General features: G+C 65.4%; 49 protein-coding genes, 1 tRNA gene and 1 pseudogene (1 of these 51 running past the window's edge). 26 read left to right on the top strand and 25 right to left on the bottom strand.

The window, feature by feature from the left end:
* Positions 1 to 333, top strand: the 3' portion of a protein-coding gene (locus ITJ43_RS14485; protein ID WP_194584564.1) for a cold-shock protein. The gene continues 51 nt to the left of window position 1, outside the view; the window shows 333 of its 384 coding nt (coding positions 52-384); the start codon falls outside the window, past its left edge; it ends in the stop codon at positions 331 to 333.
* Positions 317 to 943: a DUF3027 domain-containing protein gene (locus ITJ43_RS14480; RefSeq protein ID WP_194584563.1), complete on the top strand. Its 627-nt coding sequence runs from the start codon at positions 317 to 319 to the stop codon at positions 941 to 943. The genes ITJ43_RS14485 and ITJ43_RS14480 overlap by 17 nt, the downstream gene beginning before the upstream one ends.
* Before the next feature lie 102 nt (positions 944 to 1,045).
* Here ITJ43_RS14480 and serC read toward each other — a convergent pair whose 3' ends face one another.
* Positions 1,046 to 2,164 carry a phosphoserine transaminase gene (gene serC / locus ITJ43_RS14475; protein ID WP_194584562.1) on the bottom strand — a complete coding sequence of 373 codons (1,119 nt, stop codon included), beginning with the start codon at positions 2,162 to 2,164 and terminating at the stop codon, positions 1,046 to 1,048.
* A 100-nt stretch (positions 2,165 to 2,264) separates the two neighbouring features.
* Between serC and ITJ43_RS14470 the strand changes: the two genes are divergently transcribed.
* From ITJ43_RS14470 to ITJ43_RS14460, 3 genes are all read left to right on the top strand, one after another.
* A complete protein-coding gene (locus ITJ43_RS14470) occupies positions 2,265 to 2,972 on the top strand; it encodes a metal-dependent transcriptional regulator (RefSeq protein ID WP_194584561.1) in 708 nt (235 codons plus the stop codon).
* 406 nt (positions 2,973 to 3,378) lie between these two features.
* The gene (locus ITJ43_RS15375; RefSeq protein ID WP_323741248.1) at positions 3,379 to 4,071 is read left to right on the top strand and encodes a M23 family metallopeptidase; all 693 of its coding nucleotides are present in this window, start codon (positions 3,379 to 3,381) and stop codon (positions 4,069 to 4,071) included.
* Positions 4,072 to 4,385: 314 nt separating this feature from the next.
* Entirely contained in the window at positions 4,386 to 4,883 is a 498-nt protein-coding gene (locus ITJ43_RS14460; protein WP_194584559.1) for an HNH endonuclease, read from the top strand.
* A gap of 16 nt (positions 4,884 to 4,899) precedes the next feature.
* Here the strand turns inward: ITJ43_RS14460 and ITJ43_RS14455 are convergent, their stop codons facing one another.
* A complete protein-coding gene (locus tag ITJ43_RS14455) occupies positions 4,900 to 5,412 on the bottom strand; it encodes a pyridoxamine 5'-phosphate oxidase family protein (protein ID WP_194584558.1) in 513 nt (170 codons plus the stop codon).
* A 51-nt stretch (positions 5,413 to 5,463) separates the two neighbouring features.
* On the opposite strand from ITJ43_RS14455, the gene ITJ43_RS14450 reads away from it, so the two are divergent.
* The 3 genes from ITJ43_RS14450 to ITJ43_RS14440 are packed head-to-tail and all read left to right on the top strand — an operon-like array spanning position 5,464 to position 11,267.
* Positions 5,464 to 6,165, top strand: a complete 702-nt coding sequence (locus tag ITJ43_RS14450; protein ID WP_194584557.1) for a hypothetical protein — start codon at positions 5,464 to 5,466, stop codon at positions 6,163 to 6,165.
* Between the two features lies 1 nt (position 6,166).
* The gene (locus ITJ43_RS14445; RefSeq protein WP_194584556.1) at positions 6,167 to 7,783 is read left to right on the top strand and encodes a Y-family DNA polymerase; all 1,617 of its coding nucleotides are present in this window, start codon (positions 6,167 to 6,169) and stop codon (positions 7,781 to 7,783) included.
* 16 nt (positions 7,784 to 7,799) lie between these two features.
* A complete protein-coding gene (locus ITJ43_RS14440; protein ID WP_194584555.1) occupies positions 7,800 to 11,267 on the top strand; it encodes an error-prone DNA polymerase in 3,468 nt (1,155 codons plus the stop codon).
* 36 nt (positions 11,268 to 11,303) lie between these two features.
* Here the strand turns inward: ITJ43_RS14440 and budA are convergent, their stop codons facing one another.
* Together budA and alsS are read right to left on the bottom strand one after the other, a co-directional pair.
* A complete protein-coding gene (gene budA / locus ITJ43_RS14435; RefSeq protein ID WP_194584554.1) occupies positions 11,304 to 12,038 on the bottom strand; it encodes an acetolactate decarboxylase in 735 nt (244 codons plus the stop codon).
* Between the two features lie 52 nt (positions 12,039 to 12,090).
* A complete protein-coding gene (gene alsS, locus ITJ43_RS14430; RefSeq protein WP_194584553.1) occupies positions 12,091 to 13,857 on the bottom strand; it encodes an acetolactate synthase AlsS in 1,767 nt (588 codons plus the stop codon).
* 108 nt (positions 13,858 to 13,965) lie between these two features.
* Between alsS and ITJ43_RS14425 the strand changes: the two genes are divergently transcribed.
* The gene (locus tag ITJ43_RS14425) at positions 13,966 to 14,874 is read left to right on the top strand and encodes a LysR family transcriptional regulator (RefSeq protein ID WP_228495957.1); all 909 of its coding nucleotides are present in this window, start codon (positions 13,966 to 13,968) and stop codon (positions 14,872 to 14,874) included.
* 28 nt (positions 14,875 to 14,902) lie between these two features.
* Here the strand turns inward: ITJ43_RS14425 and ITJ43_RS14420 are convergent, their stop codons facing one another.
* Entirely contained in the window at positions 14,903 to 15,475 is a 573-nt protein-coding gene (locus ITJ43_RS14420; RefSeq protein WP_194584552.1) for a hypothetical protein, read from the bottom strand.
* A gap of 153 nt (positions 15,476 to 15,628) precedes the next feature.
* Here ITJ43_RS14420 and poxB point away from each other — a divergent pair, with 153 nt between their 5' ends.
* The gene (poxB, locus tag ITJ43_RS14415; protein WP_194584551.1) at positions 15,629 to 17,368 is read left to right on the top strand and encodes a ubiquinone-dependent pyruvate dehydrogenase; all 1,740 of its coding nucleotides are present in this window, start codon (positions 15,629 to 15,631) and stop codon (positions 17,366 to 17,368) included.
* Positions 17,369 to 17,416: 48 nt separating this feature from the next.
* A complete protein-coding gene (locus ITJ43_RS14410; protein WP_194584550.1) occupies positions 17,417 to 17,623 on the top strand; it encodes a PLDc N-terminal domain-containing protein in 207 nt (68 codons plus the stop codon).
* 27 nt (positions 17,624 to 17,650) lie between these two features.
* Here the strand turns inward: ITJ43_RS14410 and ITJ43_RS14405 are convergent, their stop codons facing one another.
* On the bottom strand, positions 17,651 to 18,220 hold the full coding sequence (locus ITJ43_RS14405) for a hypothetical protein (RefSeq protein ID WP_194584549.1): 570 nt from the start codon (positions 18,218 to 18,220) through the stop codon (positions 17,651 to 17,653).
* A 160-nt stretch (positions 18,221 to 18,380) separates the two neighbouring features.
* On the bottom strand, positions 18,381 to 19,091 hold the full coding sequence (gene aroQ, locus ITJ43_RS14400) for a gamma subclass chorismate mutase AroQ (RefSeq protein WP_194584548.1): 711 nt from the start codon (positions 19,089 to 19,091) through the stop codon (positions 18,381 to 18,383).
* A gap of 158 nt (positions 19,092 to 19,249) precedes the next feature.
* Here aroQ and ITJ43_RS14395 point away from each other — a divergent pair, with 158 nt between their 5' ends.
* The 3 genes from ITJ43_RS14395 (at position 19,250) to ITJ43_RS14385 (ending at position 22,107) form a co-directional block, all read left to right on the top strand.
* A complete protein-coding gene (locus ITJ43_RS14395) occupies positions 19,250 to 21,658 on the top strand; it encodes an acyltransferase family protein (RefSeq protein ID WP_194584547.1) in 2,409 nt (802 codons plus the stop codon).
* A 13-nt stretch (positions 21,659 to 21,671) separates the two neighbouring features.
* A tRNA-Arg gene (locus ITJ43_RS14390) sits at positions 21,672 to 21,746 on the top strand.
* Positions 21,747 to 21,798: 52 nt separating this feature from the next.
* Positions 21,799 to 22,107 (top strand): hypothetical protein, encoded by a 309-nt coding sequence (locus ITJ43_RS14385; protein ID WP_194584546.1) that lies wholly within the window; start codon positions 21,799 to 21,801, stop codon positions 22,105 to 22,107.
* A gap of 183 nt (positions 22,108 to 22,290) precedes the next feature.
* Here the strand turns inward: ITJ43_RS14385 and ITJ43_RS15455 are convergent.
* The 10 genes and pseudogenes from ITJ43_RS15455 to ITJ43_RS14330 form a co-directional block, all read right to left on the bottom strand.
* A pseudogene (locus ITJ43_RS15455) lies at positions 22,291 to 23,367 on the bottom strand (recombinase family protein); the annotation flags it as partial.
* A 174-nt stretch (positions 23,368 to 23,541) separates the two neighbouring features.
* Positions 23,542 to 23,925: a hypothetical protein gene (locus ITJ43_RS14370; protein WP_194584545.1), complete on the bottom strand. Its 384-nt coding sequence runs from the start codon at positions 23,923 to 23,925 to the stop codon at positions 23,542 to 23,544.
* Between the two features lie 118 nt (positions 23,926 to 24,043).
* Complete coding sequence (locus ITJ43_RS14365; RefSeq protein ID WP_194584544.1) at positions 24,044 to 24,502, bottom strand: hypothetical protein; 459 nt, start codon at positions 24,500 to 24,502, stop codon at positions 24,044 to 24,046.
* Positions 24,499 to 25,344 carry a replication-relaxation family protein gene (locus ITJ43_RS14360; RefSeq protein ID WP_194584543.1) on the bottom strand — a complete coding sequence of 282 codons (846 nt, stop codon included), beginning with the start codon at positions 25,342 to 25,344 and terminating at the stop codon, positions 24,499 to 24,501. The genes ITJ43_RS14365 and ITJ43_RS14360 overlap by 4 nt, the downstream gene beginning before the upstream one ends.
* Positions 25,345 to 25,513: 169 nt before the next feature.
* Positions 25,514 to 27,646, bottom strand: coding sequence for a type IV secretory system conjugative DNA transfer family protein (locus ITJ43_RS14355; protein ID WP_194584542.1), 2,133 nt, complete (start codon positions 27,644 to 27,646; stop codon positions 25,514 to 25,516).
* Positions 27,643 to 27,873, bottom strand: coding sequence for a hypothetical protein (locus ITJ43_RS14350; protein ID WP_194584541.1), 231 nt, complete (start codon positions 27,871 to 27,873; stop codon positions 27,643 to 27,645). The genes ITJ43_RS14355 and ITJ43_RS14350 overlap by 4 nt, the downstream gene beginning before the upstream one ends.
* Positions 27,874 to 27,883: 10 nt before the next feature.
* Positions 27,884 to 28,084 carry a hypothetical protein gene (locus tag ITJ43_RS14345; RefSeq protein ID WP_194584540.1) on the bottom strand — a complete coding sequence of 67 codons (201 nt, stop codon included), beginning with the start codon at positions 28,082 to 28,084 and terminating at the stop codon, positions 27,884 to 27,886.
* A 38-nt stretch (positions 28,085 to 28,122) separates the two neighbouring features.
* Positions 28,123 to 28,752 (bottom strand): MT-A70 family methyltransferase, encoded by a 630-nt coding sequence (locus ITJ43_RS14340; RefSeq protein ID WP_194584539.1) that lies wholly within the window; start codon positions 28,750 to 28,752, stop codon positions 28,123 to 28,125.
* A gap of 294 nt (positions 28,753 to 29,046) precedes the next feature.
* On the bottom strand, positions 29,047 to 29,319 hold the full coding sequence (locus tag ITJ43_RS14335) for a hypothetical protein (protein ID WP_194584538.1): 273 nt from the start codon (positions 29,317 to 29,319) through the stop codon (positions 29,047 to 29,049).
* Position 29,320: 1 nt separating this feature from the next.
* Positions 29,321 to 29,626, bottom strand: a complete 306-nt coding sequence (locus ITJ43_RS14330) for a hypothetical protein (protein WP_194584537.1) — start codon at positions 29,624 to 29,626, stop codon at positions 29,321 to 29,323.
* A gap of 101 nt (positions 29,627 to 29,727) precedes the next feature.
* On the opposite strand from ITJ43_RS14330, the gene ITJ43_RS14325 reads away from it, so the two are divergent.
* The 5 genes from ITJ43_RS14325 to ITJ43_RS14305 all read left to right on the top strand — a co-directional run bounded on the left by ITJ43_RS14325 (position 29,728) and on the right by ITJ43_RS14305 (position 34,882).
* Complete coding sequence (locus ITJ43_RS14325) at positions 29,728 to 30,465, top strand: hypothetical protein (protein ID WP_194584536.1); 738 nt, start codon at positions 29,728 to 29,730, stop codon at positions 30,463 to 30,465.
* Positions 30,466 to 30,851: 386 nt separating this feature from the next.
* A complete protein-coding gene (locus ITJ43_RS14320) occupies positions 30,852 to 32,606 on the top strand; it encodes a hypothetical protein (protein ID WP_323741247.1) in 1,755 nt (584 codons plus the stop codon).
* Between the two features lie 499 nt (positions 32,607 to 33,105).
* The gene (locus ITJ43_RS14315) at positions 33,106 to 33,567 is read left to right on the top strand and encodes a hypothetical protein (protein ID WP_194584534.1); all 462 of its coding nucleotides are present in this window, start codon (positions 33,106 to 33,108) and stop codon (positions 33,565 to 33,567) included.
* 298 nt (positions 33,568 to 33,865) lie between these two features.
* A complete protein-coding gene (locus ITJ43_RS14310) occupies positions 33,866 to 34,210 on the top strand; it encodes a hypothetical protein (RefSeq protein ID WP_194584533.1) in 345 nt (114 codons plus the stop codon).
* Positions 34,211 to 34,384: 174 nt separating this feature from the next.
* Positions 34,385 to 34,882, top strand: a complete 498-nt coding sequence (locus ITJ43_RS14305; protein ID WP_194584532.1) for a DUF3846 domain-containing protein — start codon at positions 34,385 to 34,387, stop codon at positions 34,880 to 34,882.
* Positions 34,883 to 34,991: 109 nt separating this feature from the next.
* Here ITJ43_RS14305 and ITJ43_RS14300 read toward each other — a convergent pair whose 3' ends face one another.
* From ITJ43_RS14300 to ITJ43_RS14290, 3 genes are all read right to left on the bottom strand, one after another.
* Positions 34,992 to 35,345: a histone-like nucleoid-structuring protein Lsr2 gene (locus ITJ43_RS14300; RefSeq protein WP_194584531.1), complete on the bottom strand. Its 354-nt coding sequence runs from the start codon at positions 35,343 to 35,345 to the stop codon at positions 34,992 to 34,994.
* A 220-nt stretch (positions 35,346 to 35,565) separates the two neighbouring features.
* Positions 35,566 to 36,024: a hypothetical protein gene (locus tag ITJ43_RS14295; protein ID WP_194584530.1), complete on the bottom strand. Its 459-nt coding sequence runs from the start codon at positions 36,022 to 36,024 to the stop codon at positions 35,566 to 35,568.
* Between the two features lie 5 nt (positions 36,025 to 36,029).
* Positions 36,030 to 42,842 carry a PA14 domain-containing protein gene (locus tag ITJ43_RS14290; protein ID WP_194584529.1) on the bottom strand — a complete coding sequence of 2,271 codons (6,813 nt, stop codon included), beginning with the start codon at positions 42,840 to 42,842 and terminating at the stop codon, positions 36,030 to 36,032.
* A 408-nt stretch (positions 42,843 to 43,250) separates the two neighbouring features.
* Here ITJ43_RS14290 and ITJ43_RS14285 point away from each other — a divergent pair, with 408 nt between their 5' ends.
* A complete protein-coding gene (locus ITJ43_RS14285; RefSeq protein WP_194584528.1) occupies positions 43,251 to 43,589 on the top strand; it encodes a DUF6907 domain-containing protein in 339 nt (112 codons plus the stop codon).
* A 23-nt stretch (positions 43,590 to 43,612) separates the two neighbouring features.
* On the opposite strand, the gene ITJ43_RS14280 is transcribed toward ITJ43_RS14285, so the two are convergent.
* On the bottom strand, positions 43,613 to 43,843 hold the full coding sequence (locus ITJ43_RS14280) for a helix-turn-helix domain-containing protein (RefSeq protein WP_194584527.1): 231 nt from the start codon (positions 43,841 to 43,843) through the stop codon (positions 43,613 to 43,615).
* A gap of 170 nt (positions 43,844 to 44,013) precedes the next feature.
* Between ITJ43_RS14280 and ITJ43_RS14275 the strand changes: the two genes are divergently transcribed.
* The 3 genes from ITJ43_RS14275 to ITJ43_RS14265 all read left to right on the top strand — a co-directional run bounded on the left by ITJ43_RS14275 (position 44,014) and on the right by ITJ43_RS14265 (position 46,667).
* Entirely contained in the window at positions 44,014 to 44,991 is a 978-nt protein-coding gene (locus tag ITJ43_RS14275) for an LPXTG cell wall anchor domain-containing protein (protein ID WP_194584526.1), read from the top strand.
* A gap of 281 nt (positions 44,992 to 45,272) precedes the next feature.
* Positions 45,273 to 45,872 carry a hypothetical protein gene (locus tag ITJ43_RS14270; RefSeq protein WP_194584525.1) on the top strand — a complete coding sequence of 200 codons (600 nt, stop codon included), beginning with the start codon at positions 45,273 to 45,275 and terminating at the stop codon, positions 45,870 to 45,872.
* A gap of 42 nt (positions 45,873 to 45,914) precedes the next feature.
* On the top strand, positions 45,915 to 46,667 hold the full coding sequence (locus tag ITJ43_RS14265; RefSeq protein WP_194584524.1) for a hypothetical protein: 753 nt from the start codon (positions 45,915 to 45,917) through the stop codon (positions 46,665 to 46,667).
* A 174-nt stretch (positions 46,668 to 46,841) separates the two neighbouring features.
* On the opposite strand, the gene ITJ43_RS14260 is transcribed toward ITJ43_RS14265, so the two are convergent.
* From ITJ43_RS14260 to ITJ43_RS14245, 4 genes are all read right to left on the bottom strand, one after another.
* Entirely contained in the window at positions 46,842 to 47,225 is a 384-nt protein-coding gene (locus ITJ43_RS14260) for a hypothetical protein (RefSeq protein ID WP_194584523.1), read from the bottom strand.
* Between the two features lie 25 nt (positions 47,226 to 47,250).
* Positions 47,251 to 47,745 carry a hypothetical protein gene (locus ITJ43_RS14255; protein ID WP_194584522.1) on the bottom strand — a complete coding sequence of 165 codons (495 nt, stop codon included), beginning with the start codon at positions 47,743 to 47,745 and terminating at the stop codon, positions 47,251 to 47,253.
* On the bottom strand, positions 47,733 to 47,996 hold the full coding sequence (locus ITJ43_RS14250; RefSeq protein ID WP_194584521.1) for a hypothetical protein: 264 nt from the start codon (positions 47,994 to 47,996) through the stop codon (positions 47,733 to 47,735). Before ITJ43_RS14250 ends, ITJ43_RS14255 begins: the two co-directional genes overlap by 13 nt.
* Positions 47,997 to 48,226: 230 nt before the next feature.
* On the bottom strand, positions 48,227 to 48,823 hold the full coding sequence (locus ITJ43_RS14245; RefSeq protein WP_194584520.1) for a hypothetical protein: 597 nt from the start codon (positions 48,821 to 48,823) through the stop codon (positions 48,227 to 48,229).
* Positions 48,824 to 49,193: 370 nt separating this feature from the next.
* Between ITJ43_RS14245 and ITJ43_RS14240 the strand changes: the two genes are divergently transcribed.
* The 3 genes from ITJ43_RS14240 to ITJ43_RS14230 form a co-directional block, all read left to right on the top strand.
* Positions 49,194 to 55,886 (top strand): RHS repeat-associated core domain-containing protein, encoded by a 6,693-nt coding sequence (locus tag ITJ43_RS14240; protein WP_194584519.1) that lies wholly within the window; start codon positions 49,194 to 49,196, stop codon positions 55,884 to 55,886.
* A 46-nt stretch (positions 55,887 to 55,932) separates the two neighbouring features.
* A complete protein-coding gene (locus ITJ43_RS14235; protein WP_194584518.1) occupies positions 55,933 to 56,472 on the top strand; it encodes a hypothetical protein in 540 nt (179 codons plus the stop codon).
* 870 nt (positions 56,473 to 57,342) lie between these two features.
* On the top strand, positions 57,343 to 57,671 hold a 329-nt coding region (locus ITJ43_RS14230; protein WP_194584517.1), incomplete at its 3' end, for a transposase.

Raw genomic sequence — 57,671 nt, 5'->3', positions numbered from 1 at the left:
ATCACCACCGATGACGGCCAGGACGTCTTCCTGCACGCCACGGCCCTCCCTGCGGGCACCGAGGGACTCAAGGCCGGCACTCGCCTCGACTTCGGCGTCGCCGACGGCAAGCGCGGACTTCAGGCGCTCGCCGTGCGCGTTCTCGATGCTCCCGTCAGTCTTTCCAAGCGCAATCGGATGAAGCCCGACGACATGGCCGTGGTGGTCGAAGACCTCGTCAAGCTGCTCGACAAGGTGGGCGGCGATCTGCGCCACGGTCACTACCCGAATGCCGGTCAGGGCAAGAAGGTCGCGGCGATCCTGCGCAAGGTGGCCGATGAACTCGACGCCTGAGTCGGACGACTCCGGCACGCCGGAGCCGCAGCAGCGCTCGACGCCCGTCGTCGCCGACGACCGTCTGCTCGACGCGCACGATCTGGCGCTGGCGGCTCTGCATGAGATCACCCCCGCAACCACCGTGGGCGCCGCCGCGGGATACACCGTGGAAGACGACGGTGTCGTCTCCCTGCGGTTTGCGAACTCCATGGAGGGGTATCCGGGTTGGTTCTGGACGGTGAGCCTCGCCGTGGTCGACGACGCTGACCCGACCGTGCTCGAAGTCGAGTTGCTGCCGGGCGAGGGGGCGCTGCTGGCGCCGGACTGGACCCCGTGGGCTGTGCGGCTGGCCGAGTATCAGGCGGCCCAGGCCTTGTTGGCCGCCGAGCGTGGCGGGGATGACGAGCATGATCTCGACGACGATGATCTCGACGAGGACGACCTCGATGCGGAAGACGACGACGCCGAAGATCTCGACGATCTGGATGCCGCGGACTTCGACTCCGACGGTTCACCGATCCTGCACGCGGGTGACCTCGACGGTGTCGACATCGACGAACTCGACGAGTCGGACCCCGATGAGGACGACGACGACGAGGACGACGAGGACGAGCTCGTCGAAGGATGATCCGGCCGAGCGCAGGACGGCACCTACCGCGTCAGCGCCCATCCTCGCGGTGATCGGACGGCTTGCAGGTGCAGTGACTGCTCAACGACCGGGGCGGGGTGCTCAGCCGCGCATGCCCTCGATCGTGTAGTCGATCGCCTTGATGAGCTGGCGGACGTCGGCAGGCTCGATCGAGACGAAGGTCGCGATGCGCAGCTGGTTGCGACCGAGCTTGCGGTAGGGCTCGGTGTCGACGATGCCGTTCGAGCGGAGGCTGGCGGCGACGGCCGCGGCATCCACCGTCTCATCGAAATCGATCGTCACCACCACCGGCGAGCGGTCGGCGGGGTTCGCCACGAACGGGGTCGCGACCGCCGACGCCTCGGCCCACTCGTACAGCGCCGACGACGATTCCGCCGTGCGGGCTGCCGCCCACCCCAGGCCGCCGTGCGCGTTGATCCACTCGAGTTGCTTGTCGAGAAGGAACAGCGTGGCCACGGCCGGGGTGTTGAGGGTCTGGTTGAGGCGGGAGTTGTCGAGTGCGTTCTTCAGGCTGAGCGACTCGGGGATGTAGCGATCGGATGCCGCGACCCGCTCGATCCGCTCGACGGCCGCCGGGGAGACAGCCGCGAACCACAGTCCGCCGTCGGAGCCGAGGTTCTTCTGCGGGGCGAAGTAGTAGACGTCGGCCTGCGAGACGGCGAAGTTGATGCCGCCGGCGGCGCTGGTCGCATCGATGACCGTCAGGGCGCCGTCGTCGCCGACCACGCGCTGGATCGGTGCGGCCACGCCCGTTGAGGTCTCATTGTGCGGCCACGCGTACACGTCCACACCCTCGACGGCTTCGGCGACGGTGCGGGTGCCCGCCTCGGCCTTGCGCACGTCGGGAGCCTCGAGCCACGGCGCGGCGGCTGCGGCGGCGAACTTTCCGCCGAACTCGCCGAACACCAGGTTCTGCGCGCGGTGCTCGATGAGGCCGAATGCCGCGGCATCCCAGAACGCGGTCGACCCACCGTTACCGAGGATGATCTCGTAGCCGTCGGGCAGGCGCAGCAGGTCGCTGAGCCCCATGCGCACCTGGCCGACCAGGTTCTTTATCGGCGCCTGGCGGTGCGAGGTGCCCATGAGCACCGCACCCGGTCCGGAGAGGGCAGCGAGCTGCTCCGGGCGGATCTTCGACGGGCCGCAACCGAAGCGTCCGTCGGCGGGCAGGATCTCGCGGGGCAGCGTGACGTGGGCCATGCTCCCGATTCTAGGGTGAGCCGGTGGGCGGTCCCGCCGGGAGGCCGTAAGAAACGGATAGGCTGGAAACACACCCCTGAACGCGCACCGAGGCCTACAAATGACCGATCTGATCGACACCACCGAGATGTACCTGCGCACCATCCTCGAGCTCGAGGAGGAGGGCATCGTCCCCCTGCGCGCGCGCATCTCCGAGCGTCTGGGCCACTCCGGTCCGACGGTGTCGCAGACGATCGGGCGCATGGAGCGCGACGGCCTCGTCGTCGTATCGGACGACCGCTCGCTGGAGCTCACGACCCCGGGTCGTCAGAAGGCGATCGATGTCATGCGCAAGCACCGGCTCGCCGAGCGCCTGCTGAGCGACGTCATCGGGCTGGACTGGGCCTACGTGCATGAGGAGGCGTGCCGCTGGGAGCACGTGATGAGCGAGCTCGTCGAGCGCCGCCTCATCGAGCTGCTCGGCCACCCCACCGAATCCCCGTACGGCAACCCCATCCCCGGTCTCGACCAGCTCGGCGACGTCCCCGCGCGCACCTTCCACGAGGGCGTCGTCGGCCTGGTGCGCCACATGAACCACACCGGTGGTCCCGTCCGTGGCACCGTGCGTCGCCTCGCCGAACCGGTGCAGGTCGACCCCGAGCTGCTGGAGCAGTTCCGCGATGCAGGGGTCGTCCCCGGCGGCGTGGGCGAGTTCCGTTTCAGCGAGGGATACGTCCTAGTGCAGATGGACGGGAAGACCGACGGACTCGAGCTGCCGGTCGAGGTCGCCTCGCACATCTTCCTCGTCGACGCGGTGCCGCAGGACTGAGCGTCACCCGGGAAGCGCCTGGGCGTGAACACCTGTGCGTGACTTATTCGTTACCTTCCGGTAGCCTCGGAATGTCCACGTGGCGAGAAGCCCGCCACGGACCTCCGCACGAATTGCCTCATCGGTTCGTCGTTCGCGCGGTGAAGCCCGTACATCTGTGCCCGACACCGAGTGCCGACGAACCAGCAACCTGCCTCTGGGGAGGCGTTGCAGAGGCGCCGGAGGACAATTGGCTGATCAGTTAGACGCGTCGCAGGAGTCACCCGAGGCCCCGACGACGACACCCGCTCTCCGGAGCCGTGTGCGCCGCGTGGCGCTCACCCGCTCCGCGCCTGAAGCTCCCGTCTCTCCCGTGCGACCGCGTCGCCCCCGCCGCACGGGCCACCCGATTCGTAGCCTCATCACGGTGGCCGCCGTCGGAGGGCTCATCGCTACCGTCGCGATCGCGCCCGCCTTCGCTGCGTCGAGCGGCAATTCCGCCGAAGCCGTCACCTTGCAGCAGGTCGCTGCGGAGAACAAGCAGTCCCTCGTGATCGCGTCCGAGGCGACGCCGGCGGCCCTGGCCCGCGACAGCTACTCCGCGACCACGCCCGAAGAAATCCAGTCCAAGAAAGACGAGGATGCCGCGAAGGCGGCGGCCGCTGCGCGCATCACTGCGGCATCCGCGGCCTCGGTATACAGCGGTTCGCTCGCCGAGACCATTGCTCCGGCCGGCTCCGTCGTGCGCCCGTTGCCCTTCTTCAACCACTTCGGCGAGCCGTACCCCGGCCACAAGGGCACCGACTACATGGTCGACCGGTACACGCCCATCAATGCGATCGCTGACGGCGTCGTCGTCGAGTCGAGTGAAGACGGCCCCGGCTGGGGTGTGTACGTCAAGATCGCCCACAACATCGGCGGCAACACCGTGACCTCGCTCTACGCGCACATGTCGTACGGCACGCGTCGCGTCGTCGTGGGCGACACCGTGCGTGCCGGACAGATCATCGGACAGGTCGGCGACACCGGACGGGCGTTCGGCACCCACCTGCACCTGGAGATCTACGTGAACGGTTCGTGGACCAACGCCGAGGACTTCCTCGTCGCGAACGTCCGCTGACACCTCGTGCCGCGCGACACGCGGCATCCGTTCACCTTCTCGTCGCCCGCCCTGTCGCTGCGTGCGTTAGCCTGATCCCGACGCTCGCACAGCCGAGGGGGAGCCGATGGACACGAGACCTCGCATTCGAACCGTGAATGCGCTCGGTCGCTATGTCCTTCGGCATCGTGTGCACGACTGCCGCGACTTTCGTCGTGGCTTCAAGGCGCTGTCTTCATGACAGCGCCTTTTTTCGTGCCTGCGCCACCGCGCCTGCGCCGCGTCGACTACGGAGAGCCGTCGAAGCCATCGACGGTCGTTCGAAAGGAACGCGCATGCGCACACTGGTGCTGAACGCCGGATACGAACCCCTGGCCGTCGTCTCGTTCAAGCGGGCCCTCGTGCTCGTCATGAACGAGAAGGCCACCGTCATCGAACGCATCGACGAGAATCCCGTCTGGGGCATCCGAGGTTCGTGTGATCGTCCGGCGGTGATCGTGCTCACCCGCTATGTGCGCGTGCCCGGGGCGCGCCGCGTTCCGGTGACCCGGCGCGGCGTACTGCGCCGAGACGCGCACCGCTGTGCATATTGCGGCAAGGGCGCGACGACGATCGATCACGTACTGCCGCGCTCGCGCGGGGGAGCGGATTCGTGGGAGAACCTCGTCGCCGCGTGCCTGCGGTGCAACAACGTCAAGGGTGATCGCACCCCGCAGGAGATGGGGTGGGAGTTGAAGTGGGTGCCCCAGCCTCCCCGCGGTCCGCAGTGGACGGTGCGAGGCACCGAGCGGTCGGAGCCCGCCTGGGAGCCCTACTTGTCTCTCGCGGCCTGAGCCTCCCGCGTTGCCGTCAGCCCGGCAGCGTGGTCAGCTCCCAGCGCGACCCGTCGCGGGTGTACGCGAGGCGGCGACTGGCGGCGGCCGGATTCGACACCCAGAAGACGAGTCGGTGCGGCGTGACGGCGAACCCCGCCCACGTGTCGGGCGCGGTGAAGTCGGGGTGCTCCGCTCCGCCGTGCGCCTGCAGGAACGCGTGCCACTGAGCGCGCCGCTCGGCGAGCCGCTGCGCGGCGAATGCGGCGGTGTTCTGCCACGCGAGTTGCTGCAGGTAAGGCGAGCGCTCGCGGTAGGCCCGATCGGACTCGGTGCGGGGCGACGGCGCGGCGACGCCCTGCACGACCAGCTGTCGGGTGAAGCCGGGCCAGAGGATCGTCAGCGCAACGCCCGGAGCGGCGGCGATCTCCGCCGCCTTGCGGCTGAGCGCGTCGGTGTGGAAGAAGAAGCGCTCATGTTTCGTGCAGATGAGCGTCCGCGCGAGGGGAGGAGGGGCGATGTCCGAACCCGTTCTTATCTTCGAGAGCAACGCATTGAACTAGTAGAACAGATGTTCTAATCTGTCGAAGTGAGGCCACGCATGGGAAGCACTGCTGCCGCGGATGTCGCGGGCACCGTGAGTACCCTGCGTGCGCAGATGGAGCGCATGCAGGGACGGCGCCTCGACACGCCCGTGCTGCCGGTGCCGCCCGCGCTGGCATCGTTGCTTCCCGGGGGAGGCCTGCGGACAGGGGGATCGTACTCGTTGGGCCGATCGATGTCACTGCTGTTCGCCCTGCTGGCCGAGCCGTCGCGCACCGGATCGTGGTGCGCCGTGGTCGGCATGCCGCATCTGGGGGTGGAAGCGGCGCGTGCCGCAGGGGTCGACCTGTCGCGGCTGGTGCTGATCCCCGATCCGGGGGAGCGGTGGCTCGCGGTGACCTCGACCGTCGCCGACGTCCTGCCGGTGGTGGCGGTACGTCCCCCGACGCGCGCGAAAGACAGCGAGGTCGCCCGGCTGGCGGCCCGCATGCGCGAGCGGGAGGCGGTGCTGTTGGTGCAGGGCCCGTGGCCGCAGACCGAGGCGATGATCGATGTCGCCGATCCGTTGTGGTCGGGCCTGGGCGATGGCCACGGCATCCTGTCGGGGCGGGAACTGACGGTCACGGTGACCAGCCGCCGTTCGCCCATGCCCCGCTCGAACCGCATGCTGCTGCCGGACGAGAGCGGACGGCTCGGCGAGCACGCGCAGCCGGAGCACGCGCACCGGTGGGATCCCGTGCCGATGAGACGGGCGGTGTGAGATGGATGCCGCCTCCCCGCCCATCCCGGCGCCCCCGCGCAGTCTTGTCGTCTGGGTTCCCGACTGGCCGATCGTGGCGCTGACGCGCGACGGTGACGAGCCGCTGAATGCCGAGGAGCCCATCGCCGTCTTCGAGAAGGGCGTGGTCGTGGCGTGCTCATCCGCGGCGCGAGCGGAGGGGGTGCGCCGCCATCAACGTCGTCGCGATGCGCAGGCGCGGTGCCCTCAGCTGCGCGTGGTCGAGGCCGATCCGGTGCGCGACCATCGCGCATTCGCCCCGCTGATCGCGGCGATCGAGGAGATCGCGCCCGGCGTGCAGGTGGTGCAGCCGGGCCTGTGTGCGCTGCACTCCCGGGGGCCCTCACGCTACTTCGGCGGTGAGGCGGCGGCGGCGACCGTGCTGGCGGGCGCGGTGGTGGAGAACGGAGTGGATGACGTGCGCGTGGGCATCGCCGACGGCACCTTCACGGCGGAACAGGCCGCCCGCTCCGGAACGCGTCGAGAAGACCCGGTGCGGATCGTGCCGGCCGGGTCCGCCGCAGATTTTCTTGCGCCACTGCCGGTCGGGGTGCTCGACGAAGAGCTGGCCTCGCTGTTCGGGCGGCTCGGCGTGCAGACGCTGGCAGACATCGTCGAACTCGGAGCCGACCGGCTCGTCGAACGGTTCGGAGCGCGGGGGCATCGCTTGTACGCGCTTGCGTCGGGGCGCGACCCGCGACCCGTGACGGCGCGCACGCCTCCGCCCGAACTGCAGCGCGAGGTGGCGTTCGAGCCGTCCGTGGAGATCGCCGATCAGATCGCGTTCGCCCTCCGGGTGCCCGCGGCCGAGTTCATCGCGCGCCTCGGCGAGCAGGGGCTGGTGTGCACCGAGCTACGCGTCGTGCTCACCGGAGACCGCGGGGAGCGCAGCGAGCGCGTGTGGCTGCATCCGGGCGCGTTCGATGCGGCAGCGGTCGTCGATCGTGTGCGCTGGCAGCTGGCCGAGCAGGGCGCCGCGGGAGGTGCGGGCGCCGCGGCAGGACGCAGCGGGGCGGTAGTGGCGCACAAGCTGTTGCGCAGCGCCGTGGCACGGGTGCGCATCGAGCCCGAAGCCGTGGATGCCGCGGCCCACCACACCGCCCGCCTCTTCGGTTCGGGGCCGGAGGAGCGGGTGCACCGTGCGCTGTCGCGGGTGCAGGCGATGCTCGGGCACCAGGGCGTGCTCACTCCGGAGATCGGCGGAGGCCGATGGCTCGCGGAACGTCAGCTTCTCGTTCCGTGGGGGGATGTCGCGGGGGAGGTGCGGGCCGCGGACCGCCCCTGGCCGGGACGACTTCCCGATCCGTTGCCCACGACGGTGTTCGCCGAAGGCATGCCGGTGGCGGTGCTCGACGGCGACGGCGACATGATCGCGGTCGACGCCCGCGGCGAGCCGACCGCCGTGCCCGCGGTGATCGAGCTCGGGGGCCGGCGTCGCAGCATCCGCACCTGGGCGGGTCCGTGGCCGGTGATCGAACGCGAATGGGATCCTGCGCGGGCGCGTCGGGCGCATCGCTTCCAAGTGGTCGACGCCGCGCAGGGGGCGTGGTTGCTGGTCTGCGAGGAGGGGGTCTGGCAGATCGAGGGGCGGTACGACTGATGGGACGGGGTGACTGATGGGGTTCAACAATCCCTCCGTCCGGTGGTCGGAGATGGCCCGGCTGCTGGGTGCTCCGGCCATCGGCGGCGACAAAGAGCCCGACGGCGGCGACGGCCCGGCCTTTTCGCGCAAGCGGGGAAAGTACGAGGCGCCCCCGATCGCACGCCCCGCCGATGCGGTGCCGTACGCCGAGCTGCACGCGCATTCGTCGTTCTCCTTCCTCGACGGCGCCTCTTCGCCCGCCGAGCTGGCCGAGGAGGCCGAGCGGTTGGGGCTGCACGCCCTGGCCATCACCGACCACGACGGCTTCTACGGCATCGTCCGCTTCGCCGAGGCTGCCGAGCAGCTGCAGGTGAAGACGGTGTTCGGGTCGGAGCTGTCCCTCAGCGAGACCGGTGTTGCGGACGACACGGGCGGGTCGGCTCCGGGCAGGGGGAGCGGCGCGGCGGCGAGCCTGCTCGGGGGCCCGACCCCGGCTCGCCGGGGCGCGGCCGACCCCTCCGGTTCGCATCTGCTCGTGCTCGCCGGCGGGGAGGAGGGCTACCACCGGCTGGCGGCGGCCCTCACACACGCCCAGTTGTCGGGTGGTGAGAAGGGGCGCCCCTGGTACGACCTCGAAGACCTCGCGGCCCGCAGCGGCGGTCACTGGGCGATTCTCACCGGATGCCGCAAGGGCATCGTGCGTCAGGCGCTCGCCGCCGGAGGGCCGGATGCCGCGGCCGCCGAACTCGACCGACTGGTGGCGCTGTTCGGCGCCGATGCGGTCAACGTCGAACTGATCGACCACGGCGGGCCCACCGACACGCGCGACAACGACATCCTCGCCGCGCTCGCCGCCGCGCGGTCGTTGCCGGTGCTGGCGACCAACAACGTGCACTACGCGGTTCCCGAGCGCGTGCACCTGGCGGCGGCGGTCGCCGCGGTGCGCGCCAATCGCGGCCTCGACGAGCTGGATGGCTGGCTGCCGTCGCACGCCAGCGCCCATCTGCGCACCGGGGCCGAGATGACGCGCAGGTTCCGACGGTATCCGGGGGCGATCGCCCGCACGGTCGCCCTCGCCGACGACCTCGCCTTTCCGCTGCGCCGCGCCAAACCCGCCCTGCCGAAGATGGCGGTGCCCGACGGGCACACGCCGATGTCGTGGCTGCGCACGCTCGTCTGGGACGCCGTGCCCCGCAAGTACCCCGACCTCGACGCCGACGGTCGGGCGCGCATCGAGCGCGAACTCGATGTCATCGCGCAGAAGGACTTCCCCGGGTACTTCCTGATCGTGCACGGCATCGTCGCCGAGGCGCGGCGTCGCGGCATCCTCTGCCAGGGGCGGGGTTCGGCAGCCAACAGTGCCGTCTGCTACCTGCTGAACATCACCGCGATCGACTCGATCTCCTACAACCTGCCGTTCGAGCGGTTTCTGTCGGCGATGCGCGAGGAAGAGCCCGACATCGACGTCGACTTCGACGCCGACCGGCGCGAAGAGATCATCCAGTGGGTGTTCGACACGTACGGGCGAGAGCGTGCGGCGCAGGTCGCGAACGTCATCCAGTACCGGCCGAAGAACGCCGTGCGCGACATGGCCAAGGCGCTCGGCCATTCGCCGGGACAACAGGATGCCTGGTCCAAACAGGTGGAGCGGTGGGACGGCGCCGTCGCCGGCTCGCACGACATCCCCGCCCGCGTGCTCGAGTACGCCGGCGAGCTGCTGAAGGCGCCGCGGCATCTCGGCATCCACTCCGGCGGGATGGTGCTCACCGAACGTCCCGTGGGGGAGGTGGTGCCCATCGAACACGCCCGCATGGACAAGCGCACTGTCATTCAGTGGGACAAAGACGACGCCGCCTGGATGGGGCTCGTCAAGTTCGATCTTCTGGGTCTCGGCATGCTCGCCGCGCTGCAGCACTGCTTCGACCTGATCGCCGAGGCCACGGGAGAGACGTGGACGCTCGACACCCTCCCGAAAGAGGAAGCGGCGGTGTACGACATGCTCTGCCGAGCCGATTCGATCGGGGTGTTCCAGGTGGAGTCGCGGGCGCAGATGGGGTTGCTCCCTCGACTGCAACCGCGGCGCTTCTACGATCTGGTGATCGAGATCGCGCTGATCCGACCCGGGCCGATCCAGGGCGGCGCGGTGCACCCGTACGTCCGCCGCAAGCTGGGGCTCGAGGAGCCGACCTACGCGCACGAGAAGCTCATTCCCGTGCTGGAGCGCACCCTCGGGGTGCCGGTGTTCCAGGAGCAGCTGATGCAGATGGGCATGGCGGTGGGTGATCTCACCGGAGAGGATGCCGATGTGCTGCGCCGGGCGATGGGCTCCAAACGCGGCATCGAGCGGATCGAGTCGGTGCGCCAGAAGCTCTACGACGGGATGAAGCGCAACGGGCTGGTCGGTGCGGTGGCCGACGACATCTACGCGAAGATCCAGGCGTTCGCCAACTTTGGCTTCGCGGAGAGTCATTCGTTGTCGTTCGCGCTGCTCGTCTACGCGTCGTCGTGGCTGAAGCTGCACTATCCCGGGGCATTTCTGGCCGCCCTGCTGCGTGCCCAGCCGATGGGGTTCTACTCCCCGGCGACCCTGACTGCCGACGCGCGCCGCCACGGCGTCACTGTTCGGCGCCCCGATCTGCACGCCTCCGGGGTGGATGCCGGTCTCGAACCCGTCGACGCAGGCGGCGATGGCGCCCCCACCGGCATCCCGGCCTGCACCGACCGCCACCAGCCGCCCGTGCCGCCGTTCGATGCCGCGGCTCCCGACGAGTCGGCCGCGCACCGGCGCGACGGCGCGTTCGCCGTTCGGCTAGGACTGGCCGCCATCACCGGCATCGGTACACCGCTCGCGGAGCGCATCGTCGCCACACGCGAGGCCGAGGGGCCGTTCCGCGACCTGCGCGACCTCGTTCGCCGCACCGGCGCGACGGCGGCGCAAGTCGAGGCGCTGGCGACAGCCGGGGCGTTCGAAAGCATGGGCATCACGCGTCGCGAGGGCATCTGGCTGGCCGGCGACGCGGCGCAAGACCTGCCGCAGTTCCTCCCCGACTCGCTCGTTGCGGTGCAGCCGCCGCTGTTCGGCGATCAGTCCACCCACGACGTGCTCGCTGCCGACTTGTGGGCGACGGGCATCTCGACCGACGACCATCCGCTCACCCACTACCGGGCTCCGCTCGATGCCCGCGGGGTGCTCACCTCGCGTGAGCTGCGCACGCACGAGGTCGGGCGGCGGGTGGAGGTGGCGGGGCTCGTCACGCACCGGCAGCGGCCCGCGACGGCATCCGGGATCACCTTCATCAACCTCGAAGACGAGCACGGACTCGTCAACGTGATCTGCTCGAAGGGCGTCTGGGACCGTTACCGGCGGGTGCTGCGCGATGCGCCCGCGCTCATCGCCCGGGGCATGCTGGAGCGCTCTGTCGAGGGTGTGACCAACCTCGTCGCCGACGCGTTCGAAGACCTGCGGGTGAGCGTGCGTCACCGTTCCCGCGACTTCCGCTGACCCGAGCCCACTCGGTGACAGAGCACGCGAGAACGCTCAGGCGCGACCGGCGTGCTGCTCGGTCTTGGCGAGCTGGTCGGCCAGATCGTCGGGCGAGAGCGCCGCCTCGCGGAACTCGGTGGTCAACGGCAGACGCAGGTGCAGATCGGTGCACAGGCACAGCTCGACCGTGCCGTGCTCGAGCGTGAAGTCGAGCACGTGGCCGCCGCGGGTACGCGCGTCGTCGATGAAGTGCGCGTGGCATCCGGGCACACCGATGCCCTGCTCGTACAGCGGTGTGCGGAACGCGACGATCGTGCCCTGCACGTCATCGAACTCCTGCACGGCATCGTCGTCGGTCGCCTCCGTCATCGGGCGGTAGGGCTTCTGCTGCCGGGTGACCGTGCGGGTCGTCACCCGCCGGAAGCGCCCCGTGATGCGCAGCGCGTACATGTAGTTGGCTGAAGCGGTGATGGCGTCGATCGCTGCCGAGGCCTCTGCGCGGGTAGCCCCGTCGGGGAGGGTTCGGGTGATCGTCGGCGAGAAGTCGGTGACGACCGCGTACGGTGTGGCGGATTCTCCGGATGCCGCGGCCGCCGTGCCGTCACCGCGCAAGCGATACGCGACGCCGTCGACCACGACCATCTCGCCGTCGAGCGCATTGAACGTGCCGATGCCGAAGTCGCCGTGTTCGAGCAGTTCGTCGACGGTCATGTCGTCTTCGTAGATGCCGTCCAACAGCGCCGCCATGAGGCTCGTCTGGAACAGGGTGTGCCGCTCGGCGGTGGTCATGAGCGGTCCTTTCGGAGGAGGAGGGGGCGGGTGTCCGAGAACGAGAACGGCGTCACAGCAGTACGTCGGCGAGCAGATCGCCGCCGAGGCGGCGGAGGTTGTCGCGGTAGTCCACGGGAACATCGATGACCGAGGGGCCAGGCTCGGCGAGTGCGGCGAGAATCGTCGGCACCAGATCATCTATGCGCGTGACGCGGTGACCGTGGGCTCCGAACGACTCCGCGAAAGCCACGACGTCGTATGCACCGAGTTCGACGGCCGCGGTGCGCCCGTACTTCTCGACCTGCTGGAAGGCGACCATGTCGTAGGCCGAATCGTTGAAGACGATGTGTGTGAAGTTCGCCCCGACGCGGACGGCGGTTTCGAGTTCGACGGCCGAGTAGAGGAAGCCGCCGTCGCCCGACACCGACAGCACCGGGTCGCCCGCGTCGGCGAGACTCGCGGCGATGGCCCACGGGAGGGCGACGCCGAGCGTCTGCTGTCCGTTGGAGAACATGAGCGAGCGCGGTCGATAGGTGCGGAAATGGCGCGCCATGTAGAGGTAGTTCGATCCCACATCGCACAGCACGACAGCCGTGTCGGGGAGGGCCGCGCGGATGCCGGCGACAACGGCGACCGGGTTGAGCCCGAAGCTGTCGTCGTGATCGGGGTCGCCGAGGTCGGTGTTCTCAGCGAGACGTGTACGTTCACGGTCGATGATCCGTGCCGTCTCGGGGTCGATGGCGAGCTGTCCCGCCGCGGCCGCGCCGACGGCACCGTCCGCGCCGACGATCGCCCGCGTGAGGTCGTCGAGGGTGGTGGCGAGATCGCCGACGAGCTCCACCGTCGGTCGATAGTCGTTGTCGATGTCGGCCGCCACCGTGTCGAGGTGCACGATGTGGCGCGCCTTGGCGACGTTCCACTCCGTCGGCACGAACTCCACGGGGTCGTAACCGAGCGTCAGTACGAGATCGGCGTGGTGCAGCAGCACATCGCCCGGCTGGTTGCGCGCGAATCCGACGCGGCCGAGGTAGTGCTCCTCCAGGTCGCGAGAGATGATGCCCGCGGCCTGGAACGTCTCGACGACCGGCAGCCCCGTCGCCCGCAAGAACGCGTGCAGCGCCGTCACCGTGCGTGGTTCACCGCTGCGCGCCCCCGTGAGGATGACCGGAAAGCGCGCGTCGCGCAGCAGTGCGGCGGCGCGAGCGACGGATGCCGCGGCCGCCCCACCCGTGATCGCCGGCACGATCGGCTCGGCGAATCCCCGCGCGGTGGTCGACGTCGACACGTCGTAGGGCAGCACGACGGCCGCAGCTCCGCGCGGTTCGCGCGTCGCGGCGCGGAAGGCGTTCACGATCGCCTCGGCGACGTTGTCGGCGGAGGTCACTTCGCACGCCGAGACGGTCACCGAGGTGAGCATGCCGACAGCATCCATCGCCTGATGGGCACGCTTGAGGTGCTGCGAGCGCGACACGGCGCCGCAGATCGCGACGACCGGGTCACCCTCGGTCGTCGCCGTGAGCAGGCCCGTCGCGAGGTTGGCGGTGCCCGGTCCGCTCGTGACGAGCACGACCCCCGGGATGCCGGTGAGGCGGCCGACCGCGGCGGCCATGAAGACCGCGTTCTGCTCGGTGCGACAGGTGATCAGGTGCGGAGCGGTCGGGTCGTCCTGCACCGCGGCGAGTGCATCGAAGACGGGGTCGATCTTGGCGCCCGGCACGCCGAACACCCACCGCACGCCGTGTGCCTGCAGAACCTCGACGATCCGGTCGGCGGCACGGGATGCGACCGGGGCCGACAGTTCAGACGCGACAGGCCGGAGGACCGATGCGATGCTCATGTGTCCATGCTCCGCCTGCAGGGCCGCGCGAGGAAGACGGCGTTGGTGATACCACTCATCTTTCTGGGAGATGAATCGAGCGATGCCACGAGGGGGCATGATCGAGAGATGGACGTGCGTCATCTCTCCGTTTTTACCGCGGTCGCCCAGGATCTGAGCTTCACGCGGGCCTCAGAGCGCCTGCTGCTGGCGCAGTCGGCGGTCTCGACGACGGTGCGCGAGCTCGAACGTGAACTGGGTGTGGAGCTCTTCGACCGTTCGCATCGACAGATTCGACTCACGGGAGCGGGGGAGGAGCTCCTCACGCGAGCACGGGCCGTTCTCGAACAGATGCGTGAGATCGGCGACGCGGTCGCCTCCGCCGCGACCGAACTGCGCGGTGCGGTGACGATGGGTCTCATGACGGGAGTCGACCTCGTCGACGTACCGGGTCTGCTGGGGCGGTACCACGAGCGTCACCCCGCCGTCTCGGTGCAGTTGCGGGCGACGGGGCTCGGTTCCACCGGGCTCGTCGCGCAGCTGGAGCGCGGCGAGATCGACGTCGCGCTGCTGTCGGTCGTCGATGCGCTGCCCGCGAGTCTTCGGGGCGAGGTCGTCGCTTCCTCGCCCTATGTGCTGGTGGTACCCGCCGATCATCGGTTCGCGGATGCCGAGCGGGTCGCGCTCGCCGCGCTGGAAGGCGAGAGCTTCATCGACCTGCCGCCCGGATACGGGTCGCGGCGCATTGTCGACGACGCGTTCGCGCACGCCGGCGTCTCGCGGCGTGTGCTCATCGAGGTGGCCGACCTCTCGACCGCGGCGACCTATGTCCCGCACGGGTTGGGCTTGGCGATCGTGCCGGAATTCGCTGCGTCCGCGGCGCGCGCTGACCACGGGATGCCGGTGCGCAGCGTGCCGCTCGGCGACGCCGTTCCCGCGTTCGAGGTGTCACTGGCGTGGTCGCGGCGTCGTCCGCTGACGGCCGCGGCGCAGGGCCTCGTCGAGCTTCTCCGAGGTGAGCTGCTGCCGAACGGCTGAGACAGGTCCGTCGTCTCGGGCGCCTTCCTCACTTACCGCAGCGCCACCCGCCGTCGTCGACGTTCGCGCCCGCCCGGCGCGCGCGGACATCGTGCAGGCTCGCCGCGCCAGCGCAGGGGATGGCGAGGAGATCGCCCTCCCGCAGATCGCCGGGCAGCGCGCACGTTGCCGCGGCGGTGCGGTCGACGTGGCCGGTGTCAGGGCCGTCGCCGTCGACGCCGGAGAGCTCGATCGGTAGAGGTCGCACGGTCGACACGCGCCCGATCAGCCGGCACTCGCTCCACCGCGCGGGCAGTGCCGCTAGGCGACCGTCCACCGCGGCGCCGCGGCGACCGTTGTCGCCGTTCAGCGACATCACCCGCACCACGACGACCGTCACGTCGGTGCCGACACCCCGTGCACGGGCGTCGCGCGCCTTCGGGTGGTACAGGTCGCCCGTCATCACGCACGGTGTTCCCTCCAACTGCGCGAGCCGCACGAGAGACACCGCACCGACGATCACGTCGTCCACCGCGGTCACCGTGTGCTCCGGCCAGAGCCGATGATCGAGGGGGTCGGGAATGCTGCGGCGGAGCGAAGGAAGCACGGCGGTCAAGGTCATGTCCACCTTCCTACGTCGCCGACGTACCCCGGTGAAGGGGCGCTCACGAAACCCATACGGCGCCGAGGCCGAATCAGTGGCGGGCCGCCCCCGAGCCACGCTTGCGACGATTGTCGCTGCCCGCGGTGAGGTGCCGGGGCGTAGCGTCGAGATATGGCGACCGTTGCAGACTTCTTCATCGACACCCTCAAGCGCGCCGGCGTGAGCCGCATCTGGGGGCTCCCGGGCGATTCGCTCAACGCGTTCACCGATGCCCTCCGCCGTGACGGCGGCGACGACGCCATCGCGTGGATGCACATGCGCCACGAAGAGGCAGCCGCATTCGCGGCGGGAGCCGATGCGGAGCTGACCGGCGAGCTGGCGGTGGTTGCTGGCTCATGCGGGCCCGGCAACCTGCATTTCATCAACGGCCTGTTCGACGCCAACCGCAACCGCGTGCCGGTGCTGGCGATCGCCTCGCACATTCCGTCGGCCGAGATCGGCAGCACCTACTTCCAAGAGACGCATCCGCAGGAGCTGTTCCGCGAGTGCAGTGTCTATACCGAGCTGGTCGGCGACGCCTCGCAGCTGCCGTGGGTGCTCGAGATCGCGATGCGCACCGCCGTCGAGAAGCGCGGTGTCGCCGTCGTCGTCGTGCCGGGCGACGTGTTCTTCAAGGACGCTCCCGACCGCCGTGCGACCGCCCCGATCCGGGCGACGGGCTCGACCGTGCTGCCGTCGGCATCCGCCCTCGCCGCCGCCGCGACGGCGCTCAACGACGCGAAGAAGGTCACGATCCTCGCCGGATCGGGCGTGGCCGGCGCCCACGACGAGGTGCTCGCGCTGGCGGGCGTACTGCAGGCGCCGATCGTGCACGCGCTGCGCGGAAAAGAGCACATCGAGTGGGACAACGCGCACGACGTCGGTATGACAGGCCTGCTCGGCTTCGCGTCGGGCTACAAGGCGATGGAGTCGTGCGACACCCTGCTGATGCTCGGCACCGACTTTCCCTACCGGCAGTTCTTCCCCGGCGACGCGACGGTGATCCAGGTGGACATCCGCGGCGAGCAACTGGGTCGGCGCACGCCGATCGACGTCGGTCTCGTCGGCGGGGTCAAAGAGACGGCCGCCGCGCTGTTGCCGCTGTTGCAGGGCGAACGATCGTCGAAGCACCTCGACGAGAGCGTCGCGCACTATCGCAAGACCCGCGAGCGACTCGACGATCTCGCGATCGACGACGGAAGGCAGCCCGTGCGTCCCGAGTACGTCACGAAGGTTGTCGACGAACTCGCGAGCGAGGATGCCGTCTTCACGGCCGATGTCGGCAGCCCGGTGATCTGGGCGGCACGGTATCTGACGATGAACGGCAAACGCCGCCTCATCGGATCGTTCGCGCACGGCTCGATGGCCAATGCCATGCCGCAGGCGCTCGGGGCACAGGCCATCGACCGCTCACGGCAGGTGATCGCCCTCGCCGGTGACGGGGGACTGGCGATGCTGCTCGGCGATCTGCTGTCGATCCGCCAGAACAACCTGCCGATCAAGATCGTCGTCTACAACAACTCGTCGCTGAACTTCGTCGAGCTGGAGATGAAGGCGGCCGGCATCGTGAACTTCGGCACCCAGCTCGACAACCCCAGCTTCGCAGCGATCGCCGAGGCAGTGGGCATCACCGGCATCCGCGTGGAGAAGGGGAGCGATGTGCGCGCAGCCATCGCGCAGGCGCTCGACACCGACGGCCCCGTGCTCGTCGACGTAGTCACTGCGCGTCAGGAGCTCGCGATGCCGCCGTCGATCACCCTCGCGCAGGCGAAGGGGTTCTCACTGTGGGCGCTGCGCACGGTGCTGTCGGGCCGCGGCGATGAGCTGATCGACCTGGCCGACACGAACGTGTGGCGACGGCTGTTCCACTGACGTCGTGGCGGAGCCGCGTCAGCACCGGCGGTAGGGCATGCTGAGGCCATGGCCAGTTTCACCGGGTGGCATCTGCTCATTCTGATTGTCGTGCTCGCCGCGATCGCTCTGTTCGTGGCGGCGCTGGTCAGCATCGCGTCATCGAAGGCCGGCGGCGTCGAGAAGGCCGTGTGGATTCTCATCACCCTGATGTTCCCGTTGATGGGACCCATCGTGTGGTTCGCGTTCGGGCGGCGATCGTCCCCTCGCTTCTGACGGGGGCGCCGTGCAGGCGGCTCGCGGTCAGCCCGCGAGGGCGAGCCCGCAGGTCTCGATGGTCCACCCGATGAACGCCTGGTAGTTCGGGTCGCTGCCGACGGCCTTCATCGCCTGCGTGTCGGTGAACGTCTCGACCGGAACGTCCGACACCAGGGTCTGTCCGGGAAGCGCCTCGAGGATGCCGATGAGCTCATCGGTCGACGCAGCGAACACGTCGGCTCCGGCGGCGACCTCCGCGGGCACATCCTTCATCGGCAGCAGCGCCCGGATCGCCGCCGACTGGCGGCGCGTCGCGGCGAGGTCGTCGGCCACCGTTGCCTGCTTCGCCTTCGCGGCCGCCCCGTTGGCATCGCACAGCTCGCGGTAGTCGGTGCCTGCGCTCGCCGGGGCGGATGCCGAGGAGGTGGGCGTCGGTGTGGGCGTGGCTGCGCCCGCGTCCGCGGGGGTCGCGGCGCCGTTGTCCGATGCTCCGGAGGTGCCCATCACGGCGAGCCCCACGATCACGCAGACGGCCACGACGATCGCGGCGAGAGCGATGCCCGGTACGAGAAAGCGCGGGCGAGGGCGGGGCGTAGGCGGAACGGACGCGTGCATCGACAACTCTCCTCTGGAACATCACCGCAAGACCGCCGTTCAGCTTACAAAACGACGGCGATGCGCTCGACGGCACGCGCTTCACGCACGAACTGGCGACCACCACACGCCAGGAGAGGTACGCGTGGTGGTCGGCAGTTGTTCGGGTCGCCCGGAGGGGTCAGGGCTTGTTGGTGAGGGGGACACAGAAACTCGACCAGGCCGTGTGGACGGCCTTGCGGTGCAGTGAGTCGAGACCGGGGTACTCGCGGTCGCGCTCGTGGTCGACGAGGTGGCGGCACGTCGGATCGGCAGCGGTCGGCTGTGCCGCGCCGAGGGCATCGACGAGCGCCGCGTCGATCTCGTCGAGGCGGGTGCGAACGGTGGTCAGGTCGGGCGCGGCCGTCGGGGCTTCGCTCGGGTTGTGCGCCCAGTGCGTGAGAAGACCGCGCTGCACGACCTTGCTGGCGGAGATCTGATCGGTCATGACGCGGCGGACGAGATCGGGGTCGACGCCGTCGCGGCTCGCCTGGGCGACGGCGGCATCGATCACCACCTTCTCGCGGGCGGGGTCCGACACCGGAGTGCCCTTGATCCACTTCGCCTGGGCGACGGTGTCGGCCAGCTGAAGCCGTTCGACGAGGAGCGTGCCGACGGCATCCAGTGGCGTGCTCGTGGCGTCGCTCGCGACGGTGACGGTGGTGCTCGCTTCGGCGGACTCGACTGCCGACGCGGGAGCGGCCATGACGGCGCCTCCGGAGAGCATCGCGGCGATGGCTGCGATGGTGCCGAGCAGGCGTCGGCGCAGTCGGGGGAGCGCTGCCGGGCGCGAACGGTCGTCGGTGGCGGGGCGGAAGGTCTGCGCAGGGTTCGTTATACGTTCGTCTTGCATAGATGAACGTATAGCAGACGGAGATAGCTCTTTCGCCAGTCGCCGACCTATGAGGTTGTCGAGACGGCGTCCGCGGGTGGCGGCGACGCCCGCGCTGGGAGCGCTCCCGTAGGCTGGAGTGGACCCCCTTCACTCGCTCCCTTCACCGGCTGATTTCTGTGCCTCTTCGCCGCGATATCCAGGGCCTGCGCGCGCTCGCCGTGCTGGCCGTCATCGGCGCGCACGCCAGCGGGTGGCCGCGCGGCGGCTTCGCCGGGGTTGACGTGTTCTTCGTGATCTCGGGCTTTCTCATCACGGGGATGCTGCTGCGCGAGCAGCAGGGCAGCGGACGCGTTCGGCTGGGTCGTTTCTACGCGCGGCGTGCGCGGCGCCTGGTGCCCGCAGCGGTCGTCACCGTTGCGGCGGTGGTGGGCGCGACGTTCGCTCTGTTCAGCCGCGCCCGCGCCGAGCAGGTGTTGTGGGACGGGATCTCTGCGGTGCTGCTGGCGTCGAACTGGCGGTTCACGCAGGTCGGCACCGACTACTTCCACGCCGGCGATGCGGTGTCGCCGCTGCAGAACTTCTGGTCGTTGTCGGTGGAGGAGCAGTTCTACCTCGTCTGGCCAGGGCTGCTGATCGTCTCGCTGCTGTTCGTGCCGGCGGCGGCGCGCCGGGGTCGGGCTGTGCTCGCGGTCACGGCGGTGTGGGCGGCGGCGGTCGCCGCGGCATCCTTCGGCTGGGCGGTGCTGCAGGGCGCGTCGGCACCGACCGCCGCGTACTTCTCGACCGGCACGCGCGCGTGGGAGTTCGCGCTGGGTGCGCTTCTGGCGACCGCCGTGCCGTTGCTGCGGCGTATGCCTGCCGGGCTGGGAGCGTTGTTCGCGTGGGCGGGGCTGGCGGGCATCGTCGCGTCGTTCCTGCTGCTCGACCCGTCGACCGTCGGTTTTCCGGGGCCGTGGGCGGCGGCGCCCGTCGTCGCGACGGTGGTCGCGTTGGCCGGTGGGGTTTCCGCTCCGCCGCCATCACTGTTCCTGCTGACCAATCCGCTGAGCATCGCCGTGGGCAACGCGTCGTACTCGCTCTACCTGTGGCACTACCCCGTCGTGGTGTTCGCGGCCGCGCTGCTACCGGCGTCGGCGTGGTCGCTGCCACTGACCTTCGCGGCGATCGCGGTCTTCGGGTTCGCGTCGTATGCGATCGTCGAGCAGCCGTTGCGGCATGCGCCGTTCCTCGGCGGTCGCGTTCCCGCGGCTCCGGGGATAGTGACGCAGGCGGCGGAGCCCGCCGCGTCGCCGCCGGTGCCCCCGGGGAATGCCCCCGCATCCGCGACACCGGTTGCGCGCGCGGTCGCGGTGCCGACGCGCCGGCCCGCCGGGTGGCAGCCCGGGACGCGGTACTACCCGGGAGCCCCGCGACCCGCCGCCCATGCCGCGTCGTCCGCGGATGCCGAGGTGGTGACGGCATCCGCGACGCCTGTGGTCGTCGAGCCGGCATCGGTCGTGGAGGTGCCCGACGTGGCGCCGCTCGCGCCGGCGCCCAGCCCCGTGGCCGAACCGGTCGGACGGGCGATGGATGCGTGGCGCGAGCGTTTCAGTACGCAGATCGTGCTCGCCTCGGCAGGGCTGGTGGCGGCGGTGCTGCTCGGGGTGCTGACGGTGCAGATGCAGCAGCCGCGGTCGACAGCCCCGATCGCCGGCGCAGGGCAGGAGAGCCCGGCCGCGATCGAGGATCCGACCGCGGCGCTGCAAGCCGATCTGGCGGCGGCGGTGTCGGCGACGACCTGGCCCGATCTGCACCCGTCGATCGATGAGGTGATGGCGCAGTCGTCGGGGGCAAACCCCGCGCACGACTGCTTCGCGCCGACGCCGCGTCCGGATGCCGCGGCGTGCACGTGGGGGAGCGGCGACGCTCCGCGGCACCTGTACCTCGTGGGCGACTCGACCGCGATGGCGTACGCGCCGGCGCTGAAGGCGCTCGCCGAGCAGAGTGGGGGAGCGATCCGCGTCACGACGGTCGGGCTCTACGGATGCCGGTTCACCGACGTGCTCGTGCAGAACGACGACCCCGCGGTGATGCAGGCGTGCACGCAGCGCAAGAACGACGTCGCCGCGATGATCGCCGCCGACCACCCCGAGAAGGTCCTCGTCTCGAACGCGTACACCCTGGGTCGCGCGGTCGATGGGCGTGACCTCAGTGCGGCAGATCTGATCGCCGCTGAGGCGGCCGAGATGGCGCGGTACGGGATGCCGGGCCGCATCGTCTACCTCGAGGCGCCTCCGGAGGGCGCGCCCCTCGGCAACTGCTACACGCGGGTCGGGTCGCCGTACGCGTGCGCGACGAGCATCACGCCCGTGTGGCGCGACATGCAGGCGGCAACGGCGGCCGCCGCGGCGGCGACTGGCGATCGCGTGGTGGATGCGCTGGCGTTCACGTGCTGGCAGGACGTCTGCCCGGCGTTCGCAGGAGCGCTGCCGATCCGCTACGACCAGACCCACCTGACCGTCGCGTATTCCGAGCACCTCGCGCCCTATCTGCGGTGGGCGCTGGATGGTGCCGGCGCGGCCGGTGCGCAGGCGCCGCCCGGTTAGAATCGATGCGCCAGCCTCTGTAGCTCAGTGGAAGAGCCACTCCGTCCTAAGGAGCGGGTCGGGGGTTCGAATCCCTCCAGGGGCACCAAATGTTCGTCTTTAGAACCCTTTGAGGCCGAGAACCCCGTGTTCTCGGCCTCTTGTCTTTCCTGAGCCTGTGTTTCGGCGGAGATGGTGAGCACGAGTTCGAAGAGGTCTTGGAGTTCGCCGCTGGCGGGCTCTTCTTCCCAGATCAGAATCCGTGTAAAGAAGGCCTGGTTGTAGATGCGGCGCAGTGCATCGGGAGCGCGGCGGTACGCCTCGTAGCAACTGGCTGTCAGTTCGATGGCGGTCTCCAGGTTGCGTTCCAGTTCATCGAATCGGACGGTCAGGTTTTGCAAGCGCTCGACGACGGCTGCGAGCTGTCGGGATATTGCTTGCTGCTCTTCCTTGTAGAGATCGGCGGGTAGCGCGCCGTCGAGGTGAGCGTCGAGCAGCTTGCGGCTGCGAGCATCGAGGCGGGATTGCTCCAAGGCAAGGTCGCGTTGCGCTTTGCGAGCTTCGAGCGAGCCGCGCTCGAGTTCGACTTTTAACTGCCTCCTCACGATCTCGCGCGCTTCGGGTTCGAGCTGGAGGCGCTTGTAGAGTTCGACAACCTTGTTCTCGACGAGTCCGACTGGCAGCGAGCGTTGGTCGCAGCCGTTGCGCCTAGAGTGGCGGCCGGAGCAGATGTAGTACTCGTAGACGGTGCCGTGTCGATTCTTGGGCATATGGACGATGAGCCGAGATCCGCACTTCCCGCAGAACACTGAGCTTTTAAGGTATAGGTGGTGCTTGCGGATCTTCTCGCCCAGCACTCGCGAAGCCATGAGGTCCTGTACGCGTTGCCAGGTTGCTGCATCGACGAGTGGTTGATGACGCCCCGGATAGGTGGCGCCCTGGAATCGAACTTCGCCCTTGTAGTAGGGGTTGGAAAGGATCTTATGAAGCATCGTCGCGTCGACCGGGCGCGACGGTCTGGAGGGTGTGGCGGGCGATCCAAGCCCACGCGCGGCAGCTTCTTCAGCGAGTTCACGAACGGTGTGTTGACCCTCCGCGTAGGTCCTAAACGCCCATGAGATGAGGGCTGCACGTTGCTCGTCAACAACGACGGTTCGCACTTCCCGGCCGTCTTCGTTGATGATGCCTCGGTTGAGGTAGCCGATAGGCGCTCGTCCAGGTGTCCCACCCGTCTTGGCTTTCTGACTCATGCCTTTGACGACCTCGTTCGCGAGGTTGCGCGAGTAGAACTCTGCAATGGAGCTCATGATGCCGTGCAGCAGCATGCCGGACGGCGTCTCATCAATGTTCTCGCTCACTGAAACCAGCCGGACACCAGCCTGCTGGAGCGCCAGGTTGATCGTGACGTCGTCTGCCCGGTTACGCGCCAGGCGGTCCACTTTGTGCACGATCACGAAATTGACGGGGTTCTCGACGACGAATTTCAGCATGCGCTGTAGATCGGGACGGTCGGCGGATCGTGCTGATTCGCCGCGGTCGACGAACTCTTCAACGATGTCGGCGCCGAGGGATTCGGCCTTGCGTCGGTTGGCTTCGCGTTGGGCTGGAAGGCTGTATCCCTCCGGGTCGCCATCGCGTTCCGCTTGTTCCTTTGTTGAGACGCGCAGATAGGAGACGGCGGTCAGCCTGGTCGTTGGGGGAGCCCCTGCGGGGCTGGCAGTGTCGTACATGATGCCTCCTTTCTGCCCGGATGGGCGGACTTAGCTTCCCTATTTACGCTCTCTTTGCGCGGGAAGTCGATACTTCAGGTGATGCGGAATTGTCATCATTGATCAGGCATTTATGTGCTTGGAGGTTGGCTCGGCCCCACCGCCTTGTTGGGGCGGCGGGGCCGAGGGGTGACCTCAGTCTTCGACGAGGATCAGTTCGGTTCCGTGCATCGTGAGCATGACTGCGTGCTTCATGATGTCGTCGTCGGTGTACCCCTGATAAAGGGACGCCGGGACGAGGAGGTGCCGTACTGGTCGCTTCGTGAGGATGTCGACCAGCTGGGTGATGCGAGCGTCGGGCGTGTCTTCTTCGGCCGTGGCTACCCAGACGAGTTGGTGACGGATCGTGACGCCGATGCGCGCGGCGTGAGCGTGCACGATCTGTTCTTGTTCGTCGAGTGTTTGGCCGCCGAGTTCCGCGGGCGCTCGGTTCTCCGTCGGTGTCTCCATCCTCAGGAAGGCGCCCGCGACGGGCTTCTCCTTTCTCCTGGGGGATTGCTTCTTGATTGGTGTTGTCATGGTCGCCTCCTTTCATGAGGGCGCCGGGGCCGCGCGTGGCGTCTCCGGTCTGTTGTGTTGTTCTCACCCGGTGGGTGAGCTTGTGTCCGGCTCTCGCAGTGGCGAGCGCCGGAAGCTGCTACTTCTGGAAGATGTGCCACCAACCGTCGATGTGGACGGCGTCGTAGGTCTGGAAGATTTGCTGGTCTATGGCGGCTCGGTTCCAGGTGAGATGGTCGGCGGGGATGCCTTGTTCGGTCATGACGGTGGTGACGGCGTCGAGCCAGCCGAGGTTTTCGAGGATGACGGTGCGGAACTGGTCGAAGTGTTTCCAGGCGTCGAGGTAGCTGTCGTAGAAGGCGTCGATGATGTTCTCGGCGGCGAGGTTGGTATCGGTGAGCATCAGGTAGGCGGCGAACGCGGCGCCGTTTTGCTGCACGCCGCAGAGGATGCGGAGCGCGTCATCGGGATCCTTGAGCTGGGCGAGGGAACGTTCGACGGAGGCTGCTGCTTCCGGCCCGAATGGCGGGTTGCTTCGGGGTCGCCAGGGCTCGTTCTCCGGTTCCCGGTCACGGGGCGGGGGTGTTTCGGGGCTCATGGGTTCCTCCTCTCGGGTGCTGCGGGGTAGGCGTCGTCGCGGATGGTGGCCTCGAGTTGGTCGGGGGTGATGACGGTGAACAGTCGGTCTGGCAGGTTCTTGTCGGCGTGGATAGCGGCGGTGAGCCGCTCCACGCGCCGCTGTGTGGGGACGATCCAGAGGATGCGGGGGAAGACGCCGTGTTCGGCTTGGGCGCGGCCGGTGGCGCGGTAGGCGGCGTAGGTGCGGCATTTGGTGAGGATCACGGGCAGGTGTTCGGTGCCGCGGTCGATTTCGATGTACCAGTGGTCGTCGTAGCTCTCGGTAGACAGCTGCGCGTAGAGGTCGGGCTTCAGGATGGCGGTGGTGCCGTGCGGGCTCAGAAAGCTGCGCCAGGCGGCTGTCTCGACAGCGATGCTGCTGAGCTGCGTGTCTCCGTCGCGGGTCAGCTCGTGCAGGGTGACGACGGCGTCGGTGACCTGCAGACGGTGATCGAGGAACGGGAGGGCTGGTTCGGTGTAGCGGCGGCGTGGGGCGTGTTCGGCGCGGGTGAGGCGTTCGCCGGCAGCATCGAGATGCCAAATGTAAGCGGCGGAGCCCCGCGTGTAGCCGCCGATCTTCCGCTCCAGGCGGGTGACCAACCGAAGTGTCAGGAGCCGGTCCAGGACGCGGACGGTGGCCCGGGTGGCCGCGCTGAAGGTGGCGTGGTCGGTGAAGAACATCCGTCGTAGGTGGGCGGAGGAGGCGTATCCCTGGGCGCTGAGGAAGCGAAGCACAGCGAGATCTCGGCTCGACAGTCGCTCGAGAAGGGCGGCCCGCTGGTTCCCGCTGATGCGCGTTGCTGGTGTCGGGTGGTCGCTCATCGGCGGGCCTCCCTCGCGATCCAGGTGACGGGCGACTGGGATCCCGCCAGGGGCGGGAGAGTCCCCTCCCTTACGAGGCGAGCAACGCCGCCACGATGCGGGATTGTGGGCTGGTTTCTGCTTCCGAACCGTCGGGCGACCGGACACCTCCTCACCTCTTCAGCCCGTCTCATTTCGGGCTCCGTTTCGTACGCCCGATGGGCTCGTCCTCATCCAGGAGCGTCGCGCCGCTGGGGTTCGACGCCGGGCTGTCGGGTGTCGTCACGCGTGCGCCGTAGTGGGCTTCTGCTTCGGAGATGACCATGTCGGCGCTGGTGATGGCTTTCGGTGGTGGGAGAACGCGGGCGGAGAACCACCCCGTGCGGGAACCTGCAGACTGGAGGCTGGTGTAGATCTCGTAGGGCGGCAGGCGGGTGAAATCTTCCGCGTCGAGGCCGGTGAGACGGGCGGCGGTTTTCGCTTCGTCGTCTTCGAGGCCGAAGATGATCTTGTTTCTCGCGTTGGCATCGATGGCCTTCAACAGACTCGGGGAGAGCTGTCCCCGGTCCTGGTGGGCGAGGTGCCACGCCGCTCCCAGGGACCGGGACTGTTCGAGGGCTTCTTGGAGATCTCCGATGTGGAGGAAGTGCTGGGCTTCATCGACGTAGATGCTGACCGGCTTGCGCTTCTCGGCTGGGACGGCGGCGCGGGCCAGAATTAGCTGCCACAGCTGGCTGACCACGAGGGAGCCGAGCAGGCTCGCAGCCTGGGTACCGAGGAGGCCCTTGTTCAGGCTCACGATCAGGATGCGGGGTTTCGTGAACAGGTCGGCAAGATCGAACGCCGGGTGCGGCTGATCCAGCACGGCCCGCACCCCAGGGCGCAGCAGAAACTGGCGCAGCCGGGTCATGACCGGCCCGGTGGCGGCGGCCTGTTGGCCGGGGGTCTTCTGCTCGTATTGGGCCCAGAACTCCAGCAGCGACGGCTCACTGATCGTCGCGACGACCTTTCGCCGGTACCGGTCATCGGTGAGCAGCTTGGGGAGCACCGCGAGGGACGCGTCTGGGGCGTAGGTCAGCGTGAGGAAGGAGGCGTGGAGGGTGTCGGCGGTGAGGGGGCCGAACGCCGCAGGGAACAACCCTCGGAATAGGTCGAGCATGCTCTCCGCGACCAGGGCGCGACGATCCCCCTGCCCCGGCCCGTCGAACCCGGCGAACGGGTTCACCCCCGCCGGGCGTGTGGAGAGGGAGTCGATGACCGCCACCTCGCTTCTCCGGTTCTCCGGGATGAGGCTGAGCACGTCCATCGCGAGATCACGCTTCGGATCAACCACTACGACTGATCGACCGGCGTCGATGTCGGCCTTGATGAGGTGCAGCATGAGGGTGCTCTTCCCCGCCCCGGTCGGCCCGTACAGGTGGGTGTGTCGGAGCGCGTCGGTCATGCCGATCCCGACAGGGACGTTGGTGCCCGGCGCGGTTGAGGTCGCGAAGACGCGCTTCGTTGGCGCCGTGTAGGTCTTCGGCGGTGGGAGCAGCGCGGGGTGCCGGTTCGGGAGGCCGGGCAGATCGCTGTCCCCGATCGGCCATGCCAGCAGGGGGAGCAGCTCCTCCGGCGTCAGGCGCAGGGGTTGGCGTAGCGGGATGAGGCCGGCGTCGAGGTTGGCGGGGTTCTTCGTGGTGAGGGAGATCTTCACGCCGCTGGACTGCAAGGTCCGGATCGCAGCCAGTAGGCCGTGGATGAGGAGGCGCCGGCGTACGGGGGAGGGGCTGGTGACGCCGATGCGCACGACCGTGCGGAACCGGTACTGGGCGAGCTTGTCCTGCATCCGAGCGTGCATGCTGCGCTCGGCCGGACGTAGCCCGGAAATCAATGTCCTGCCGAGCGACGCGCTCGGGTCGGGGGTGCTGGTCGGGAGGAGCTCAGGGGCGAGGGCCCGGCCGAGCACCACCTGGAGGACGAGGGTGTCCTCCTTACCGGTCGCGCCCGAGAGTGCGGCGAGTACCGCGCGGAGGGTTTCGGTGCGGGCATCGAGCGCGAGATTCAGGTACCTGCCGCGCATCTGCAACCGTCCCGCCCGTTCTGCTTCTCGCCGCGGCTCCGGTGCGGTGACGGCGACGCCTGGCATGAGGCGCCGCAGAGTGGAGAGGGTTGCGGAGAGGTCGGTCGGGTCGGCGCCGATCAGATAGCGGGTGCGGCCGGCTTCGGTGCGGATCTCCCACACGATGCCGCCTCGCCCTTCGGTCGCCGCCAGGGCGCGGAGGAATCCGAGGGCGTGGGCTTCGTCGACGGCGGATAAGTGCAATTCACGCCACGTCGTCATGAGGCACCCCTCTCCGTCTCGGCACCGCGTGTCTCATCCGCGGGGCCGGGCGACACGTCGCGAGCAGACGAGCGACCCTCTCGGCGGGCGCGTTCTTCCATCGCGGCGTGCTCGAGGAGGGCGCGGGCGAGTTTGTCGTAGTCGGGGTGTTCGCGGCGCTCCCCACGGATGCGGATGCGGTACTCGCGGCGGGGCCGTCCCCGACCGCGGCGCGACGGGCCGCTCATCGGCCGCCTCCTACCGAAACCACCGGTCGCGCCGGGCTCGCAGCACGATCACCACCACCGCGACGACCGCGCCGATGAGCAGGATCAGGAGCAGCCAGCCCCAGATCTGTTGGAGCAGCCAGACGGCCAACCAGAGCAGGAACGCGGCGAACGCGACGGTCGCACAGGCGGACACGAACCGCTGCAGGACGGTCTTCTCGGACGAGGACATGTGGAACCTCCGAAGGGATGAGGGGGAGTTGGATCATGTCAGGCATGGTCGACCTCCGAACTCGGAACGGCTGCTCGGCGCGGCAGACTGTCGCTCGGGACGGGGTAGCCGGGAATGGAGATGTCGGACTCGACTTCGTTTCCCCAGATGTCAAAGCCATGGGCGGGGCGTCGGGCGAAGAGTTCGAGGTAGGGGCCGGGGCTGAGGCGTTGGATCATGGCGTGGACTTCCTCCGGTTTATGGGAGTGGTCCTGGCGGGGCAGCATCGTGAACGAGCGTTGCCCACGGAACTTGACGGGCAGCTTCCCCTTCACGCCGAGCAGGAGGGTTTCGTGGGCGTGACGGAAGTACTGGCCGAGACCCATCTGGTCTTTACCCCAGACGAACTCGTCCTTGAACTCGAACCCCCAGGCCCGCATGACGTCCTCGGCCACGTACCTGGTCGATGGGTAGCACCAGAGATAGAGGTGCGCATTGTCCTCGGCGAGATTGGCGACGGGCATCGCCTTGATGCGTTCGAGGTTCATGAGGTCGTAGTGATGCTCCGCGCCGTACTTCCCCTGCTGGCCGGCCTGCCAGGGCGGGTCCGCGAGGATCGTCCGGTAGCGGCGTCCGGGGGCCGTCGTGGGGGCGTCGTCCGGGTGATGGTTGGTGTTGGTGGTGTGCATGTGTGTGCTCCTTCCCGCAGCGGTCTTAGCCCGCTGGGTTGACGACGAATATCGCGGTCGTGCGGGGCTGCCTCCCTGGTTATGCGCTCTCAGGCCGGTTTCAGCAACCGTCCAATCGCGCACCCCACCGGCAGCGTCGGCAGGTCTCTTGAGGTGGGCTGTGGACAAGTCCTGTGGATGTTGCAAAAACCACACGGACTCATCCACAGCCCCGCACTAAGACGGACGGCGAGTCGAAGGCCGGGACGACGCGCCAGTCGCGGTGACACTGCCCGTCGCACCGGCCGGTCCGATTCAGGCCTCCGGGACGCGCCCAGAGGCGAGGTACGACTCGCGGATGAGCGCCTTGCGAGCTTCGTGAGCTTCCATCCCGAGCGCACCGGCCAGGCTCAGGATCGTGCCGCGAAGCTCCGCCTGCTTCCGGTCCAGCTCCGCCTCGAGAGCGGCACGCTTCCGCGCACGGTGACGCTCGTACAGATTCATGAGCCACCCGCCCACGTAGCCGACGCCTTTGACGAGCCCGCCGATGATCAGGAACGGCAGGGAGAGGAGTGCGAGCGCGGTCATGTCAGTGCCACCGTCGGATAGCCGCGGCAGCGCCGAGCGTGTAGCTGTCCACGATCTCCCGGTAGCGAGCCTCTCCGAGCGGCGCGATGGTGATGAGATGCTGCTCCATCGCCGTCAGCGCACCGACGTGCTCCAACGCGACGTTGCTGAGGAGGGCGCGCCCGTCCTCGGTCAGCTTCGCGACGACCGCACGCCGCTGGATCTGATCGACCTCGCGACGCGTCTGCCGCTGGATGCCCAGCGACATCGAGGAGAGACCTTTCGCCCCCGCGAAGCTTCCCGAGGGAAGCAGTTCATTGGTTGTCATGATGATGCTCCGTTCAATGTTCCGAGATCCGGTCGGAATCTCTGGAATCATCGAATCGGAGGGCGATGTTCACGGTCGTGACAAGAAAGTGACACCCGCTGATGGAAGCTGAGACGCTCGAAAGTCGCGTGCTCGCCGAGTTACTCGCGCTTCGCAAGATGAGTTCCGGCGCCACCGTGCATGCGATCGCGGGCGCCCGTGTGATCTGTGACCTTCTTGGTGGTGGGGACCCGTTCGTCGCTTACACGCGTCTGTGTCACGAGATCTTCGATTCAGATCTCGACCTTGCTGTCAAAGCGGCGGCGGCGTCGCTCGGGCTGCTCGCCGAGGGAGACACACACCTCAAGCGCCTCGACGCCTTCGGAGCAGATATCGGCATGGACCAACGTCAAGTGCGGCGCTACTCGGACAGAGGCGTGCGGGTGCTTGCGCGGCTGATATCGAGTAACTGGCCCACCGAAACTGTGCCCAGCCTCAAGGTCATCGCGGTTCACGACCAGTGCGGGTGGGAGCTGAATCTCATGACTGCCCGTCTGCAGGCGGTTCAGATGCGCCCGGTGCGCATTACTGTCCTCCAGGGGGACTTGCGAGACGACACCCCACTTCAATGGACTGTGGAAGATGAGGAGGTCTGGCGGTTCGCTTACACCGCCAAACCGACGTCAATACCAGAATCCACCGCGGAGACGACGATCGTGATCGTCTGGCGCGGCGAACTCTGGCCCAAGTTCACCGTGAACTGGACGGGTGCACACAACGACGTGGTCAGCGAGAGTCTGGGCAACAAGTTGTTGCTTAGGCTTCGGACGGTCGCGGCTACGACGTCTTGTATGTCCTGAAGAGCGCGTAGGACCGGGTGGAAGCCCGTCGGGCACGACGCGCTGAGTCGCAGATAATCGACGTGGCGGGAGATAGCCGATAGGGTGCGGCTATGTCAGCTGGCGCAAAGCCTCCTATTGCGGAACCAGACGAGCAGTCTGCGCGCCAGGAGGAGCCACGCGACCCACGAAACGCGGTCCTGATTCGAGATCCCGTTCATGATTACGTGGTCGTGCCCGCACAGATCGTCCCCGTAGTAGACCACCCTCTGGTCCAGCGGCTCCATCACATCAAACAAACAGCGATGGCACGCGCTCTCTACCCATCACTGAACGGAACCAGATTCGAACATAGCTTAGGTGTCATGCACCTCGCCAGAACCGCTTGGCGGGGAATATGGTCTCGCATGAGCGACGGTGCGCGCAAATCACTCCGCGATATAATTTACGCAGAAATCGAGGCCGCCGCAACGGATAATGCGCTTGACGCATTTACGCATTCCACGCCGATCGACGCTCATACGCGAAAATGGTACACAGAATGGACCGAATATACTCTGGACTTCTTTGAGGAAGTTGGGTTAGCTATCGGAGCGGCTGGTCTCGTCCACGATCTGGGACATCCGCCATTTTCCCACACTCTGGAGTCACTTTACGAGCGCCACTTCAGGCACATAGTTACGAACGATGGATTCGGGGACACTGAGCAGCTCGCGGACGAAGTTGCCTACGCCGATGCACATTTTGCTTTTCATGAGTTGGTGGGCCTCAAGCTCACCCGCCGCCTGTTGGATGCGTCGGTTGGGAAGGTGTCCTGGTGGCTCGTGGAGAATATCCTCCGAAGCTCTGAGCTGGGAACATGGTCGTTTGCGCTCCATCAGATTATCGCCGCTGAGGTCGACGTGGACAGAATCGACTACCTTGTTCGAGACGCACGACTTGCTGGCATCGAGTTCGGTGCCATCGATCAAGTGCGCCTGTTCGAGTCAATGGAGATGCACACATCGCCGTCGTCTGCTCTTCCTGGCGGGCTGGGTTGGAGGATTGGCTTTGGATACCGGGCCAGGACCGCGATCGAAACATTTCTCACGAATAGAATACGATATTACCAATGGGTACTCTTCCATCATCACGTCGTAGCTAAAAACAAGTTCCTCGAAGAAGCTGTCGAGGAGCTACTCTGGCTGACCGAGCAAGAGGGCGAGACGAAAGCAGACAGTGGCCTACACCGTACCCTGGCTTCCAAACGCCCGAGTCTCGACTTCTTTTCCTTCAAAGCTGCCGCTCCGATAGGGCTCCAGAACGGCACAACGGTCTCTGATTCTAATATTCTCGCACGTGCATCAGAAATCAACGACGCGACGATAATTGCCTGGATGCAAGATTCCGCTTCCATTGTTCGTGGTGCGCTTGAATCTGCTTCCTGGGGCCCTGAACTCACCCGAAGACTTCGGCGGTATAGCCTCCTCTATCATGCAGCTCTGCTCCGAACTCCCAACTGGTATCCGGCGTGGAAGACCGAAGATCACTTCGCACACATCGCCGAGCAGCTGAAGGTCGACATTCTGCGCGTGGTCGGTTCCATAGAGAGTAGCCTCGCGCCTCCAGTCGCGCATGAAGATGACTCGGCGGATGCCGTCCTGGAGGTACGGAGTCTCAACGTGCGTATGCGGGGCATCCTCGCGAAGCTCCGGTCAGAGGCGGAGATCGGTGCGCCCCAGCTACTCAATGCTGTTGCAGCGCTGCTTTTTGATCGAGCCGACGCAGTAAATGCGAAGGATGCCGAACGGCAGTTCGTGAATTATCTCAACGGCCACTCAGTTGAGGTTCCCTTTACTGCTGCGGGCGTGTGGGTTGCCTCCTACCAGAGTACAACGGCAGTTCGCGATCCCGCGAAAGGCGGGGTTGCTATTTACAGGTATCAGGTTTGGGAGGCAATCGCACAGTTGAGCGCGTCTGTCAACTCTCTCAACGCTTCGTACTCGGCCTATCCGAAACTTTTCGTTTATTACGTCTCAGACTCGCCCGAGATTATTGGTGAAGGTGGCACTGATTTGAAGGAAGCGCAGGTTGCGCAGATGCGAAAGATATTCCGAAAGGCGTTCATTACATTGTGTGAACACCACCTGGAAGTGGCTATTCGATCGAGTCGACCAATTTGATTGTTTTTTTCCTGTGATTGGAGTAGAATATGGTGAAAACAGGTAAAGTCGGAGGCAGTAGTTCCCGTATAAATTCGGAATCATCGCACGCTGAGATCGTTTTGGAAGATCGAATCCTCGCTCATATTATTCTTGTTCACGACACGGTCCGGCCGGCGGCAATTCCGATTCGTGACATCTGGTCATCCGTCCGATCGATGGAGGATTTGCTTCCGCTTCGCCGAGGTGAGGTTGTTGACGCACTCGGCAACATCGCCACGAGTTCGCTCATCAGCCTTGACCGAGAATCGGCACTTGTCTATCCGGCTTGGGATAAAATTGACTCCGAGGTTAGAGGGTCTTGAAGGACTGGGCCGAACTAGTCGCCGCAGTCTCTGGACTCTTGGGCGCCGTGGCATGGCCAGCGGTCGTAATTTTTCTGGCCGTCCGCTACTCCGCCAGCTTTAAGACAGCGGCGTTGGCATTAGTGGATCGTATACGAGGTGATGACGAGCTTGACGTGGTTGCGAAGATCGGCGGTCAGGAGTTTCAGGCGAAGTTCACACGAATTGCATCTTCAAGTATTGCGATCTTGGCATCAACATCGGATGCCGCAATAGGCTCATCCCCGCGCGAGTTGCTCGCGCTTGAGGCGTCTGTTTCGTCGAGCGTTCCGCTTGGAACGCGCGCACAGGTCGCGGCTGCTCACACCTTGGTGCTAGATCGGCTGACCGAGCTCGTGGAGGATAATCATCTATCAATTCCCGACTGGGGTCGTGATCTTCGTACGATCACCACGACTCTGTCATCAGCCACTGTGATTTCCGTGGCTGAGGGGAGGGCCCTCGCGGATTTTGGCCAGTTGACAGACCTGGTGGAATCCGTGGACGACTCAGAGTTGACCGACCCGCTCGTGCGCGAGTATGTGGCACTCGCGAGCGCACTACTCCGAGCATTGGAGCGCCCGCAAGGCGAAGGCTGACGGCACCTCATCTGGTCTAGCTGGGGCCCGGCTGCCTGCGGGGTTCGCATGTGCTTGAGCTACTGCGCCGTGGCTCGTTCGGGGGCGCATGGCGTCATATGGGCCGCGGGACTGCTTGAGGACAGTTCGTCGCGGGAGCATGCCGGGTGATTGTTTTGTTCCGGTCGATCGGACCGTCGCTGTGAGCGTACGGATGTCGTTTACTGCGAGAGCAGCTACCGACTCGTTGCCGGCACGCGGTCTCGTAGAGAACCATCAGAGTTCTCGGCCGCACCTGTCAAGGAGGTGACCCGCCCAAATGAGCGAGTCCAACGTCAACACCCCGCCCGCCCCTGCCGAGTCCGCCAATGGACTCGGCTATGGCCCGGTCAAACCGCTCGCGGTCAGACTCAACGAGTCCACCCGCACCCAGCTGGACATCATCGCCCAGCTGCGTGATCGCAACGTTACCGACGAGGTTCGCCTCGCCATCGACGCCTGGATCGAACTCGCGAAGGCCGACCCGGCGCTGCAACGCCTCGCCCAGGCGGCGCGCGAGGAGATCGAGCGCGAGGCAGCTGGTAAGCGTGATGCGATCGCTGCCATTTTCGACGCCACCCCAGCGACGAAGACCACGCGATCAGCGAAGCCGGTCAGCGGCTGAAGATCCACCCTGCGGGCGACCGGTTGGGATAGAGCCGTCCTTTACGGACGTTGCTCTCCCGCCGGTCGTCCGCACACCACCCTTCAAGTTCACGACGACGTCTCGTTCGCATTCAGCGGTTCAGACAGAGAGCATCCCGCGTTCTCTGGCCGTATGTGTGAAGGAGGACATCCCATGGTGCACGGCATCATCATCCCGGCATCGGATTCAGAACCACTGGTCAGCGCCGAGTTCGAGAAGCTCGAGGACTATCAACGTGTGGTGGGCGGCTGGATCGAGGCGGTCGACATCCCAGAGCTCAACGCGACGATATACGTCAACGAGGAAGGACTACTTCGTGGGCTACCGTTCAACCGGCGTGCCACGTTCCTCTGGTGGTTCCATCTGCCCGTAACCTGTGGCCGCGCGCGACTTGTCGGCAACGCGGTGCTGGTCGGGGGAGTGAACCCCGCTGGCAACAGCAGCGACCTCTCGCGCGCCGTATCGCACCTGCTTCTGGCCTCTGGCGAGTACAACGTCAGTACCCGGGAGCCGGGCGGTGCGCGGTGGCGATCCGAGCCGGAGCCGCACGAGAACTATCTCGAAGCGATCATGTGGGCCGCATTACTTCAGGAGTACGCGCCCAGTTTACAGGTCCGCGTCACTCCCATCGGCGGCAGTCAGAGCGAATAGCCTCCTCCGCATGGCGGTGGGCGCCGGCGAGAAGTCATTCTCCGCCAGCGCCCACCGCTTTTCACTTCTTACGTATCGACCACCCATCGGTCGATGCAGTGAGTATCGCTTACTGCGCGGCGGCGTATGCCTCGAGCACCGCGGCGGGAACACGTCCACGCTCGCTGACCGTGTGGCCATTGGCGCGAGCCCAGTCGCGGACGGCCGCGAGATCAACACCCGAAGCCTTACGGGCCGAGCGCGAAGCGCTACGGCGTGCACCAGCGGTGGGTGCGCTGGAGGAAGGACGCGCGGCGTCGATGAACGGCGCGAGGGCTTTCTCGAGCTTGGTGAGGTTCGTGTCGGAAAGGTCGATGTCGTAGGACTTCTTGCCGAGCGCGAAACTCACCGTCCCGCCCTTACCGTCCTTGATCGGGGTGCCGTCGAGATCGTCAACGAGCTCGACAATGACTTTCTGTGCCATGAGGGGTGCTTCTCTCAGAGTTAGTTGGGTCCTAGGTAGTCGGGTCTACCAGTTTTCTGGCAAGTGTACGTACCTCGCGGCGTTATCGTGCGAAACCACTTTCGACGGACAGCTGGACTCGATGACTGATCGCTTCGCAGCCGCGAAGGGATTGGTCCTTTTTAGCTACGTGATTTTGGGTCCTTCGCACTGTGTCCGCGCCTGAGCGGGACTGCTCACCCTAGTCGGTCGGGCAGGCTTGGGGGGTGAGCGACGGCAAGTTGGCGGAGTGATTCACCTGTACCCAATCACTCCCCGCTGTGTCCCACCCAATGGCACGCCAGTAAATGGTCCGTTCGGGATTCCCATCAATGAGAAGGGTATACTCCTGTCCGCTGCTGATTGGGATCTTCGTCTTCTGAGTGATCTGCATCCCGGAGATTGGCGCGCCAATCTCGAACGTGTCACCGCTCGTGAAGTTGTGTCGTCCCTGATACTCCACGACGGTCGTCCAATCTTTGGACACCGCAAGATCACGCACGCTGAAACTCAACTTGGTGGCCTCGGTCGGGGCGCATATCGCGAGTCGGATATCCCCCTTACTTGTTTGACTCAGTGCAGCAGCGCCGTAGCCGGCGCCCGTCTCACATCCAGTTAGCGCGAGAGCACCGGTGAGGCCGATCACGGCAGCGCTCAGCATTCTTCTCAGCATCTGTATCCCCCGAACCCGAAGTTTGCCGATGCTTCGAACACGTTGAGACATTGGTTTCCTCCGACGACCAGATAGTTGCCGTAGTACAGAAGTGGAAATAAGGCGGGCCCGCCACTCGCGGTCATCGCTGCCCACTGCCAAGAGTGCGCTTGTTCGTGAGCTAGTAGGTCTCCGCGGCCCAGTGCGCTACGGGTATCGAGCGGCGTCACGAATACCTCTCCGAAGGTCGTCCCACCTCCGCCATAGCCCCAACTTGCTCCTCCGCAGACGATTATCCCATTGCTGCCGTTTTGGCAGTCCAGTCCCTGTGTAAGTGCGATGCCACGCCCCACGGCGGTGGGAACCCCATTTACCGACGTTCGGAGTGCCGCGAGCAACGCAGAGAGCGCGTTCATGCCGCCGCCCGAAGAAGCAGCCGTACGTTGGATGGACGGTGATGCCGAGGGTGACCGCCCAAACCCTCGAGCGAGATCCACTTTTGGAATAGCTCGCATCATTGTTCCGCTGAGGTCCTGCGCGTTTATTGGGTCGTTCGGCCACACGTAGGCGTTGTCGACGCCACCCTCCAGCGGATCGACGCCGAGGAATCTCCCCAGCGATGGAACGTAGACGCGTGCACCCATCTCGGTGGTTGCCGCGTCTCCGGCGGTATCAACTAGCTTGAGCGCAGCTTGGTGCCACTCTGCCCGCTCGCCATTCATGCCGCCGTCATCTGCGCTGGTCGTGCCAAGCGAGCCCGTTGAACTGTCCGGACTCTGGCCGAATGGGTCGAGAACCCGGAGAACAGAAGACTCACTGCCCGATCCCACAGTCAGCGTATGCCCGAGGATGCCGGGGTAGGCCCACGACTGCGCGGTTCCTGTTATGTCCACGTTCGCACCCCCGGGAAGCCCAACGTGTTGCGTTAGCGAGGACGCAATCGCGGTCGCCCACGGAGCGTCATCGGTTCCGGCATACAGATACTTCAGAGTTGTTGAGGTTGTGGCGGTCGTCGTTGTTCGTCCGATGACGCGACCAAGGGGATCTCGCTCAAGACTGACAGTTGTCCCGTTGCCGTGCGTTGTGGAGATGTGCCGGTTTGCGGGGTCGTACGAAAAGCTCATTCGACCCGTCTGGGTCGCACCCCCAAGCCGCGAAATATTCCCCCTTACGTCGTAGGTGATATCGGCAGGTGCTAGGCCGTTGGCAACCTCGTGCGCGCCCGAGACGACGTTTGAGACGCTACTGGACGTGAGCCGGTCAGCCCAGTCATAGCAGTACGTTGTGGTGGTCGGTGTCCCGCCGGACGGTGTGTCCACAACTCGTGACCGATTGCCAGATTTGCCAGCAGCGGCATTGTCACCGCACCCACCGGATGCGGCGAACTCGTAGGCGAGGCTATGTCCCGGGATATTGGCAGTGACCAGCCTTCCCGCAGCGTCGTACCCGTATGTCGACTGGTTCGACACATTGTCACGCGCGACTGTGTCGCGAATTACACGACCAGTAAAAGACCTTATGGCTTCGTCTGTCACGGACGGGCCGTTCGGGAACGTCCACTCGACCCGCGTGACGCGGTCTGCGCCATCTCGTGCGATGGAGTTCAGTCTCGAGCCGCCCGCATAGGCTACCGATGAAAGCCGTTGAAGGCCATCGTAATCGGGCACCGCCAGCGTCTGGTTGTCACGGATGATTGACCTGACTTTGCCATCCAAGTCGTAGGCGTAGATGGTTGTCACCGCAGCGGCGTCCTTCGGTGTGACCGTAACCGTCGTCGTCTGTCCCGTGGCGGGGTCGTAGGTCGGTACGGTTACGGTTCCCCAGGCATCCTCATATCGGACGATTTGTCCGGCAAAGTTGGTGTTTACCGTGATCTTGGCCCCGTTGGGAAAGGAGGACGTCGGGGACCCAATGATGGTCATAACTTCCCCTGGGGGCTTTCCATTGTTGTCCCACGCGATGCTTGGTCCGTACGTCTTGCTCACCTGTTGGCTTGATACGCCACTCGGCCCCGCCATTGTCTGTTCGACAACCCTTCCGCGGGTGTCGTAGGTCGTGCAGGACCAGGCAGTGTCGCCTGTTGTCTTGGTTCCCGCAACCCGTCCCATGACGTCGTACACGTACTCAGTCACCACGGGGGAGTTGGTAGCATTCGCAGCGTTAGCCTTCTGGGTGGGATTTATGGCGGACTTCAGGGCGCCGTACTGGCGGACACCACCGACGTTGCAAACCCCGGCTGGCGCCGTCTCCAGGGCGCCATAGTACTGATAAACGCTCTTGGCGGTCGTTGGAGCAGATGAGTTGGTTGCCGCGGCCGGAAGAGTCTTGGTTGTTCGCCGCAGCCAGCCCGCTCCGGGGGCTTCGAAAGTTGTCTCTGTCGTGAGGTTCAGTTTCCCCGCGCCGGGGTCAACGGTCGTCGACGTCGCGAGGCCCAGCCAAGGCCGCTCGTAGTTCGTCGCCGTCGTTATAGAAGGGGTCAGCGAAGAGTCGATCCCGCTCGTCCCGGTGGGCGCATAATCGTTGACGGTAGTGGATGTGACGTTGCCGTAGTCAGGCCGGAGGCTGCTTCCGGGCACGATTGCGAATGCGCTTGAAGTTGGCGTACTCCACTTCAGCTGCAATTGGGCTGTGGAGGTGAGGTCGTAGTACTCGATGCGAATGCGGCGCGTCGTGTTCGCTGACACCGAGATCGGTTGAGAACTCGCATCACCGGCTCCGTCGGTCCAGCGGTCGATCGCGAGAGCGTCGTCGAGCCAGACGCGCACGCCATCGTCGCTGGTGGTCTTCAGCGTGTACGTCCCCGACTGTGGGAACGTGATGAGGCCGGTAAGGCGGATGGAGAACAGATCTGCGGGCACACCGGACGTTGGTGAGCCGGACCAGACCCCGTTGACTGTTCCATCGGTGATCCCCGGAAGTCCTAGGGAGAAGGCCGAAGGCTGACCCGAAAGGGTCCTGTTCGCATAGTAGGCGGCATGCAGCCCGATCATGCTCTGGTCATATGAGGTCGTCGTACTTGCCGCGCCGCATCCGCCAATAGGCGTCTCACCGTAAGGGAAGCAGGTGATGGCTGCGGGCCCCCACGTGGTTGTCGGTCTGTCGGTGACTGGGTCATAGAGGGTCGAGGTCCTTAGCCCGGTCGAAGTGTCCGTCCAGTGAACGAGGTCCTTACTTCCGTCCCACTCCTGCTTGGTCCACACGCCCATCGGGGACGTTTCCTTGGTCTTCCGCCATTTGCTGTCGAAGTCGACAGCGCTCGTAGCACCGCTCACACCCGCGATGCTGATGAGCGTTCTGGACGCGGACTGGTAGGTGTATGTCTTCTTCATTCCGTTGTCGATGCCGTTTGGGCTGGGCAGGGAGACTGACGAAACCTTCCGGTCGGACGTGTAGTTCACGCGGAGTTCGGGCTGCTGGTGGAATGCTCCGCCGCTGGGATAAGCCCACTTGTATTGATCCGCGACGTTATCGATGACAGAGGTGAGTAGTCCGTCGGTATAACCGAACCACGTGCGCCCGCTGCGAGGATCGTCAACCATCCAGAGCACTTCCTGGTAGTAGTTCAGCGTGGTCACGGTGCCGTCGGGGTAGATGATCTTGCAAAGCATGCCGACAGGCGCTGGCTCGTAGCTCGGCGCCGGACCCACGCATGTAGCGTTACTGGGATTCGTATACGTGTTTTGGTACACGAACTGGATGCTGCGTGAGTATGTGGATCCGTCCTTTGAAACGGGGTCGACGATCGATGTCGCTGCGCCGTCGCCGCCTCGGATGATTAGCGGCGTTGCAGGCTTGATCGCGTCAGTCACCGGTGTAGAGGACTGTATACGGCCATAGCCGTCGAATTGATGCACCGTCCCTGCTTCATCCGTATAGACAACCAATCCCGTCGATGTGAGGCTGACCGTCCCGTAGTCCCCCGCGGGCGGTGAATACCCCCCCGAGGACTTTCGCAGGTGCGTGCGTGTTGCGCCCGTTGCATCGGTCAACGTCACCGCTGTGTCGGTGATGCTTGCGCTCACCCACGTCGTTGCGGCGCCGGCAATGGGGGACGACGCGGACCACCCTTCGGGGAGGATCCGGCGTTGCTTCGAGAACCACGTGTTCGGGACAATCATTGCCGGTTCAGAGTCGTTGAGGTCGTCAACCCACAGTTCGAGGAACGCGTCACCGCCTTGCTCCATGTAGTCAAGCAGCAGCCTTCGCTGTGAGGTGTCGTAGTTTTGTTCCCCTGACCAGACGACCGATGGGAACGCTCCGGTGTTCCAGTTAGAAATGATCTCCGCGTCGCCGATTCGCAACCGAGCGCCGTCGTCGCTGCGGACGCCAAGCTTCCAGCGGGTAGATGGATGCGGGAACCGGATGAATCCTGTCCAGCGGCCGAGGAAGTAGTCAGTAGGTATCGCGCCGCCGGGAGAGCTAGCGCCCCAGGCGAAGTTCACGTTTGCATCAGTGCGTGTCACCATGGGGGTCTTGCCGTCGAATGTGAAACCGGCTGCATTCGACGGTGCCACGCCTGCGGTGTCACGAGCGTCGAAGTACTGCCCGGTGAGACCTGCATTTGCGGTTCGGACAGCTTGAGAGTTGTAGGTAAACGACATACCCATAGGACCGCCGAGTGTGGACACGGTGTTCGACGTGAACCCGAAGACGAGGTTTCCATTCGCGAGGTTCACAGTGGCGGGCCCCACCCTGTCGAAGGGCGACGGCCCCGATGCGCCAAGTCGGAGGTCGACCTTGAACTTCATCGTCCACACGGGGTAAACGTTCTTGTTGAGCCCATCATGTGGCTGAACGATCCAGGAATATACCCCGCCGTCTTGGAGCACTCCCTCCGGAACGGCCCACCGGACCTTACCGTCAGTTCCGGGGGACACAAGCCCCGATGTGTACACGGCCCCGGACCGCCCGTCCGCCCCGGTGGCGACCTTAAACTCATACTTCACCTGACCCCCAGCAGGGATGGAGTCAGCGTCGAGGACTTTGTCCACTTGCAGCGTCGGGGTGAGGGTCGTGATGGAAGCCGGTTGATTCTCGGCTCCCGGAGAGGCGCTGGTTTTTGGCGGAGTCGGCGGCACCTTCTGGGTCTTAAGTGACCATGCGCCAGCGCTCGCGCGTTCAGTCGACTGCCCCGCAAAACCGGAGTGAGCGTCATAGACCCGAACACCCCAGTAGTACGTCGTGTCCGGCTGGAGCTTACCTTCGGGAACGGTCGCCTCCTGCGAGCCGATCCATCCAGACGTCCAGACCGGGGAGGAGAGATTCGGGCTTGTTGACACGGTGTAGGAGTAGGCCATTCCAGGGCTGTACGGCGAGCTGTTTGTCGCGTTGAGTTTGAGCAGCGGCGTGAGGCTCGCGCCCGTGGCGCCGTTGGCTGGGCTCGACTGCGTCACGGTCGGATACGGCCAGTACTCCGAATAGAAAGCGGTGACAATGCGCTTGTGGCTGTAGGAGCTGCCTTCGTCGCCCACGATTAGGAAGGACACGCCATAGTCGCCGGCGGCAAACTGGGTCGCGAGCCGCGCAGCAACGCCTTGATCATTGGTCCAGGTGCTACCGGTTCCAAGGCTGTAGGAGGTGACGTAGCTCGCGTTGCAGGCGAAGCACTGCCCACCGGCCCACCAGACAGACCCGCCGAAGGTTCCGGTCGAACCATAATTGTCGTAGCCGATGCCGATTTGCGTGTTGCCTAGGAAATTGCCAGGGATTCCGGTGTATGGGAACCGGACGAAGGTTCGCCAGTAGACGTTCTGGTTGTCTTGGCGGGTATTCCCGATGTGTCCCTGGTTGTTATAGACGCTGCCATCCGACTTGAACGACTTCAAGTAGTCGGGTCCGGTCTGAAGCGTCGGGTCAACATATACGGGGAACACACGCTCAGGCGCGTCCAGCCACGCGGGATCGATCCGTAGTGTGTAGTCGAAAGTCCCGTCCGCGTTCCGTTTTACGTCGACGGTCGGGTTGATGAGAACAGGCTCAGATTCGCCGTCCGCCCCCGACGAGTCCCAGGCCACGGGCGCAGGGATATGCATCACGACAGCCTCTGTCTCGTCGAGGAGGTCGACGAGCCCGTAGTCGCTCACGCGGGGCTTGAGCCCGTCGGAGTTCAGTGTCCATCGCCATTCGGCCTTGCCGGCAGCGGTCCTATCCTCAAGTGTGAGTGTCTCCTTCACGCCCGAGGACTCGATGGTGTAGTCGAGGTCGACACCCTCCGCAACGTTGTCGAGGCTCAGCGAGTCGTTCGGTGCATCCGTGGATTCGACGACGGCCTTCCTTGCGAGCCCGACGAATTTGAAGCTAACGTTCTTGCCCGTTCGCGAAACCGCGACGGACGGAGCCCCGTCAGAGCCGACCGAAAGCCGCGGCTGCAACGGGTGTGCGTTGACTTGCCAACTTCCCCGTTTCTCCTCCAACTTTGTAGATGCGGGCTGCCAGCGGCCACCCACCTGCACATTGATGGGCGTTGGCATCGTCTCCCTGATGCGTGATCCATCGGCGCGCTCATACGTGTTCGAATACTCATCGCGATCGACCACCGGAAGGTCAGAAACCTCGGCTGCGAGGTCGCGCCCAGGATTACCCGGAAGCTGCGCGTCGAGCGTTATCGGCTGCGCCACCGCCTGCACCGCCTCAGCCTGGGCGCTGAAGTCACCCTCTGGATAGCTGATCTCGGCGGGCGTTGCCAGTTCGACTTTCGGCGCGACTCGTTCCACGTGCTCGGCGGTGATCTCCCCGGGTGGAACGGGAGACGGTTCTGCCGAGTTCGATGTAGCTGGAGCCTCGGGCGCCCGTACGGCGGCTATTGCTCCGTCCACGGGAATGATCACCAGCGAGCTGGTCAAGACAAGCGCAACTAAGCAACGAAGCCCGCGTCGAGTCACCACTAACCTCCAAAACGATGGCGAGCTCGCCTCACAGCTCTTTCAGCGACGCCAATCAAAAAACTTGCAGTTAGCTGTGAACATACTGGGTGACACCTATCTGTGCGCAAGAGTCGGTTTTCCTGCAACCTCCGTCAGGTACCCGCCCGGTGGTGGAAATTAGGTCCGATTGCGCGCTCGGCGACACTCTTCACGAGCGGTCGCGGTGTGCCGGTAGTCACTCGATTGTCATGTTTGAGAACTACGACGCGCCCAGGAAACCTGGTGTCATCTAATCCCTCGACAAACCCCTGGAGATCAGGCTTACTGTCTCCCGCCCAGTCCGTGCGCTGGGATCGAGAGGAGCGCCGCGTCGTGCTGAGAGAACGTCCATCCTGGCTGACCGAACCCTGCCCGTCGTGGTGTCAGGCAGACCACCAGGACCAGGATCACCCCGACGACCGGTATCACCAGAGCCGCCAGGTGTTGGTGTCCGTCGTCGCGCCAAAGTCGGCGACTGGCGGTGACGCCAGCGCCACATCAGGTCGCACGTTCGAGCCTGATGAGATGACCGTCCTCGCGCTGCATCCTGTCGCCCAGGTCACCGTACCCTGGGTCGTTGTCGTTGGAGAGCGTCAGTTCATCGAAGTGACGTTGGAAAGCGCTATTCGGATTCACGCCGCGCTCGGAGAGATCCTCTACGAGGTTCGTTGAGTGTCCCCAGTTGTGGCCTGTGTCTACTCCGCTGCTGGCGGGTTCTCTCGAAGAAGCTCGAGCGGATCAACTTCGAGGTCGAGCGCAAGGCGTTCGAGTGAGCGGAGGCTGAGGTTGCGAAGTCCCTGCTCGATGCCACCGACGTAGGTGCGGTGGTAGCCGAGGCGTTCGGCGAACTGTTCCTGGCTGAGACCGAGCTTCTGGCGGTGTGCGCGGAGGTTGCGCCCGAGCGTGCGCTGTAGGTCACCTTCCACCCCTCCAGGCCACCAGGGTGCTACCTATTGGTCTACATACTTATAAGTCGCAATGGGGCGTGCTATGTGCTACTGATAAGTAGCAAGACCAACCGGCCCCTCCTGGAGCGCGTACCAACGCGCCTGCGGGGAGCGCCGGCCATGCACCTCTATCCCTGGGGAGTCCATCCATGTCCCGCTCGTATCCCGCCACCCATTCCCGAACGCTTCGCCGCGTCAACGCCGCGGTCGCAGCCGCCGCGCTGTCCGTCCTGTCCGTGGCCACCCTCTCATCGGCGGCGTCGGCTGCAGATGCGCCATGGGTTCCGAAGACCGACGTGGTCTTCGGCCCGATCTACGACGACCCCAACTTCGACTGCGAACTTCCCGGCAACGGGAAAGGTGAAGCCTCGGAAGTTGGCTACGTCAGCGGCTCCATCGCTGAGGGTGAGCGGATGACCGGGCTCTACATCGACGGCAAGCGCATGGGAGACAACTCGCTGCACTTCCTCCCCGGCACGCACACCTACACCTACACGGTCGAGAACCTGAACAGCAGCACCACCGATCCCAAGGAGACCGCAGACATCTCGGGCTCCTTCACGATCAAGCGATGCGACACCACCCCGACCGTCACCCCGGCGACCGCCACGGCCTCCTTCAGTGGCGCGCTCATCGACAACGTCCCGACCGTGCAGTACACGATCACCTACGACGCCGGCACCGAAGGCGCTGGCGACATCGTCATCGCCGTCACCGACGCGCCGGTGACGAGTGTCCACTTCGACGGCTCCGGCACCCAGAGCGGCTCCTTCGCCTACCGGTGCGGTGCGGCCACCTTCTTCCTCGCAATCCAGGGACACGACACGGTCAGCGGCACCCCGTACCCGGTCAGCATTCCGTGCGCTGTCGACAACGGTGGCACGGGCAGCACGGGTGGGACTGAGAGTGGCGCGAGTGCTGGGACCGGAACCGGTACGGGTGCGTCGACAGGTGGCACGACCTCCCTCGCATCGAACACGACGAGCACCGCCACCACGCGCCTGCCCGACACGGGACTGAACAGCGCCGCGACCGGTGCACTTGCCGCCGGATCGGCTGCGGTGCTCCTCCTCGGACTGCTCTCGCTGTTGCTCGCTCGACGTACGCGTCGGGCTGCGACTCGCTGAGCTTCCCTTGCGGCGCGGGCTCGCTATTCACCGCCGAGTTGATGGTGAGCCCGGGTCACCGCCAGCACATTTCCCCACGTTGAGAAGGACTCATGAACAAGATCAGTAGACCTCGTCGGCCCGTGGCCTCCCCGCTGCAGTCGAGCCGATCGCGCAGGACACTCCGACGCGTCGGGCTCGCCGTGGGAGTGGGTACAGTGACGGCGTCGTTGGCTATCGGGCTGGCAGGGTGTTCCGCACTTCCGGGCAGTGCGCCAAAAGCGTCCAACGCGAGCACCGCCGTGTTCACCGACTCGCAGGTGCAGCAAGCCTTCGCATCGCTTGAGGGGATGTTGACCACGCCCTTCATCTACAACGGCAATATCGCTTCCGACCTCACGCCGATCCCGGATTTCACCGCTACTCGTGTCTCCGAACAGTGCATCCCAGTCGCTGGCGCGTTCACTCTCGCCGTCGCTGCCGACGCGCGAAAAGACATCCGCATCACGGGCGTCTCGACAGGACGCTACGACGGGCATGTCAGCGTCAACTACCGCACCGCCGCCCGCACCTTCACCGGCGTCGAGGACGCCACCAACGCTGAGCAAGCCCTCATCGACGCTGCTGGCGACACCGCGTGCACGACCGCGGCCGCCACCGCGATGAAGCAGAACAGCCTCACCTTAGACTGCCACGAAGCCTTCTGTGAGATGAAAGCGAGTAGCGGCGAAGGGTCAGCCGCCCAACACTCCGTCGTCCGCCGGTTCGCATACGGCAACCTCCTCATCAACGTCACTGCCGGTGTCTACGGCGACGGTTCGTCCCTCGACCAAATCAACCCTGACGACCTGAGCCAGATGGTCGCCAAGATCCAGTCCGCGCTCGACGACGCGACTCACTAGCCGCTCCTCGTGAGCGCTCAACAAGAACAGAGGCGACCGTCCATGCCGCAACCAGACCTGGCCAGACGACGACCGCTCGGCGACGTCACCGCATTCTGCCGCGCTCTATCGAGCGAGAGGCGACGATCGGCAACCGTCAAAGCGCTACGCGTCGCGCTCTCCGGTGGGATCATCGCCGCGTCCCTCGCGGGCTGTGCGGCGACGACCAGCCAGGAGGAAGCGTCGGTGCTTCCCAGCATCCCGATCACCGAGCTCCTGCCCACCACCGAGCAGTACGCCGACCTCAATGGTGACCACGCGTGGAGTGCAACCACTTCACTCGTGACCGAGGACCTCTACGGACGGCTCAGCCTCAGCGGCACTAGCGTGAGTGCTGTCGACTACGGCGAGAGCTGTGCCAAAGCCTTCGAGACAGCCGGAGCCGTGGATGCCACCATCAAGGAAGCTGCCACGCAGGAGATTGGTATAAACGGCACCGACGAGTTCGCCACGTTGATCCGCTACGACACTGTCGAGCAGACCAAGAGCGTCTTCGATGCGCAGGTGGACTTGCTCAAAGAGTGCTCCAAGAACGAAGGGACGGCCGTCTTCACGCCGGTCGAAGTCAAGGTCGAGAACACCGTCGCCTACAACTCGCGCACGCCTCACACGGACGACGACTTCATCGGGTTCGGCCGACGAGGAGACCTGCTTGTCATCGTCACCAACACGAACGCCGATGCCACTGAGGTCGGACCGAAGACCATCCGGTACATCATGGGTAACCTCGCGGAGAAGGTGGCGGGGAGCAACTGACAGCGACGACGTCCTCGTGGGCCAGTTTGCTTTGCTCTCGGCGAGGCTAGAGCATCCGGGCGGGGGTGGGCGTCTCACCGATACGATCGGCGCATGCGACGGCCGGAGGCGGCGCGTAACGGCTTCGCGCGGGACGGTTCCGGCGATCGCGGACGCCCTCGATGTGAATGAGTGTCATAGCCCGAGATAGAGCGTGCCCGACCAGATGTAGTTCGGGTACATCGCGTACTTGTTTGTGATGACTCGCGCGTTGATTGCGACATATCCATTCACGTTCCCGAAGGGCACGTTCCCCCTCACGCCGTAGCCCCACTGCGCCGAGGGTGTGATCTGATTGCCGTCTGTATTTCGAAGTCCGGCACGCATCCCTGCCCAGTTCAGATCCTGCGAAGAAATGATGGTCCCGTCAGCGAGGGCAGCATTGATGGTGTTGACAGTCAAGCTGGCGGGGCCGCCGAGCGTGTAACGGAAGGTGCTGTACTGGCGGAGGTTTCCCTGCCCGGGCTGTCCGTTTGCCGGAGCGGGCATGTCGCCAGAAACGCTGTAGTAGTTGCCCATGGTCTTCCAATCAATGAGTGCCGTGTTAGTGAACAAGCTGGTCGACGTCGGCCGCCATAGGAGCGAAGTCTCCCTGCAGTGCTGGTTCGATGACTGCCACGTGCCAGCTGATCGGCGCGGAGTGGTCGTTGAACTTGGCGTACGTGTCGGTATCGGTGAACTGGGCGGCGACCTTTACCCAATGCCGTGCGTCGAGATCTCGTCCAGCCGAGTGCGCGCGAAGCGCCTCACGCTCGATGGCGCGCAACCACGCGAACAGGGCAGCAACCTCGCCAGCCCCCCGCTGGTAGAGCGTCCCGAGCTCCGAGGCGGGCGGTTCCGTAGGTAGGACGGTTCCCCGGGGAAGCTCGAGAGGCAGGTGTTTGAGTGTCTGTTGGTATTCCGCGACATGACTTTCGCGGTGGTACCAGCCGGGCTCTGCTTCCGGGAACAGCAGTCGGGTTCCCGTGTGTATCGGCAGACCCCTCTCCCGCGTCGCGGTCGCTGACGATCGAACCGGCGCCCCATTCACCGTCCGCACCGTCCCATCTCAATCTCGATATAGGTGCTGAGAGTCTTGTCGCGTTCTGGCGCGAGCACCGGATCAGCCCAGATGGCTTCCGCCTTGTCGAGGAGGCTAAGCGCTGCTTCCCGATCGTTCTGGGTGTTGAGGGCATCCCACGCGTCGCTGACATAGCGGCAACGTTGATCTCGTGCGTCCTCGGACAACGCGAGGTAGGACGCCCGAGACTTCGCATCAGCCTCTGCAGCCGCCTGGTCACTGGCGCTCACTGTCGGCGACGGCGATGGTGTCATCGTCGGCGTCGTTGCGCTTACCGTTCCCGGAGTTGTTTCGATCGCCGCGCCCCCAGGAGTGGAACCTGTGCATCCCGTGAGCGCCAGCAGCAGTGCGCCAGTTGCCACCGCGACGAACGCTCGGCGGCGGAGCGAGGTGAATGAGGGCAGCGTCGGTCTCCGCTCGTCACGGCGGTGCATACGCAGAGCTGTCCGTCTTGCCTGCATCAGAGGTCGCCAGCAGCGCGAGCAATCCGCGCCACGGGCGATGTGGGGTCGAGTCGGTCGAGGCCGAATGCTGAGCTGAGCTTCGAGAAGTCTTGCTGGTTGCGTGCGGGGGTGATGACCTCCCGGATGACGAGCCCGTCCGGGTCATCGATCACGGATCGAGCGATCGTCGACGATTGTGCGCTGACCAAGGTGTCGAGGTGAACCTGGCTCGCTGAGAGGTCTCCCCGGCGCGATGCGGCCACGGCGGCCACGGCTGTCAGCGTGAACCAGTACCCGTACGCCTCCGCGAGCCCGCTGCCGCGTTCCCACTGGGCCGGTCCGTCCGCTGGATCCTGGAGCTGTGACGCCGTTGGGAGGCTATAGCCTGCGGGCAGCGCGAGTGGCCAGCTCTTCACTGCCGCTGAGTACTCCGTTCTCACCCCTGCGAGGTCGGTGAAGCCCTTGCTCGCTGCAGCACTAACTGGTTTTGGGAGCGCCGACGATTGCGTCGCCGCGCTCGCACTTGCGCCGGGTTCGGCCAAGAAGAGTCCAGTGCCGATGGCGGCAGCGACACCTCCGATAAGAAACCCGCGGCGGCCCATTTCATTGGTCATGGCGGGACGTTAGCGACAATAGGCGATGCAGCAATAGTGACTTTTGGATACTACGACGATTTCAATGCAGGTCGATGGGCCGTTTCTATCTGTCGGCAATGTTTGCCTTATCTATGGATTGGTTGTCTTCAGCTATTTCATAGGTCTCTCTATTGCAAAGTTCAGCCGCCCGCCTAGCCGCGAACCGCTCGCAGGGCTAGCTTGGCGACTGGTAGTTCACTACGGTTCTTCCTCGTGGCGCGCCGCCGTCGAACCATGTGCGGATAAATTAGGCCGCTTCGGGCGGCTGTTTTCTTCGTGAATTTCTACTGTTCCGAGTTGGCCGCTGTCGTCGGAACGCGTGTTTCGTTTTTAGCATTGAAGGAGTGGCGTGCCTATTCGCTTTCCGGTTTCGGCCGTCATCGCTCTTTCATTGGCGTTGTCAGGGCTCGGTGTCCCGCCGCTCGCTGCCGCGCAGGCGGCGCCTCGCCCGGAGGCGGACGGATCGGCGTCTCCCACCGGTACGAGCGTTGCGGTGGATGGGCAGGGCGCAGCCGACGGCTATCACCTGCGCGTGACGTCTGCGTCGACTGGTTTTGTGTGGCAGGACATCGCGGTGCTGCGGCCCGCAGACATGTCCCCGGGATCCTGGTACGGGTATCAGTGTGTGACGGCGGACGGCAACTTTGCGGCTGTTGCGGTCCTTCCCGGGACGGCTATCAATCTGAACACGGCACGCGATCACGGGGCCTACGCCTACGGCGTGGATCTTCGCTCAGGCTCGGTAACGGCTCTGGGCTCCGGTGTTGGGCTCAAGTACCACTCGCCGCAGTGCGGACTCGATGACTCTGCGGTCTTCACCAGCAACCCGGGATCGAACGAGGCTACGACCGTTGCCACCCGCTATGACCTTTCATCGGGCAAACAGACGGTGCAGTCCGTTGTGGCCGGGCAGGTGACGAGTGTCATCCCTGCGGGGGACGGCATGGTCGGGGCCGAAGGCACCTCGCTTGTGACGCTGCCCGGAGAGGGCAGCCTCGACGCGCCCGCGAAGTCATCGGCCCTTTCCTCGGCAGGTGGGGCAGCGTTTGATCTGCGGCCTGCAGCGGACGGCGGCATCGACTTGCTCAGTGCTGGCAATGACGGTCACGTGCAGCTGCTTCACGAGAAGGGTGGTCAGGCGACGAAGGACGGCGGCGATTCCGCAGCTGGGGCGAAGCTGTTCCTTGGCGCTAACGGACACAACATCGCCATCGGTGTCCCGGACGCGACGGGAGTCACCAGCGTCGATGCGTCGAAACTGCCCGCTGGCGCCGACAACGTCACCCTGGACGGCGCCGCCGCGTTCGGTCCCCGTCCCGGCGCACCACCGACGAAGCCTGACAACGCGACGACGCAGGCGGATCTTTCGCAGCAGGTGTCTCCGCCGCTCGTTCAGGTGTCTGGAGCGAGCGATGCGAAGGACACGACCGTCCAAACTGATCCGACCTCGGGCGACAGTTCCACGGGTCCAGCGCTCCCTGGTGCGGGCGGCCCGTCCGACGCGTCTACGCAGCCAGCGCCAAAGGAGGTGAAGCGTTCGGCGTTCGTCCAGGTCGGACCCTCGACTGTCTCTGTGGCAACCGCGTCCTACATTCATCCTGCTGTCTCCTCCGGCGCGAGCACGCCGACGTGCTCTATCCCACGCTTGCAACCCACGTTGCAAGCGATGCAGCCTTCTAATGCGCAGGTCGACTGGGCGACGCAGATGGCTGAGCAGGGGCTTCTCTCGGGTTCTGCGTATGCTCGCCCTGCGAACTTTGCGAGCATGGGGCTCGTCTCGTACTCGCCGAGTGACGACTTCTCGCCGATCGCGCTCGAACATCCGTCGTCGGATAACTGGGCGACGGTGCCGCGGTCGGTGATGGTCGCGATCGAAGCGCAGGAGTCCAACTTCAATCAGGCATCGTGGCACGCGTTGCCCGGTCTTGCGGGAGATCCACTCATTGCCGACTACTACGGCGCGGGGGATTCGATCGACACTATCGACTACCCCGACGCGGACTGCGGCTACGGAGTCGCACAGGTCACGACCGGCATGCACGCAGATGACACCTCCATCTCGCACCATGGACAGATGAAAGTCGCCGTCGACTACGAGGAGAACATCGCCGCCGGGCTGAACATCCTCCAGTCGACGTGGAACCAGCTCTACGACGCGGGTATCACCGCGAACGGTGGCGACCCGCGCTACCTCGAGAACTGGTACTTCGCCGCGTGGGCGTACAACACCGGCGTGCAGCCGACAGCCGCGTTCGGCAACACCTCCGGGTGCACGCCGAGCCCGACCTGCGCGGGACCCGACGGAACGTGGGGACTCGGCTGGTCGAACAATCCGCGCAACCCGGACTATGACCCGTCGCGCGCGCCGTACCTCAAGAACACATATGGCGACGCTGCTCATCCCTCCAGCTGGCCGTATCAAGAACGAATCATGGGGTGGATGGGCTCGCCCCTGATCCGCTACGGATACATCGCCTACGACACCCCCGACTACCACGGTGGCAACAGCTGGCTACAGATCCCCGGTGTCAACAGCATGTGCTCGGGCGACAATCACTGCGACCCTTCGAACGCTGCCGGTGGCTACTGCAACCTGAGTGACTCCGAATGCTGGTGGCATCAGCCCGTCACGTGGGTGAGTAACTGCAGCTCGACGTGCGCGACAGCGGCCTACGAGGATGGCGCCGGATCGACGGAGCCAAGTTACACCGACCCGTACCCACCCACCTGCAATCAAGACACGTCGAAAGTTCCATCCGGGTCGATCATCGTTGACGACCTCGCAGACCCCACGCAGAATCGGCAGGGCTGTGCCGGGATGAACTGGAGCAACGGAGGCAGCTTCAGCTATAGCCCGGGAACGAACAGTTCGGGTGACCCGGTCGGCAACATCGACACGCACCAGCTCGGGTCCGGCTTCGGTGGGCATATTCTCTTCACCCACACTGAGCCGGCCAGCTCGACCAGCCTCATCAACACGGGCACGTGGACGCCGAACCTGCCGAGCCTGCAGTACTACAAGGTCAAGATCCACATCCCGCAGTCCGGCGCCACCGCGACCGACGTCGTCTACACGATCAACCCGGGCGGCTCAGCGTCCCCGTGGAAGATGCGTGTGAACCAGGACTGGGAGTCCGAGCAATGGGTGACGATCGGCACCTTCGCGATGCAGAACGGCGGCAACGTTCAGCTCAGCAACGCCAGTTCGATGGCCGCTGGTGAGTATGACGTTGCGTTCGACGCGATCGCGTTCGTTCCGCAAGGCGGCACTCCCGGCCAGCCCATCGGTGGGCCCCCGGGAATTCAGGACGCGCCGAAGGGGTCGAACCCCGCGTGGGTGAACTGCGGCTGCGTCCGTCGGACTGAGGGCGACCCCGTCGACACCGCTACGGGCTACTTCGGTGAGTCCCTCACCGATTTGAACACACCGGGGCTCGGCGAAGCGCTGACCTTCACTCGCACGTACAGCTCATCGCTCGCGGACCCATCCGGCCCTTCAGGAGCCTCTGCGCTCAATGGGCCGCTCGGGAGGGGATGGTCCTTCAACTACGGCATGAGCGCCACCACCGGGTCAGGCGGCAGCGTCACGGTGCACCAGGAAGACGGCTCCACGGTGCCCTTCACCGTCGACAGCAGTGGCCACTACACGCCGTCCGCACCACGGTTCGACGCCACCCTCGTCAAGTCCGGGTCCACGTACGTGTTCACACGCCACTCGACGGACCAGTTCACATTTGACGTGACGACTGGGCGGCTGCAGCAGATCAGCGACCCGGCCGGACGCGCAGCGTCGACCCCGTACGCGACGACCCTCGCATACGACTCCTCAGGGCACCTGCACACCGTGACAGATCCCGCCGGGCGCGCCTACACGTTCACGTGGACAGGCAGCCACATCACGAAGGTCGTCTCACCCGCAGCACAGGAAGTCGACTACGTCTACAACACCGCCGGCGACCTCACCGACGTGTACGGCGTTGGCACCACCCGCACAGGCGGAACGAACGGCGATCAGGACCACACGCAGTATCAGTACACGTCCGCCAACCTGATGAGCTCGCAGCGGTCACCCGCGAACTACGGCAAGACCGCATCCCCGACGCCGGTCACATCCATGACGTACGACACATCTGAGCGGGTTCTCACCCAAACCGATCCGGTCGGGGACGTGACGACTTTCACGTACGGACCTAACTCCTCCGCTGGACTCAGCGCGGGGCAGACTCTTGTGACTGACCCGGTCGGCCACAAGACCCTCTACACCTACCAGAACGGTCTGCTGACCTCGATGACGAAGGGATACGGGCAGACCGGGGCGTCTACATGGTCCTACGCGTACGACCCCGTCACTCTCGGCGTATCCGTCCAGACCAACCCCGACGGCTCAACGCAAACGTTCTCGTACGACGACGCCGGTCACCAGATCTCTTCCAGCGACGGACTCGGCCGCACCACCGCGACTCAGTACGACGCCGCCGGCAACGTCATCCAACGAGCGGACCCGACGGGTCTCCAGACGATCACCACATACAACGCTGCTGCGAAGCCCACGAAGGTCCTCGTGACGCTTCTGGGGCAGAGCGCGGATTCTGCGAACGACGTGCTTAACCCCTCGTATGCGCGCTCAACCAGCTACGCATACTCTGACCCCGCACACCCCGGAAACGTCACGGGATACACCGACCCCAACGCCTACACGACGACATACACCTACGACGCCTTCGGCGACATGACCAGCACCACCGACGCCCAGGGCAACGTCACGAAGTACGGCTACGACACCAATCGCGGATGGAAGACAAGCACCGTCGCACCGGTCGGGGTGGCCGCCGGTGTCGCCCCGGGGTGCACCCCGCCCGCGAAGGGATGCACGACGTTCTCCTACGACCCGTACGGCCATGTGACGACGACGACCAACGCGCTCGGCCACACATCGAAAGCCACGTTCGACGCCGACGGCAACCAGCTCACGACGACCGACGGTAACAATCACACGACCACGACCACGTTCGACGCCGCCGACCGGCCGGTCAAGGTTCAGCAACCGTCGTCCGACGTCACCCAGACGGCCTACAACGCCGACAGCACCGTACACACGGTCACCGACGCGGCCAGTCACACCACGACCTACGCTTACGATGCGCAAGCACGCGTCGTGACGATGACCGACAAGGACGGCAAGAACACCACCTACACCTACGACGGCTTGGGACGGCTGAAGACCACCACTAAACCGAACGGCGACAGCGCCACGCAGAGCTGGGACAACGCCGGCCAACTCTCAGGCATCACCTACTCGGGCACCAGCACCCCTGCAACTTCCTACACCTACGACGCCGCCGGCCGCCGAACCGCGATGGCTGACGGGACAGGAACCAACACCTACAGTTACGACGCATTCGGAGAACCTGTCAGCGTGAAGACAGGTGCTGGTGCCGTCACGAAGTACAGCTACGACGCGGCCGGCAACACCACCACCATCGTGTATCCGGGCGCCAGTACGGGCGTCACTCGCCACTTCAACACGCTCGAGCAACTCGACCGGGTGACCGACCCCGCTGGCGCGGTCACCTCCTTCGCGTACTCGCCTGACGGGATGCCGACCACAACCAGCTACGGCAACGGCGACACTGCGACCGTCGCTTACGACAACGCCGACCAGCCCACCTCAAGTGCACTGAGCCGCGGAGCGACAGCCCTCGGCACGATCACCTACGGCCGCGACAACACGGGCGACCTCAACGCAACCACGCCCTCGGCCGGCGCGCCCGGCTCGGCAACGAGCTACGGATACAACGCCAACCAATACCTGGCCAGCTCAACAGTCGGATCCACTGCCACGAGCTATGCGTATGACAACGTCGGAAACCCGACGAAACTCGGCGCCGCAACGCAGACCTTCGACCCGGCAGGCAGGCTCTGCTGGAGCACCACGAGCGCGGTCTCCTCCCCCTCATGCACGACGGCACCAGCCAGCGCGACGACCTACTCGTACGACACGAACGGCGACCGCACACGCAAAGCACCCTTCGGGACCGCTGCGACCACGTACTCGTACAATGCTGCAGGTGAACTCACCTCGCTAACCGGCGCCACCGCAGCCACCTACACGTATAACGGCGATGGGCTCAGAGCAACGAAGACAGCGTCGGGAAGCACGGCGACGTTCACGTGGGATGCTCGCGGGAAGGTCCCTGAGCTGCTCAGCGACGGAACGACCAACTACGTTTACGGACCCACCGGAACACCCTTCGAGCAGTTCGCCTCAGGCGGATCCAGCCCGACTTACTACTTCGCTGACGCTCACGGTTCCACGACTGAGCTGATGAACCAGGCAGGCACCGTCACCGGCTCCTACTCATACTCCGCGTGGGGATCCGTCAGTACACACTCCGGCACCGCGACACCCATCCAGTTCGCCGGCGCATACGCCGATACGGAAACAGGGTTCCTTTATCTCCAAGCGCGCTACTACGACCCAGCGACCGCTCTATTCGTGAGTGTTGATCCGCTCGTGAGGGCCACCCTTGCCGCTTACCTCTACGCGAGCAACGACCCGCTCAATCGGACCGATCCTCTGGGCCTTTGGTCGTGGGATGACACGTGGGATTTGGCGGGGATGATCGGCCTCGCCATCGTCGGCGTTGCGTTGACCATCAGCCTGGTCGGAGCCGAGGGCGATGTTGGCGTGGTGGCAGGCGAGGCCGCTCTCGGCACCGAACTGGGTGCAAGTCTCGCAGCGGAAGAAGCCGGAGCGGAGTATGCCGAGAGCGCTGCTCAGGGGGCGCGTCTCTCGGAAGACCTCGCTATCCAGGAAGGAATGTCCGGAGAAGGACGCTCGATCGCCGGGGCCGGCGCTGAAGATGGGCGAGGGATCGATGATGTCGATCGGTTGACGAGCGAGTATGGAGGTGAACCCGGCGACTGGGCCAAGATGACGGCACGCACCACCCACCGCTTCCCGGATGGCCGAGTAGGACAAGCGCACTGGTACGAGAACATACAGACCGGTTGCAAAGTCGAGGGCAAGCTCAAGTATTGATTCCTGGGGCCGGAGGCGCCCAGCGTTTCAGAAGGAGATTTAAGCCATGGACGCAGAGGTTCCCGTCGAGTGGTTGTGTGCAGTCTCGCGGTTCCGTTTGGGGTGGACGAACGCTGACCATGTAGTTAGCGCGTCAGCGAACTGGTTGGGCGAGTCGCCGGAGTCCGCCGGCCTACTTTTGCTGGCTTCCGCTTCGGTCTCTCAAGATCTGCGCCGCGAGGAAGTCGATGTCCTGATTGACGAGGCGATGGCAGATGTTGGCTGGACGGTCGCCGACGACCGAACCTACCTTTGGATCGCGGTCGTCTGTACGCTCGCTTCGTCGCCGCCCCCGACGGCAGAACAGACAGCCTCGCTCCTGTCAAAGCTTGCCTTGGCGTCGGATTCCGACTTTGGCCTTCTCTCGGAGTTCATCGCTCTGATCGATTACCTCGACGAAGGGATTCCTCGGGACCGGGTCGAGAGGCGGATCATGAGCGCATACGCAGAGGTGCGGTCCGAGCTTACTCGCCGTCTAGAAGCCCGACTTGCTGACTCCATCTATCGGTCGTTGCTAGAGCGGTGGAGGCAGATCGACGTCGAATAGCACGGAGCGTCTGGATCATTGCGAGCTCGAGCGACAGGTGCGCCCTGATCACCGCGTCGTGGGTCGGGATCTCAGCAGGACCGCAGGTAGAGTATTTTCCCACGCCCTCATCCGGGATCCCAGAAGAAATCATCTTTCGCTTCACCGGGGAATATCCCGGCACATGCGACGCTACGTAGCGATTAAGCCTTTCAAAGGGCTGACCCACGAGTTCCGACGATTGTCGAGAGCCAGTTGGGTATTTCGGTGGCCGTTCGGTGCAAGTGAGCCGTTTCGTGCTATAGAGGAAAAAACGCGAGAGGCGTCTCGTGTTTACGCTGGCGCGCAATGGAGTCTCGACTCGCTGTCCTGACGCGGGTCCAATACCCCGGTATCTTCGTGTCTTGTTGGATGGAGGAACCAGCCTTTCCGGGCTACACCGTTACGTATTTATATGTCGACTCCGCGGACGATCCTCGGTCTATCCGGCTGACTGTCACTACCGACCGTGCGATGGCGCCGGCGATTAGGTTGCCGGTGAGGAACGCGACGAGAACTGCGAGTATCTGTGCGCGAGTTCGCGGCATGTTTGATGCAGTCGATAATGATCCGAACACTCAACGTGTTTGACGTGAAGTCAGAGGAGGCGCGCCTCCGTTCGACGGGTAGGGCGGGTTCGGCGCTTAGCGTGAACCTATACCGAAGGCGAGGCGTCAGGATGACCGATATCGCGCAGCGTCGTGCTGGAACCGGATCGTGGGGCGAGCTCTGAGACGCTTCTAATCTGCGAAGTTCTCGGGCTGAGCGTAGTACCGCCGCTGACATCGAGCAGGCTACCTGTAGTGAATCGGCCTGACTTTCGTTCCGTTCTTCAAGCAAGGATGGAGCTCGATGAACAGGAGGTGTTCGCCGGAGATGCGTGAGCGGGCGCTCAGGATGCTTGCGGAGACGCGGCCGTCGCACCCGACGATGATGAGCGCGGCGCGGCATGTGGCGGGCTTGTTGGGGATGAGCCCGGAGACGCTGCGACTGTGGCAGCGGCAGGCGGAAGTCGATGCGGGCGCCCAGCCGGGCGTGACAACGGAGGTGGCGGCGGAGATCAAGCGGCTGCGGAAAGAGAACGCCGAGCTACGGAAGGCGAATGAGATCCTCAAGGCTGCGAGGGTGAACTCAACCCGTCAGCGCAACAGTGCTTGGAGCCTATCGGCTGGGGTGTCGAA

The organism is Microbacterium sp. VKM Ac-2870, from assembly GCF_015350795.1.
In the GTDB taxonomy this organism is placed as follows: domain Bacteria; phylum Actinomycetota; class Actinomycetes; order Actinomycetales; family Microbacteriaceae; genus Microbacterium.
This window is presented reverse-complemented; position numbering and strand designations above follow the sequence as displayed.

Coding starts and splice junctions, on each gene's coding strand:
- ITJ43_RS14480 (WP_194584563.1), top strand. CDS start 317: ATGAACTCGACGCCTGAGTCGGACGACTCCGGCACGCCGGAGCCGCAG.
- serC (WP_194584562.1), bottom strand. CDS start 2,164: ATGGCCCACGTCACGCTGCCCCGCGAGATCCTGCCCGCCGACGGACGC.
- ITJ43_RS14470 (WP_194584561.1), top strand. CDS start 2,265: ATGACCGATCTGATCGACACCACCGAGATGTACCTGCGCACCATCCTC.
- ITJ43_RS14460 (WP_194584559.1), top strand. CDS start 4,386: ATGCGCACACTGGTGCTGAACGCCGGATACGAACCCCTGGCCGTCGTC.
- ITJ43_RS14450 (WP_194584557.1), top strand. CDS start 5,464: ATGGGAAGCACTGCTGCCGCGGATGTCGCGGGCACCGTGAGTACCCTG.
- ITJ43_RS14445 (WP_194584556.1), top strand. CDS start 6,167: ATGGATGCCGCCTCCCCGCCCATCCCGGCGCCCCCGCGCAGTCTTGTC.
- ITJ43_RS14440 (WP_194584555.1), top strand. CDS start 7,800: ATGGGGTTCAACAATCCCTCCGTCCGGTGGTCGGAGATGGCCCGGCTG.
- budA (WP_194584554.1), bottom strand. CDS start 12,038: ATGACCACCGCCGAGCGGCACACCCTGTTCCAGACGAGCCTCATGGCG.
- alsS (WP_194584553.1), bottom strand. CDS start 13,857: ATGAGCATCGCATCGGTCCTCCGGCCTGTCGCGTCTGAACTGTCGGCC.
- ITJ43_RS14425 (WP_228495957.1), top strand. CDS start 13,966: ATGGACGTGCGTCATCTCTCCGTTTTTACCGCGGTCGCCCAGGATCTG.
- ITJ43_RS14420 (WP_194584552.1), bottom strand. CDS start 15,475: ATGACCTTGACCGCCGTGCTTCCTTCGCTCCGCCGCAGCATTCCCGAC.
- poxB (WP_194584551.1), top strand. CDS start 15,629: ATGGCGACCGTTGCAGACTTCTTCATCGACACCCTCAAGCGCGCCGGC.
- ITJ43_RS14410 (WP_194584550.1), top strand. CDS start 17,417: ATGGCCAGTTTCACCGGGTGGCATCTGCTCATTCTGATTGTCGTGCTC.
- ITJ43_RS14405 (WP_194584549.1), bottom strand. CDS start 18,220: ATGCACGCGTCCGTTCCGCCTACGCCCCGCCCTCGCCCGCGCTTTCTC.
- aroQ (WP_194584548.1), bottom strand. CDS start 19,091: ATGCAAGACGAACGTATAACGAACCCTGCGCAGACCTTCCGCCCCGCC.
- ITJ43_RS14370 (WP_194584545.1), bottom strand. CDS start 23,925: ATGACAACACCAATCAAGAAGCAATCCCCCAGGAGAAAGGAGAAGCCC.
- ITJ43_RS14365 (WP_194584544.1), bottom strand. CDS start 24,502: ATGAGCCCCGAAACACCCCCGCCCCGTGACCGGGAACCGGAGAACGAG.
- ITJ43_RS14360 (WP_194584543.1), bottom strand. CDS start 25,344: ATGAGCGACCACCCGACACCAGCAACGCGCATCAGCGGGAACCAGCGG.
- ITJ43_RS14355 (WP_194584542.1), bottom strand. CDS start 27,646: ATGACGACGTGGCGTGAATTGCACTTATCCGCCGTCGACGAAGCCCAC.
- ITJ43_RS14350 (WP_194584541.1), bottom strand. CDS start 27,873: ATGAGCGGCCCGTCGCGCCGCGGTCGGGGACGGCCCCGCCGCGAGTAC.
- ITJ43_RS14345 (WP_194584540.1), bottom strand. CDS start 28,084: ATGTCCTCGTCCGAGAAGACCGTCCTGCAGCGGTTCGTGTCCGCCTGT.
- ITJ43_RS14340 (WP_194584539.1), bottom strand. CDS start 28,752: ATGCACACCACCAACACCAACCATCACCCGGACGACGCCCCCACGACG.
- ITJ43_RS14335 (WP_194584538.1), bottom strand. CDS start 29,319: ATGACCGCGCTCGCACTCCTCTCCCTGCCGTTCCTGATCATCGGCGGG.
- ITJ43_RS14330 (WP_194584537.1), bottom strand. CDS start 29,626: ATGACAACCAATGAACTGCTTCCCTCGGGAAGCTTCGCGGGGGCGAAA.
- ITJ43_RS14325 (WP_194584536.1), top strand. CDS start 29,728: ATGGAAGCTGAGACGCTCGAAAGTCGCGTGCTCGCCGAGTTACTCGCG.
- ITJ43_RS14320 (WP_323741247.1), top strand. CDS start 30,852: ATGAGCGACGGTGCGCGCAAATCACTCCGCGATATAATTTACGCAGAA.
- ITJ43_RS14310 (WP_194584533.1), top strand. CDS start 33,866: ATGAGCGAGTCCAACGTCAACACCCCGCCCGCCCCTGCCGAGTCCGCC.
- ITJ43_RS14305 (WP_194584532.1), top strand. CDS start 34,385: ATGGTGCACGGCATCATCATCCCGGCATCGGATTCAGAACCACTGGTC.
- ITJ43_RS14300 (WP_194584531.1), bottom strand. CDS start 35,345: ATGGCACAGAAAGTCATTGTCGAGCTCGTTGACGATCTCGACGGCACC.
- ITJ43_RS14295 (WP_194584530.1), bottom strand. CDS start 36,024: ATGCTGAGCGCTGCCGTGATCGGCCTCACCGGTGCTCTCGCGCTAACT.
- ITJ43_RS14275 (WP_194584526.1), top strand. CDS start 44,014: ATGTCCCGCTCGTATCCCGCCACCCATTCCCGAACGCTTCGCCGCGTC.
- ITJ43_RS14265 (WP_194584524.1), top strand. CDS start 45,915: ATGCCGCAACCAGACCTGGCCAGACGACGACCGCTCGGCGACGTCACC.
- ITJ43_RS14260 (WP_194584523.1), bottom strand. CDS start 47,225: ATGGGCAACTACTACAGCGTTTCTGGCGACATGCCCGCTCCGGCAAAC.
- ITJ43_RS14245 (WP_194584520.1), bottom strand. CDS start 48,823: ATGACCAATGAAATGGGCCGCCGCGGGTTTCTTATCGGAGGTGTCGCT.
- ITJ43_RS14235 (WP_194584518.1), top strand. CDS start 55,933: ATGGACGCAGAGGTTCCCGTCGAGTGGTTGTGTGCAGTCTCGCGGTTC.